The organism is Bacillus sp. D48C (assembly GCF_053345735.1).
In genome coordinates this window covers 1-57,671 of sequence record NZ_JBKFAQ010000007.1, presented here as the reverse complement: position 1 = coordinate 57,671, position 57,671 = coordinate 1, and the positions used below count along the sequence as shown (strand labels likewise).

The following is a 57,671-nucleotide window of genomic DNA, read 5'->3' as shown; positions in this document are numbered from 1 at the left end:
CCTGATAGTTCATACATAGTTGTTTACATTTATATTAACAGATAAATACTAATAATTACTAAAAATTCTAAAAAGAAACAAAAATATACATCTATTCCATCATTCATTTAAAATAATCGTAGAATTGGTAAGTTTTAAACAACTCATTTCCACAAAAAAAGCATTCCAAAACTGTTGACAGTTGGAACGCTTTTTTATGTTATTTCATTTTTCAAGCTTTTAACTAAATCCATTAAACAAATAAGCTACGCTTTTTCTTTTTTATTCAGCAAGAGTTAACTGCCAAGATACACCATACTTATCATTTAACCAGCCAAACTTTTTACTAAACGGATAAGAACCTAAAGGCATGAGAATTGCTCCATCCTGCGCTAGTTTATGAAAGACCGTTTCAATTTCTTCTTCTGTCTCACAAGTTACATAAAGAGACATAGCTGGAGTGAATGTAAAATTATGATTTACATAACTATCAATACACATAAACTCTTGGCCATTTAGCGTAAAAGTTGCATGAATTACAGTTCCCTCTTTACCAGGTCCATTTTCATCGTAGCGAGAAATACTTACAATTTCCGATTGATCAAATAGCGACGTATAAAAATTCATTGCTTCCTCAGCTTTGCCTTCAAACATTAAAAACGTAGTAATTTTTTGATTTGTGTTACTCATATGGAGACAGCCCCTTGTTATATATTTATGTAAAACATAAGTCGGCCAAAAAACCGAACGTATATTCCTATAAGTGTATTGTCTATAAAAACGATGAGTTTGTCAATTATCTACTTTCTTATTTCTTCTTAAATAATGCTGTCCAAAGAAATGATTCTCCAAATATCTCTTTCGGTTGTTTCATTTGTTTCATCCTTCTAATCTCAATTACCTCAAATTCTTTAAATATCTCTCTTAACTTTTCTTCCGAGTATGCAAGACCACCTTGTAGACTCCATTCTCTATATACGTCCCAATCTGTTATTTCTGATCCATTTCGCTCATCTAAATTGCCTGCTGCAAAACATGTTAATCCGAAATAACCACCCGATTTTAATGAGTTTTTAATTAAATCCACATAATTTATTCTTCTATGCGGTGGAATGTGATGCAAACAGCCCGAATCATATACAAAATCAAATTCGTTTTGAACCTCTAAATTAAAAATTGAATTACAAATAAAATGAATTTCTACCCCTTTTGCCAATGCCCTCTCTTTTGCCCAGTTAATGCCTTCTACAGATAAATCCACTGCTGTTACATCAAATCCTTGAGTCGCTAAATAAATGGCATTTCTACCTGGACCACATCCAAGTTCTAATACCTTCCCTTTTGAAACTCTCTCTTTTTGTATATTCGAAACTAGATTCTCATCTGGAACATTTTCAAAAAACGGAACATCCTTTTCTCTATTCTCATAAAACTCATTCCAAAATGGTTCTGCAGGTCTTAATAATGAATCAAGCATTTTTAAGATGTCTTCTTGTGTGTGTAACGTTTCAGTTTTCATTAATACCCCTCCATGAATTAATGGTCAGAAAATTATTATATATCTTTTTGAACTTTCAGACGAATAAAGGCTCCACATTTTAATTTTTTCTTTATTCTTTAAATTATTTTAAATACGGTAAATGAAATTATAAACTTTACTCTTATGGTGCAAATGCACGCCAACCTATTATTAAATACAAAAAGAGCCACAAATTTTTGTGACTCCTTCTGCATTAATAATTATATCAGGATTTTTTATTATATAGCGATTTCTCTATTAACAAACGATATATCTATTCATCCAGATTACCATTTCATACTTTAACGGCCACGTCTTTGCTGACCTTGCTTTGTACTACCTTTTTTATTACTTGACTTATTAAATGATCGGTTATTTTCATTTCTTGAATCACTTCTCGAGCTATTTCTCGAATCACGTCTTGATTCACTTCTTGAACCTTCGCGGCTATCTCTTTGACGATTTTGACCTGATTTCTTTGGAGCCGGCTTTGGTACCGGTTTTCCATTTTCATCTACACGTTTTATCTTCGGTTGTTCGATTATTTCTCTTTGTATTGGTGCACCAAGCGTTTTTTCAATTTCTTCTAAATGTTTTTCATCTTTCGCTGCAACGAACGTAATTGCAAGACCTGATCCACCTGCACGTCCTGTTCGGCCAATGCGGTGAATATAACTTTCTACATCTTCAGGGATATCAAAGTTAAATACGTGCGTTACACCATCTACATCAAGTCCACGAGCTGCTACATCCGTTGCGATTAAGTACTGAATTTTAGCTTCGCGGAAACTCTTCATAACTCTTTCACGTTTCGCTTGAGGTATATCACCATGAAGTTCAGCACAATTATAACCTAGTCCTTTTAAATTATCATAAAGCTTACTTGCTCTAACCTTTGTACGACAGAAAATAACTGCTAAAAATGGCTGGTCACGATCCATAACAAAACGAAGTGCATCTGGCTTTGCACGATCTGTCGTCTCAATGACACGCTGCTCAATTGTATCTACCGTTACTTCTTCACTTTGTACTTGAATCATTTGCGGCTCATCCATATAACGCTTCGCCAATTTTTTAATATCTTTTGGCATCGTTGCTGAGAATAACATCGTTTGTTTACTACCAGGTGTCTCATCTAAAATATCTTCAATATCATATAAGAAACCGAAATAAAGCATTTGATCCGCTTCATCTAGTACAATCGTTGAAAGATTACTTAAATCAATTGTTTCGCGTCGTATATGATCTAATAATCGTCCTGGTGTTGCAACAACAATATGTGTATTACCTTTTAATTTTCTCAATTGTTGTGCTACATCTTGCCCACCATAAATCGCTAGTACATTAATATCTTCTCTTTGAACAAGCATTTTTTTAATTTCAGTTGTAATTTGCAGAGCTAGTTCCCTTGTTGGTGCAACAATTAAAGCCTCAACATCACTAGACTCTGGATTGATTTTTTCTAAAATCGGTAACACAAATGCTAACGTTTTACCCGTTCCAGTTTTCGCCTGCCCAATAATATCTTTACCTGACAGAATAACTGGAATTGCCTTTTCTTGAATTGGTGTTGCTTCTGTAATTCCATTTTCACGTAATGTATGATTAAAAGTTTCACTAATTCCTAATTCTAAAAAGTTTTTCAAATAGACCACTTCTTTTCCTTATTTTTCACATTAGCTTTCATTGTACCATTTGTTTCGCTAAATATGAAAAATAAAAAAATTCTTATCTTCTTTTTTTATATTCATCCTGTACTAGATGGACAAATTCTTTTTGCTTTTTCTCGGATTTTATTAATGGTTCCATATTTGCAGAAGTCAAAATATACTTTTTAATTTTTCTATTACTCCAAATTAAACTTGTATACTTCGGATCTTCATGTAGATTTCGAAACCACTCTAATTCACTTAATTTTGCAATATGGTGTTTCAATTTCATGTCATTTCGAGGATAAAACAAAATAACATTTGCTATTACATCAAATAACGAACCCATCTTCTCCCTCCTATACCCTTGCTCAAATTATATATATTCTTTTGTACATATACATTTCAATTTTACCGAAATATACTGTTACTGATTTGGTTGAAATCGCAAAATATATGAACTAAAAAACCGATCTTTTTGATTTAGGAAAGACCGGTTTTCATTATTTTATAAAGTCAGCTTTCCTCCATGGTAGCAATAATACTGTGCTGCTTTAAGACTTTTAATCCTATTTAAAGACTTTTCCGCCCTTTCTATATCTAAGCAAAAATCCGGATTAGCTATTACTAACTCACGATTCTCTTGAACCGCTGCATCTCCTGTAATTACACAGTCTAAATTCGGCAAATATAATGAAATATGCCCCGAAGTATGTCCTGGCGTCGCTACTATTTGACATTCATTATTCAAAATCATTTGACCATCATGTACTTTTTCATCGACGGAAATATGTTTTATATTTTTTAACTGTTGAATAAACCATTTACCAAATTCTTTTTCTTCATTTGGCATACGTTCTAACATTTTTTCAGCTTGAGCCAACCTCTCTGATCTTATATCACCACTAATATAGTTAGATTCAATTTCACTAGCAATAACATTAATATTTGGATATTTCATTTTAAAATCATATAAAGCCCCTATATGATCGTCATCATAATGGGTAATAATTATATTCTTTAAGTTTTTCATCTCATATCCATGTTTTAATATTGCATTTTCAATTAAAGGTAAAAAACTTGGATATCCTGTATCGACTAACGTTAATTCATTATGTAATATAATTAAACTTGGATAAATACATTGTTTTTGCCCGTTAAATTCGAATTCAATTGGTAGTTCTATTATTTTCATTTTTCTTCCCCCATACCGCTTATAAAATGCATAATAATAACTAAATCATCCACATACATTTTACAATATATATACTATGTAACGGAACACTGTGAATCGTGGCATAATCCACATTATATTATTTTGAACAGGTAATCCCCTATTTTTATGGAAATATATAATAAGAAAAACAATAACATTGATTAATCTCTCACTTCTTTGTCTATCCTTTTAAAAAATCTATGTTTTTGTAAAAGGAGTATTTATATGGAGAAACAGACACTTTGGAAAAAGTTCAAAAAAAGCTCTGTAAACCTCGGTAAATCCAGCGTATATGAAAGTATTATCTTATTCTACACAATGAAAAAGAAAGAATTACCTACTAAAGCGAAATTCATAATATTAGCCGCTTTATCTTATTACGTATTAACAATTGATTTCATTCCAGATATAGCTGCTATTATTGGGATTGGCTTATTAGATGATGTTTTAGCAATCGCTGTAGCGCATAAATATGTTATGCGCCATGCAGATGCTGAAATTCGAGAGAAGAGCAAGGTAAAAATGGAGTCATTATTTACTTCAGCACAAGCATAATTAAACTAACTAGTCATTTACATACCTTTTTACTTTCAAAAAAAGCTAACTGTAATTAATGATAGTTCAACCTCACTGAATATTACTCTTCACTATGAGAGCATTGCAGAATAAATCCCTAAACAAAAGCATTTCTCTTAGCTCTCAAACCGTAAACAAAAAGGGTGTCAGCACGTGTTCCTAAGTTCTGACACCCTTTTATTTGTTCTTATATCTATCTGTTATACAGTTGCATGTGTCCCCTTATACAAAACTGCTATTGCCGCGACTATAAGGATCATACCCATAAAAGCAGGTGCAGCATGACCAAGCGATACATAGATTTGCCCTCCAATAATAGGACCAATCATTCTTGCTAAAGCTTGAATAGATTGACTTCCCCCTTGAATCCTTCCTTGTTCACTAGAACCGCCAGACTTTGAAAGCATCCCGTTGAATGAAGGGCCGAAAATTGAATCCCCAAAACCATACATCAGCATTCCAACGATAAGTAGTGGATAGAGTGAAAACAAAGCTGATACCGCAATAAAACTGTATCCTATAATCTCCGAAACCATCCCAAGAATTGCTATTTGTTTATCACTAAGCTGGATCAAAAGCTTTGGCATTATAAAACTTTGTGAAACAATGTCTTGAAAGCCCAAAATTGAAAACATAAGTCCGATTAGTGCAGGTTTCCAACTGAAAGTATCCATTGTAAATTGCGTGAAAATTGCTTGTAAAGATCCGTTAGGTATCCAAAGTAAAAACGCTGAGACAAGTAACCATTTTAAATTTTTCATGGAAAGTATGTTTGCTAGCTGTGCAAAAGGATTCAACCTTACAAAAGTAATCTCTTTTAACCTATTATTTTTGTCAAGACTCTCAGGCATATATTTGATCCCATATACAACATTTATTAACGTTATGATTGCTCCAAAATACATAGGTACAGTATCACCAAACTTGGCAAGTAATCCCCCAATAGTGGGGCCAATGATAGTTCCCGCACCTACAACTGCACTCACCCATCCAAAGTATTTCGTTCTCTGCTCTTTTGGAATGATGTCTGCAAAATATGCGAAGATAGTACTTATGCTCCCGCCTGTTATTCCTTCTATTATGCGTCCAGCAAATAGTACCCATAAAGCTCCTCCTATACCAAAAACTAAGTACCCAATTGCAGAACCAAATAAGCATATTAAAAGTAATGGACGACGGCCATACTTATCGCTTAAAGCTCCGAGTACTGGGGCAGCTAAAAACATGCAAGCCGCATATACGGAAGTTAGTAGTGTAACAACTAATGCTTGTTCTTCCGGATTACTTGTATATGGCTGTACTAAGAATGGGACTACAGGCATGATAATACTGAAACCTATACCACAAAGAAATACAGAAATAAGTCCGAATAGTAAAGCATGTTTATCTATGCTTTTTTCAGTTTTCCTTTCATTTTGTGATCTAAATATAGACATTTAACTTCTCTCCTTAAAACATTTTGTTGTCGTGTCAACAAAATGATAACTCCGTTTTGTTGATTAGTCAACAAAAATAACATAATAAAAAAGCAGCCTATTCTCATTAGAGTAAGGCTGCCATTTCATTATTAAAATGTATTAGGATTTAATATGTATACCTTGTTTCTTTATTTCTGCATCCAAATGTCTACTATACTTTTCCACGAAACTAATTATACTGTCGAATTCTTCTTCAGTTACTTGCTCAAATACAGCTTTATCCCGCTCTTGAAACTCTTTGTGCAGATCTTCATGGATTTTATAAATTTCTTTCCCTTCTTCGGTAAGCCTAAAATAAATTTCTTTCTTATTTTCCGACTTTTGGTAGCTTTCAATAAGGCCTTTTTGTATGAGCTTCTTAGTCATTCTACTTATAGCACCGCGAGTCACATAAAAAGCCTCTGCAAGTTGTGTCACATTAGAATCCACATTATTTTCAATATATTCAATGCAGTGGACTTCAGAAGACTTAAAACCTTTAAGACCTTCTTCCATCTTATCTTTATTAAGCCAAACCAGCTTATTATATAATTCCCTGAAACCGTTCATGACCTGTTCTTCTTTATTCATGACCTGCCCTCCTCACCGCTCATTAGTACATTAAAACTATTATATTAAATTTCTGCTTACGTTTCGACAATATTGAAATAATTATTGTAACATTCAAGATATGTGTAAAAATTGGCGCTTAAATAAAACAATTCATTAAACAGCAAATTTATTGCTACTTACAATAAACAGTAGACAAAAAGTAAGAGCTAAAATTATTTCTCTTAGCTCTTCTTTCATAAAACTATTTCACTTCATTAGCGACAAAAAAGTGCTCACATACACTTGATATGCGCTGTAAGTCCACGTTCCCACCAGATATAACCGCTACTACTTTTTTTCCTTTTATATAGCTATCAACTTTTCCTGCAAGAAGTGCAGCAGTTGCTAATGCACCTGCACCTTCTACAACAGCTTTCCCACGTTGTAATAAATCTTTCATCGCTACTTCCAGTTCTTTTTCTGATACAGTTACAATATCATCTACTAATTCTTTTACAATTTCAAATGTTAATTCCCCTGGTATTTTAACAGCGCAACCATCTGCAATAGTAGGCGCCTCATAATGTTCTACGATTGCTCCTTTATCGTAAGATGCCTTCATTCCATGAACATTATCTGCTTGGACACCAATTATATTAATCGATGGATTAAAAGACTTTAATGCTACAGAAATACCAGAAATAATTCCGCCTCCACCTATTGGTACAATGACAGTATCTACATCCCACATATCATCAAGAATATCTAATCCAATTGTACCTTGACCAGCCATTACCTCTACATCATCATATGGATGTAAGTATGTCTCACCTGTTTCCCTTATAATTTCTTCACATTTTGCCTTTGCATCATCAAATGTTTCACCATGTAAAATTACTTCAGATCCATATCCTCTAGTTGCTTCGACTTTAGCCTGCGGTGCAGAAATTGGCATAACAATTTTACTCTTAATACCGAGTAAATGAGCAGATAATGCAACTCCTTGTGCATGATTACCTGCTGAACATGCAATTACACCTCTTTCTTTTTCTTGATCCGTGAGCCGCGACATTTTATTAAATGCGCCACGAAATTTAAAAGAACCCGTTAATTGCATATTTTCTAATTTCAAATGAATTTCTCCGCCCGTTTTACTAGTCAAGTAAAAAGATTTTACTAATGGCGTTTTACGAGCATTTCTATCTAGAATCTTGTGAGCTTTTTTAATATTGTCTATATGTAATGGTAGTTTTCTAGTTATCATACTTACACCTCTTCCAATGTTCTATTCCTAAGTTTTCGTAAGTCGTAGCTCCTTTATACGAAAAGAAAAAGTCTTTATATTTGTACCCCACTCTGAAATAAACACATTTGCAAACAATTCAACATCCTCTTCATATCACGTTCTTTATAATGATTTAAACATGCAATTTGGATCCAATTATTCTTTTGTAAATAAGATGACTCATAATGAACGATGTATCCTTGTAATGCTAATGCATCGCCTACTACTTTAGAAGAATGATCTTCGCTCAATACAATAGTAAGTATAATTGGCGCGGCATGTTCTTTAGGTGAAACAAGCTTTAAGCCCATATCAGTAATAACTTCTTCAACATAATCGTATGTCTCTTTAATTTTTACAAATGCCTTTTCATCTTCAAATCTCTTCAACGCTTCTTGCAATGCATAAATTAAATTCCATGATTGTGAGTATGGAATGCTTTCATTTTCTTCATACATGCCAATGTCCATATAGGCCGGCACAGCCTCGTTTATTTTTACAATGTGGTTATGAAAAACGAAAGAAATTCCTGTATATGATTTAATCGCTTTACCGCTAACACCACTTGCAAAATACACATCCTTCAAGTCTATTGGTATTGCTCCAATTGAGCTTATGCAATCTACACATAGTTTCATTTGATTCTCGTTACAAAGAGTATTTAGCTCGTTTAAATCGTTTAACATTCCAGTAGATGTTTCATGATGAACAAACCAAAGCCATTCATAATTTCCAGTTGTCATTATTTCTTCTAATTCTGTATAAATAAACGGCTCTCTCATTTCCTTTTTATACGTATCAAAATGTAACTGTGCTCGTTTTGCATGCCCAACTAATCTATTTCCAAATTCTCCATTTGTTAATACTAGTCCTTTCCCTTTTAAAGAACGTAACTGTAAAGCAATCGCATCATTGGCTAACGTCCCTGTTCCTAACATAAGTTGTACATGTTTTGCTTTTGTCATGTGAAGTAACCGTTTTTTCACATTGTCCATTGTCACTTGAAATGACTTAGAGCGATGCGAAATAGGCTTAGTACAAAATGCCTTTCGAACGTTCTCTTCAATGTCTACTGGACCAGGTAAAAACGTGTATTCTTTCGTCATAATACTTCCAACACTCGATTCTTCAAACATAGCAGGGGTAACATACATTGGCTGGTAGGTTGCTGCTTCTGTACCAACTAACGTATGGAAATCTTTGAATCCCATCTGCTCATATAAAGCTAGTTCACGTGTTGTTGCAGAAATGAGTGCTAATTCATATCCGTTTAGAAGCAAATAACGATGTAGAAAACGGATTAATCCTAACAACGCTCTTCCATTCCTATATTCACGTTCTACTGAAAGTAAACGAATTTCATACACTTTTTCTCCATGCTCTTGCAAATAAACATCTAAATTTGAAATTTTATAATCTAACGAGAATGGTCGTTTTCCCCGCACCGCGACCATACCTACTAATCTATCCTCATCTAAACAAATTAAATATGTATTTTCTTCATGAAACCTATCTATACGAAACTGGTCTTTCGTTTCTTCATGTTGTGGAATCTCTTCCACAAAAGTTTTATAATTTAATTTATGTATACTTTCAAATTCCCAATCTTGATCAGCAACTTTATAAATTAACCCCATGCCTTATCTCCTTTATCTATTTAATAAAAAATGATAAGTGGAGATTATCCCCACTTATTAAACATTCATTTTATTCTCGATTTACATATAGAATAAGTACAATAATCATTCCACTTAAAATAGTCGTAACAATAGAATAAGAATAAAGAATCATACAAATTGGTAAACAAGCAATCGTAATTAGTCCTGGCTTCGTAAATCCTTTAAATATTAAATAAAATACAATAAAAATGCCTATGAGGGTAAGCGCTATCAAATAATCAAATGCGATTAATCCTCCAATAAATGTTGAAATACCTTTACCGCCCTTACCTTTAAATAAAACTGGGTAAATATGTCCAATAATAACGGCCAATAATGTTAACATTACGAATGTAGGATCTTCAAAAAGATATTTTGCAACAGTAACAACGATTGCTCCTTTAATTGCATCACCTAAAAATGTAGCGATGAAATACCCTTTTCCATATAAGCGCCCCATATTTCTTGCACCAGGATTTCCGCTTCCTTCACCCCTAATATCAACGTTATGTCTCAATTTTGTTACTATATAAGCGGTCAAGATGTTTCCAATTAAATAAGAAGCCACCAAATATAAAAACTGCATACTATTAATCATGTAATCATTCACTTTCTACATGGGATTACATATACAATATTCAATTACTACGTATATTGTACGTTTTAATATACATCCCTTTATACATTTTAACATCATATTTTTACAAATCATACAAAAATTCTCATACGCTATTTTTAAAAATATATATCCCTCATTAAATAATATGTTCCTTTCACTGCCATTTCTGCTTGTGATACAAATATAATTTCTTTCATACTTTCTTCACAGCATTTCTTAAATACAGCAAATATTTCAGGAACTAAACGCAATATACTGCCACTTACTGCAATTGGCGTTGAGTGCTTAAAGTTTAACTTGTTATAAACATTTACTGTAATCCTTGCTAATTCCTTTCCAGCTTGCATTATAATTTCATGTGCATCATCATTTCCATTTCTCGCTTCCTGAATAACTAATGGCGCGATTGCTGCAATTTTATCTTTAGAAGAAGTATATACTAAGCTTTTTATATGAGACGGTGTCAAAAGTTGAAACTGCCTTTGAATATTCAAACTCAATGGACAAAGACTGATTCCTTGATCAAATTGAATTGCCATTTTCTTTAAAGATTGTAATGCAATCCAATATCCACTTCCTTCATCACCTAAAATATGTCCCCATCCACCACTATACTCGTACACTTTTCCTTTCTTTCCAAGACAAATCGCACCTGTACCACCAATTGTTAAAATTCCGTCATTCCCTTTTAAAGTAGCTGCATGTGCGATCATTGCGTCATTGAATACTTCAATTGGTGTTCCATACTTCTTTTTTAGACGTAATGTTAATTCATTTGTATTTGCTCCACTTACACCCGCTAATCCTAAACAAATACAAACGCAATCCCCCTTTAATAACCCTTTCTGGCATTGATCAATCACTTCCATAATATGCACAAGAGCTTCTTCAAAATCTATTAATATATTTCCAAATCCACTTGTAGCTCTTGCAAATTCGTTACCGTCTTTATCAAATGCAATTGCTTCTGTCTTCGTTCCCCCGCCATCTACTCCAATCATATACTTCATATATTCGCCTCATTCTCTTCAAATTGGAGGGAATGTTATATTCCCTAAAACTACAGATTGCTTTGCACCTGTTGCGCTCGGCACATTACTCGGATTACGATGATACGTTTCGTTTGCTAAAATCGCAAAGGCGATCGCTTCTTTCGCCGCTGAGGAATAGCCTAAATCTTCTTGAGTAAATATTTTGCATTTTTCTTCCTTTAATCCAAATCGTATTATTTCAACAAGTGTACGATTATAACTTCCGCCCCCGCCTAAAATTACTTCATCGATTTCATAATACGGAAAAATAAATTCCTGATAATGATGAACAATTGAAATTGCTGTAAACATTGTGACAGTTGCCAATATATTTTCTCTACTATGCTTTTCAAATCGATTCAATAATTCAGTCACAAACGCTTCTCCAAACTGTTCTCTACCTGTTGATTTTGGTGGTTTCACGTTCAAAAATGGATGGTTCATACAATAAGTCAAAATTTCATCTACAACTACTCCCTGTTTTGCAATCTTACCATTTTGATCATATGACAACTGAAATAACCTTTGACATACTTCATCAATTATCATATTCCCTGGTCCAGTATCAAAAGCAATAACACTCTCATTACTTCGTTTACTTGGAACCACTGTAACATTACCAATCCCGCCAATATTTTGTAGTAGTCTATTTTTAGTTTGATGCCGATATAAAATAATCTCTGAATATGGTACAAGTGGTGCACCTTGTCCCCCTGCCGCCATGTCCATCGTTCGGAAATTCGAGATAACTGTCGTGTTCGTTTCATATGCTATTACTGCTGGTTCCCCAATTTGCAATGTTGAAGAAATAATATTTCCTTCTTGCTTTGGCTGATGATAAATCGTTTGTCCGTGAGAGCCTATTAAATCTAATTGTCTCAAAGGAAAATTGGCCTCTTTACAAACTTCCTTTACAGCATTGGCGAAGCATAAACCAAGTTTAAAATTTAAACTACATATAAGTTGGACATTCGAAGTTTCAATTGATAACGCTTGTTGGATCTCATTTTTCATATCATTACAAAATGGAACAGTAGTAAAATGGATGAGTTCGATTTTAGAATCTACACCACTTCCTTCTATATGAACGAGCGCTACATCTATTCCATCCAATGAAGTACCAGACATTACCCCTGCAATATACATAACGTGCATGACCTCCTATTTACTAAAAAACAATCATGTAAGTAACGAACGTACAACCAATCGAAAACAATATAAATCTAAAAAACAACTGAGCTTTCGATGCAAACGATCCATCAATGAAAGAAACAACTACCGTAAGCAAAACGCTTGCCGCAATACTTGTAACGAGCCAGATACTATGCATTTGTGATAGATTTAGCATGCCTAATAAAGGGACAAAAAGTAAATTTGCACAAATCACTCCAAATAATAATAAAAATACGCCTTTATAACTAAATTTTATATTCATTCTATTTCCCCCTTTCTAGTTTTAATGTGAAAGAAGTGATAGACAAAAAGTCTATCACTCAAAATAACAGCATGCAGATTAAGGATTAACAGATTCCCCGTCACCATTCTTTTCAATTTCAAGCATATTTTTGTCGTACATTTTAAAGAATGGTAAATAAATAAGGAACGATATTGCTATATTTATAAAAACTAATACAATCGCACGCCAATCTCCACCTGTTGCTAAATAAGCACCAATTGGAGCAGGTAATGTCCATGGCGGCATAATATGCGTTGGTGTTACAAATCCCATCGCTGTTGCAGCATAAGCTATAGTAGCTGTTACTAACGGTGTAATGACGAAAGGAATAATTAAAATTGGATTTAATACAATCGGCAAACCGAATATAACCGGTTCATTTATATTAAAAATCCCCGGAACAATACACGTTCTCGATAATGCTTTCGAATATTTTGATCGACCAAATACGATCATAGCTAACACAAGCCCTAACGTTGCGCCCGAACCACCAATCCAAATAAACCATTGATAAAACGGTTCTGGTGCAATAAACGGAAAATGACTCGCTCCACTTGCTACAGCTTCACCGTTCTTTCCTAAATACACATCCCAAAGCGGCCTTGCCACAGTACCTACAACTGATACTCCGTGTATCCCGAAAGACCAGAAAAACGTAATTAAAAATACAGGTATAATAACGCCAAAGTAACTATCACCAGCTTTTACTAACGGTGCGGCTAGTTTATCTACAACGTAATGTAAATCAACTTTAAAAACGACTGTAATAAGACTCATAATAATAATAACGAATGCTGCAGGTATAAGTGCTTCAAATGAACGTGATACTGACGGTGGTACTTGTTCTGGCATTTTTATCGTTACGTTATTCTTCTTACAAAATCTTAAAATCTCAACTGATAAAATAGAGACAATCATCGTCACAAATAATCCATGACCTCCGAGGTTTGTCATTGGAAGCATAAATCCTTTTTTATCAATTAACTCAGGCGTTAATGTTAAAAGTAGTGAACATACCGCAAGCTGTGCTCCTGATAAAGCATCTAATTTATAACTTTTCGCTAAATTATATCCTATTCCAAATGCTATATATAAGGACATAATAAACATAGTTAAACGATATGGTATTAATATACTTGTTTGATTCTTTAATGCCCAAACCGATATGAAACTATCTTTCGGCAGTGGTGGAAATGCTACTATTAAAAAGAAGCTTCCTACTATAATAAATGGTAACGCCGAAATAACTCCATCACGGATTGCTTGTAGATGCCTCTGCTCAGAAAGCCTTGCCATCGGGCCAGATAAGTTTTTATCAAGAAACGTGACAAACTTATTCATAACGCTTCCCCCTAACTGATTAATTCATTTACAGTTTTTAATAAAGTCGGGCCTCCAAGCGGCGTGTATGCTTGCGGTGGAATGATGCCACACGGAATAGATTCCTCCTCTGCAAATTTTTTTACAGAGTCAAATCGGTGTCTTATTTGAGGTGCCACCATTACGACATCCCAGCCATTCTTTACTTCTTCCTCTACCTCATTCGTTCCAATTGCATACACTTCCATGTTCAAACCATTTTTCTCCGCTTCTTTTTTTAAAGCGTTTACAACAATTGCACTGGACATTCCTCCAGAACAGACAAACAAAACCTTCATTTATTAATCCTCCTATACTTATAATTTATTACCCTTCAAATGAAAGGAAGTTTCACTTTACTAACAAGCATATGAAGTAGTAAATGAATTTAGTTATAATGAAAGTAAATTTCATTAAAAATATTTTTCCTATTAAATTAATGTTTCAATGTGTAATTTTCTCTATTGCAAGGCCAACCTCACCTCAGATATTATTTTAAATAATCATATGATAGGGAGGCGTATAAATGATCGTTAAACGTTTATTAATGATATGTTGTATCGTCATCTTGTTCATCCCTTTCTCTTTCATTTCCCCTCACTCTACTTATGCTGAAGTAAATACTACGTACAAAAAACATGAATTACGTGCTGTATGGATCGCATCAGTTCTGAATATTGATTGGCCCACAAAAACTGGCTTACCTATTGAAAAGCAGAAACAAGAATTTATAAGATTATTAGACGATGTAAAAAGCACTGGTATGAATGCAGTTGTTGTACAAATTAAACCAACAGCTGATGCTTTCTATCCCTCAAATTACGGCCCTTGGTCTGAATACATTACGGGTACACAAGGAAAAGACCCCGGATACGATCCACTTGCATTTATGATTGAAGAAGCACACAAAAGAAATATAGAATTCCACGCATGGATTAATCCATACCGAATAACGATGAATCACACTGATATAAATCGATTATCAAATAATCACCCTGCAAGGCAACACCCCAATTGGGTTGTACCTTATGGCGGAAAGTTATATTACAATCCCGGTATTCCAGAAGTGAAAAAATTTATAACAGAAGGTGCTTTAGAAATCGTACAAAATTACGATATTGATGCGCTGCATATGGATGATTATTTTTACCCATATAAAGTAGCCGGTGAAGAATTTCCAGATCAGAAAACATACGAAACATATAATAACGGTAAATTTACAAATATAGAAGATTGGCGACGTAACAATGTAAATGAACTTGTAAAAGATTTAAATACTGCTATAAAACAAGAAAAATCATACGTAAAGTTTGGCATTAGTCCGTTCGGTGTATGGCGAAATATAGCTGACGATCCGACTGGCTCTAACACAACCGCAGGCCAAAGAAACTATGATGACCTTTATGCTGACACACGTGAGTGGATACAAAAAGGATATATTGACTACATTACACCGCAAATATATTGGAATATAGGTTTCACCCCAGCTGCATATGACATATTAGTAGATTGGTGGGTTAAAGAAACAAATAACAAACCGATTCATCTATACATCGGTCAAGCGGCCTATAAAATTAATAATAACTCCGTCCCTGCTTGGTCTGATCCAGAAGAATATCCAAGACAAATTACATTAAACTGGCTATATCCTGAAATAAAAGGTAGTATGCATTTTAGCTTAAAAGATATTAATAACAATCCACTTGGAGTTAAAGATAGACTCTCAAAAGACATATATATACATCCTGCATTAATCCCGCCTATGCCTTGGATTGATCATGATCCACCAAAACAACCGACATTAAAAGGTGCCATTCCAAGAAATGAAGGTATTGCAATCGGTATCATTGATAATAGAGATAATGATTCTGCTTATTACGCTATTTACCGCGCGAATGGGCAAAATGAAGTGGATATACAAAATTCTAAAAATTTACTTACTACTGTAAGAAAAACAAAACTTGGAGAAATTTATGTAGATAAAACCGTTATTTCTGGAGAAATGTATACGTATGTCGTAACTGCAGTTGATCGATTGCATAATGAAAGTGTGGCTTCTAGTCATACTACCGTTAGAGCAAAATAAAATCTCATAACAAAAAGCGCCTTAAAGCTGTGATACTTAGCTTTTAAGGCGCTTTTTGTTATTTATTCTTAAACTTCTCAGTCGCTGCTCTCATCTTCACATTTAAATCATGATCAATTGAGTCGCGAATATCTCGCTCTACTACTTCCATTTCTTTTTTGAAATTTTCCAAGTAGATTTTCAATTCTTCTTCCTTCTCTGGTCTTTGTGAAGGTGGTAATTGTACTACCAACGATAACATGGCCGTTAAATCTTTCATTAAAAACGTTTCAAGTTTATGTTGTTGTTCAAACATGCGTTGCTCTTGATAGTACGGAAGTGCATTTAATACTGAAATTGTAATATCATCAACCGTTCTTTGTAATGAAGGATTTATTGAGCGTTTATACGCTTGAATTGTATTTAATGCGTCTGGATAACGGTCATAAAAATACAATTTATAAAATGATAAGTCTGTCGGTTTTACAGTTTGCTGCGTTTCTTGTCTTAAGAAATCTTTCACTTTCATCGCAGCCACATCGATATCTTCACTTGTAAGCTTTTTCGTAGTTTTTGCCATTACATGCACTTTTTTCTGCTTTTCTTTCGGTAACATCGAGAAGACTTGTTCTCTCGTACGTTGACCTGATGCACAGAATAGAGTATTTAGTATATTTTGTTCTTTCTTTCCTTCGGTGCGAATCCAGCGATAAAACAGTGGGTGTTGTGTAAATTCTTGTAGAAACGGTATTGATTTGTTTGATAACTTATCTAAAGAATCTTGCGCTTTTTTATATGGCTTCGTCCATGAAAAATACAGTTTCCGTCCGAAATATACGACTAAAACAACGACAGTAAATGCTATTAAAAGCAATGTACCGAGTAGTAATAGTACTGTTTGAATGAAACTCATTTGTTCACCTCCTCTAATAATCCGTTATTTCCTTGGACGCTGAATGAGTTTCTGCTTCATCTCATCATTAAATGTGTCTAGTTCAATAACAAACTTCTTACTTGACTCAATAATACGTTCTGACGATTTTTCAGATGCCTCAATTGCAGCGAACACATTTTGGAATGATTCGCGTAATTTATCCATGCTAATAGCAGGATTCTCAAGCAATTTCGTCGTTTCTTCTGTATTTTGTTTTAACGCTTGAGAATTACTTAACACCATCGATTCAATTGCTTCATTCGTCGCATTTACGGCATCAATTGTTTTACGTTGATTCGTTAATGCTAGCTGAATAGCAGCTGAAACTGTTACAACGTTTTGCGTCATCGTAATCGCATTACGTATTGCCTCTGTTAATTTTTCATTGTTTTTCTTAATGATGTCTACAGAAGCTATAGATTGTAATAATACACTTTTCGCTTGCTGCATATTACGTGTACGTACAAGTATCTTTTCTAATGCATCGTTAATTAACGGAATATCCCTTTGACGCTCTGGGTTTTGTTTTTCAGCTTCAAGCATGCCAGCAAGCTTTTTCCCTAAGTATACTTGTTTATCAAGAGCATGAATTTTATCGTGCGATTGTTCTTTTAACATTTCAAGACCAACTGTATCCTCTTGTAGGTTATCACGACCAATTAGGAGGGATCTAATAATTTCCTCGATTTGTTTATCTATAGATTGGTATTTATGCACGTATGTTTCAAGTGGATTTTTCTTGAATACTTTAAACATTATTTTCTTCATACCACTTGCTTTAAGTGAATTGGGATCAAGCTCTGATACCACTTTTCGTAATTCTAACAATGTATTTGGAATTTCTTCATTTTTCCCATTCATCATCGCTGTTACAGGGCGTTTTAAAGCTGATAACGTTTGTCCTGCTGCTTGTTGCTCTTTATCCCCTAAATCTCCTAGCTGAGACAATACTTTTGATAAATCTGTATTTTGCTCGCTATTTAACTTTTGTACATAAAGATCAGCTTCTTTATTTAGTTCCTCTAATTCTGCATCTTTTATAACTGTATCAACTACTACTTCTACATTATTATCTTTCACAATGGATACAGGTTCTTTTTTCTCGAGTTCAGTCAACAAAATCGCTCCTTTATTTATATGTGCGAATTCATATGCACTATATTTCATCAATTATATCGTATTTCATATACATTCTGCCTGCTTGAAATCGATTTTTTAGAAATGTCTGTTTATGCAATCATTCCCTGTTTCTTACTATAAGTATACCTGTAATCAACATAATTTTCCTCAGACTTAAGACCTAGAGAACTACATGCTGAAGGCGGATTCTTCATATATTTCCTAAATAATTTACGTTCTTTCAATCGTGCTACACTCAATCTTTTGACATTCACCCTTTTTCAATGTGATAATTCTATTACGCTCACTTTTATTTATTTTTGCGAGCTACAAATGCTCCCTTTTGAAACGCTAATAACACCGTTTCAAACGTATCATCTTCTTCAATCATTTTTATAAACTCACCTAATTCATTCGCATGAGAAGTTGCATTATCAACAACAAGAAAACCTTTTGGTTGTAACATACGTTTTATATGCTCAAACCACCACATGTATTGCGTACGCTCTGAATCTAGGAAAATAAAATCAAATGAATGATTTAATTGCGAATCTAAAAATGCCCCGGCTTCTTGATTATGAATATCGATTCTTTGTAACAGGTTTGCCTTTTCAAAATTGACAAGTGCCTCTCCAACTCGTTCTGAAGAAAGCTCTACAGTCGTTACATTTCCATTCGTTTCTTCTACCGCATTAGCTAACCACAATGTAGAATAACCATTAGAAGTTCCAATTTCTAAGATGTTTTTTGCATTACACCCTTTTACTAAAATTGATAAAAATTGCCCCATCTCACGAGAAACATTCCGTAATTTTTCTTCCCTTGTTTTTTTATTTCGATCATGCTCTTCTCCATATTGTTCAAGTTGCAATAATAATGAATCTACTGTATCCATTCTTTTCATCGCCTTTCCAAGCAATATGATGAAAAAGCTCTTGCTGCCCGTCTACTTTTTATTATATGCGAAACAAAAACCTTTTTCCTGTTATATGACAAAGATTTATAATTTTTTATAGCATATTGTTTCGTTTTTTGGTAAAGTTAATTTCTACGTGCAATTATTCCATTCATATTATTTCATATTAAAATTGCAGTTATTAAATTATATAAACCCCATTTAAATGAATCGGTATTTCAAATTCAATTAAGCGCCCTTTTCGGACGCATTTTCTTTGTTTATATATTTCCAGAAGAAAGGATGCTTACAAATGAACGTGATTAGCTTAGATGCTGCTCGAAAACGAAAGCAGCATAAAAAATTAATGATTACTATACCGATTATTACACGTATTTATGAAGAAGACGGGGAAATTAAATTTGAGGTAGCTGGCGAAAAAGATGTACCTCTTGAAATGTTAGAAAAATAATAAAAAACGCATTTCTGAAGAAATGCGCTTTTTTATATTTTTACATTTAAATGCATAAGTTTTTCAGGATTAACCATCATATAAATATTTGAAATTTTCTCATCCTCAAATGCAAACGAAAGAACATACGTTACTTTATTATTTATTGTAACTATAACTCCTGGCATACCATTTACCATTTTGAAATCAACAGTGTACTCTTCTGTCAATCGTTGTGCAATCCCAAAGAACAAGCGCATAATTCGATCCACAGAATAAATCGGATTAATCGCAGTCGTAACTTTACCACCACCATCAGCTTTGAGTATAGCATCTGTTTTTAATACTTCTAACATACCTTCCTCATCCCCACACTGTAATGATGATACAAACTTTTCAACATAAGAAGCCATTTTCTCGGTGCTTAATTTTGATTGCTTCGGTTTCTCCAAAATGCTTTTTCGTGCACGTTGAAAGATCTTCCTGCAGTTCACACTACTCTTATCAACAATTGAAGCTATTTCTTCGTATTCATAACTGAAAACCTCTCTTAATATGAAAACAATCCTTTCTACCTCAGATAGTTGTTGTAAAAGTAATAAATATGCGGTGGAAAGGGATTCTTTCATTATAAATGACTTTGATGGCTCATCACTCTCTTCTACAAGTGGCTCTGGTAACCACATCCCTACATACACGTTACGTTTATGCGCTGCCGATCGTAATTTATCAATTGAACGATTTGTCGCCATCTTACATAAATATGCTTTCATATTTTCTATAGATTGAGGATCTTCTATATTATTTAGCGAGATAAATACATCCTGAACGATATCCTCAGCATCCATAACGCTCCCAAGAATTCTGTATGCTAACGAAAATAATAATGGTTGATACGCTTCATATAACTGCTCCGTTTCCATGATGAACTACCTCACTTTCATATTGCTTTAAAATGTGTAACGCTGCACGTTTCCCGCTTGCTACCGCAGCATCAGCTAATATTTCATCATGCCCTGCCCAATCTCCTGCAACATAAATACCTGGCATTTCAGGTATATTTGGGCCCGGTTTTTCAACACGGTCAATATGAGGAAAATCATGTACTACTGTTATTTTCGGTAAATATTGCTGTGCAACAACTTCTCTTTTCCAATTTGGATGTAACAACTCCATCGTACTTTCCAACTGTTCTTTATCTTCATGAATATGATTCATCGCTAGCACAGGATTATGGTACTTAATTAGACTCACTGCAATTGATCCATCTTCACTTAATTTAGCTGCTCTCGATTGATTTGTGAAAAATATAGGTTGATCTAATCCTAATACAAATTGATGTGTAGGATTGGGTAATTGTCTCAAGCCAATATCTAATGCAGCAACAGTAACCGGTACCGATTGTTCACTCCATCTATGCAAACTTGTTCCTTCTGCACCTTTTATTATTTTACAAGCTTCTTTCGGCGGAGTCGTCACGATGACTGTACCTACTTCAAAAACCTCATCATCAACACAATGTATTCTTTGTTTATCTTCGTAATGCTCTATTTCCAAAACATGCTTTTTAGCCAAAAATTGCACGCCGGCATCGTTCGCTATAGCTCTTAATTTTGTTATTATCGTTTCCCAACCACCATCTACATAAAGCACTCCTTCTTTTATAGAAAGCTGTATTTGCTTTAGTACAGATGATGCTAATTGTATTGTAGGAGCAAACGTATATGTTGTCGTCCGGCATAGCGCATAAAATATATTGCGAACCATTGGATCTTTTATTTCATTTTCTGCCCATGTAGTTAGACTCACTTTTGGAATTTCTCCTACATCTAAATTTCCTAAACGAATCATAAGACGTGAGAATTGTACTTTTGCAGACCACGAAAGTAGTGGTGTTGATAAAATTGAGCGAAAATCTGTTGGGATGGTGAATATATCCCCTTTCCATATTCCATGTGCTTTTGTAGATGGTATTCCACCTGGAAGATTCATACCGAGCTCATTAAAAGTTATAAACGCTGCCCCGCCTCTATATAAAGCATGTGCACCAAGATTCATGCAGATTCCATTTTTATTTATAGTCATCCCTCGGCCACCGAATTGACTCGACTTTTCTAATACAATCACTTTCCTTCCAGCTTTCGCTAAATATATAGATGCTGTTAATCCAGCAAGCCCACCGCCAACAATTGCTATATCAAATGTATTCATAATAAAATCCCTCCTTATCGTTCTACATACAAGACGAACGATTAAGGAGGGATGTGACATAAAAATAAATTTTTATTATCCTACTTTATTTCATTACTTTTTAATTCGGTCATATTGCATACGAAATAACTCAATTGCAAATGGAATATCCTCTTCACTCTTTATATAATAACTGATCCATCCTGATTCAGGTAATACGTGATGTGGTTTTACCAATCCCTGCTTCACTAATTCATCTCGCTTTAACTTCGGAAATGGTAAATCAGCTAATTTATCACCATGAAGATGGCCAAGTTCTTTCTTGCCATAATTTATTTCAATACCACCAAATCGATGCGTTTTTTCAGAAACACCCGCCCAGCTGAGTACTTCATTTCTAATCATTTCACTAAATGACATGAACATTCACTCCTTATAAATGATTGATGTAATTTTAAGTTAACATTTGCATTACTTTTTTCCATCAATCCAAAGTATGAATGGGAATACGAATATAGTTTAATCTTAATACCTTATTCTTTATGGAATAAGTGAATTTATTAAGTTATCGACAACAGCACAAAACAAAGACTAGACACATATCCTAATTTTGTAACCTAACTTACCTATAGAAAGGCGGGTAATACAATTGACTGCCAACATCGACTATACCTCCCCCTCAACTAATTTTACTTATGATGTAAATAAAAGTAATTTTTTTCAGAAAGATGCCCAAAATTATATAAATGTACTTGGCATTAAACAATTAAATACTTTAGAAAATACTTCTTTATTAGATATTTATTTAAGTACAGGAAATGTTGTAGAACCACATATTCATCAAAATGCAGCTGAACTTGTTTATTGTATTTCAGGGTCTGCTGTTGTTTCTTTACTTAATCCATTTACGAATCAAATATTAAACTTACCGATAAAACCGGGGCAAGTTGCCAACATTCCACAAGCGTGGTGGCATTATGAAATTGCTACAGCAGATAATACTCATTTATTAGCTATTTTCAATGCCCCAGCGCCAGAAGTTATTTTCGGTTCTGACATTTTAAGATTAACTCCGGCTCATATGATGGCCCATACTTACTGCCTCAATGAACAACAATGGAAACAAGCGATTTCTCCTATTCAATCAACTACTGTAATTGGTCCTCCGGCAAACTGCAATCAAAACCGTGAAATGAAAAATTATCCAATCCACCCCCTTACTCAACAGCCTAATCCCTATCGCCAAGATTCTTATTACTTTCCTCTGTACTGGGGTTATTAATTTGTAAATTTTCAAAATAATCATCATTTATCTCCTAGGAAAATACCGAGGAGATTTTTTATTGTATCTTCTCTTCCTATTAATAATAGTAACAATTGATAGTATACATACATATAATATTTATATATTAAATTGGAGGTGATAGTACTATGAGTAATTATAACTATCGAAAAAACTACTCTTATAATAAAAATAGTAGCTCTTCAGCATCCTCTCAATCTTCCAATTCCCAATCTTCCAATTCCCAATCGCAAAGAGACTTAACTCAGCAAGGCTATGTAAAGAAAAAAGGATGTAACTGTAATAAAAATAAATAGTTTATTTTATGGATGAATTCTTTTGTAAAAGAATTCATCTTTTTTTGCTGACCGGAATTTTTTTATGTTACATAACTTATTCCTTAAATAGGAAAGGATAAATTATACTTTTTATACGAACTTAACAAAGAGTGATTATTCAATTGATTTATTACCTATTCCCCCAAAAAATATAGTCCTTCCTAAATTTAGGAAGGACTATATACAAACCTCTGTTTAATTTCCTACTAAACGTTGTAACAAATTAAACGATATTAATACCTGCACTTACAAATCCAGCAACTGCAGCTATTGGACTTGCTGCTGTTAATGAAACATATAACAGTATTTTATCCCCAGCCGCTACTGGAATAGCTTCAGCTATGATTCCTGATGCTGTAGAACCAATCGCTATTGCGGCAAATGCTGGTGTTAATAATAGAGGTGCGCCTTGTACTGTAAACGTATTGCTTGCTGCAGGTGCAGTTAATATTTGTATTTGCACTTGAACAGGTGATAGTGGAGCTAATGCAGCTGTTGCACTAAAGAAACCTGCTAATGACGTAATAGTTCCTGCGCGCGGTGCTACAAATGCATAATCACCTATACCTAATGCTAATGTGATACTTGTTCCACCAGTTAAAGCTACACCAGGCTGACTAAATCCAAATCCAAGAAGAGTTCCTGTATTAGCTATTAACGCGTTAACTAACGCAGATGGAGTTGTACCTGAAGCAAATGGAATAATAGCTCCGCCACCAGTTGCACCTGTTGCTCCAGTTAAACCTGTTGCTCCTGTTAAGCCTGTTGCTCCTGTTGGGCCTGTTGCTCCTGTTGGGCCTGTTGCTCCTGTTAAACCTGTTGCTCCTGTTAAGCCTGTTGCTCCTGTTGGGCCTGTTGCTCCTGTTGCTCCTGTTAAGCCTGTTGGACCTGTTGGACCTGTTGCTCCTGTTAAGCCTGTTGCTCCTGTTAAGCCTGTTGCTCCTGTTGCTCCTGCTCCTGTTGGACCTGTTGCTCCTGTTGGACCTGTTGCACCAGTTGCTCCTGTTGCACCAGTTGCTCCTGTTGCTCCGCCTCCTGGACCTGTTGGACCTGTTGGACCTGTTGGGCCGCCTCCTGGAGTTGCACCAATTAATTGAGTTAATAAGTTTAATAAAAGTTGTAAACTTGCCGGATCAATTTTTAAAGAAAAGAAAAATGGTGCAAGAGCACTGTAGAATTGTTGTAATAAAGAAAGTAATTGACTTAGATTTGGGTTAGGAGACTGTAGTAAATTAATAATACTTTGAATTAATTGTTTTAAGAAATTCCCTTCTGGGGAAGGTGCTAATTCATTTAGTAAGTTCAATAGTTGAGTAAACAAATTGAGTAAAGCTAATCTGTTTGCATCACTTGGATTTGCAAAAAACGCTGCAACAGCCGCTATTAAAGAGTTTAGTAAAGTAATTAATCTACCTAATTGCTCACTAGTAATTGGAACTGTCTGTGGATTGTTACAGCAATCTGGAGTGAAAACAATCGGATTATTGCAGTGGTTATGACCGAAACAATTATTGCTTGTCATTTATGTCCTCCTTACTTGTTTTATATTTGAGTTTTTCCTATTATAAGGATCATAAAGTTGTAAAAGAGTATGTGTTATATATTGACTTAAAATAGGAAACATGAAATATAATTAAACTTGCAAACGCTATTTAATTATGTTCATGACTCACATATTAATTATATGTTTTTAATAATTGACTGCTTAGATTAAATACCTAAACTTAAGAGTTTATTTTATTTTTCCACGTTTATCTCTTAGGTTCAAATACACATATTAATTTGAATATACTCAACAATTAACGGTGCCATTTTTTACATATAAATTCACATTATTTCTTTACTAAAATTGTGGTCTCTTTTTAAACATGAAGCCGTTTGTATCATAGAGAACTCTCATATAATATATTGAAAAATTCATTCTATATTTTATTCCAATACACAATGAAAAGGATTGAAAGTAAATTTCCTATCATTCAACCATTTATAACATCTAGAAATTGAATGTACCTTCACTTAATTTTAACTATTTAAATATGAAACAAAAAGGACAGATTCCTTTTCATTAAGGATCTGTCCTTTTAATTAATAATGATAAATTGTAATATAATTGAAGATCCTTGCGATGGTGGTTGCGTATCCAATAAAGTTAATTTACCAGTACTCACTTCATATAATGGTTGTGGCTGCAGTATTCCGTTAACAAACAAATTAATATAAGAAACTTCACTAGGAGACAAAATATTTGTTGTACCATATTGAGGTATCCCGTCAGTATCTGTATATATAAGTTTCTCTCCATCTGCAAAAGTGTAATATAACAAATTGGTTGTTGTTATAGGGACAATACCCCCAGTAGGACCTGTTGCTCCAGTTACTCCCGTTGGTCCTGTTATTCCAGTTGGTCCCGTTATTCCGGTTGGTCCGGTTACTCCTGTTGGTCCTGTTGGTCCTGTTGCTCCGGTCGGTCCCGTTATTCCGATTGGTCCCGTTTCTCCGGTTAGCCCGGTTACTCCGGTCAGTCCCGTTACTCCCGTTGAACCTGTTATTCCGGTCGGTCCCGTTTCTCCGGTTGCTCCCGTTATTCCGATTGGTCCCGTTTCTCCGGTTGCTCCCGTTATTCCGATCGGTCCCGTTATTCCGGTCGATCCCGTTTCTCCGGTTGCTCCCGTTATTCCGGTCGATCCCGTTTCTCCGGTTGCTCCCGTTATTCCGGTCGATCCCGTTATTCCGGTCGGTCCCGTTATTCCGGTCGGTCCCGTTTCTCCGGTTGCTCCCGTTATTCCGGTCGGACCTGTTTCTCCTGTTGGAATATAAATTGGTGGAAGAATCGGAAATGTAGGTCCAATATTTTCTGGCCCTATCATCCCCTTATTCAATGATAAATTGTCATTGCGTTTCAATTTAATACCTCATTCCACATGTTTTTTAATTCATACACATCATTATGATCCTATTATTCAAGAATGACTTTATAACTATTCTCTTTTTCTTCCCAAAGAATTATTACATATATTAAACATTTTACCGTTGCTATAACCGCTTTAATTAATATAATAAATAAATCATTCTATTTAAAAAGTACTAAATCTATAACATTCTTATTTAAAAAGATGAGGTGATTTATATTCAAGATAATAATGAAATTAGAAAAAAAGAAATAATGTCAATGGCCCTTGACATTATTTTCCCTTACAGGCTTACTGGGCCTACCGGAAATACTGGGCCTACCGGAAGTACTGGACCTACCGGAAGTACTGGGCCTACCGGAAGTACTGGTTTAATCGTTACAACAAACTCTATGTTCGCTAATAATACATTAGGTGGTCCCATCTCTGTGATATTAGGTGGCACTAATATTCCTCTTTCTAATAACCAAAGCCTCGGTAATTTTACAGTTAACGCCTCAAACGATATATTTACAATTCCTGTAACTGGAAGATATCATTTAACCTATCAAGTTAATACGACAACCTCTCTACTTGCTGGAACAAGACTACTATTAAACGCTTCTACGCCAATTCCTGGCTCTATTTTTTCTCCCGCGTTATCAACTTCAAATTATAGTAATAATTTAATTACTAATTTAAATGCTGGTAATACAATTTCACTACAATTATTTGGTATATTATCCGTCGTGAATTTAGTTGGAGGCGGATCAACAGGTGCCTCTCTTACAATTATACGAATTGATTAAAAAATGATTCATTCTTTTTATAATAAAAAATCTAAATACTCACTTAGTAAATGTTACTATAGTGATTAAGTAATAAAAACAAATTATACTATATCCATAGTAGAAAACATCTATACTAAATTTTCCGTATATATATTATCAATTTACACTTCCCCCAAGTCGATGTTACATTAAAGATGAAGATTGTTTCTCCTTTACAGACCATCTCAATATGTATTTGAGAAACATCTCCAATCCTATACGCGAGAGCAATACTATATTGACACTCAATTGAGTGTCTTTTTTTATTCAAAAAAATAAAACCATCTCTTATAGATGGTTTTAACAATACACATTTACTTTTACTCTTTATATTATTGCCAGCTTATAAAGCTGGATAATAAATAGTCATACTTAACCGAGTTAATGTTCTTCCTGAATTAGTATAAGTATGCGGTCTATCCGCCTTAAAGCGAATTGAGTCTCCATTATTTAACGTATATTGACAATCATTTATATCAATTTTCAATTCCCCTTCAAATACCGTTATAAATTCCTCAGTACCCTCTTTATGTGCTTCTGAACTTAAATTCCCTTCTGTTTCAATTTCAACCGTATAGATTTCGAAGTTTCTATCATCTTGGAAAGGAAATGAGGGATACACTTTATATCTCCCATTGTCTTCAGACAATGCTTGAACATCATTTCGTAAAATCACTTTCGTATCAGGCTGTGGATTATTAATTAAAGAGGTAAAGGATACTTTCAAACCATTAGCAATTTTCCATATTGTTGTTAGTGTCGGGCTTGAATCTCCTCTTTCAATTTGTCCAATCATCGTTTTACTTACACCTGTTAATTGAGAGACCTTTTCTAAACTTAATTTTTCTTTTTCACGTATTGATTTTAAATTTTTTGCCAGAATAAGTTGAATTTCTTCCATAAAAAACACTCCTACATTGTATACAATATAACGTCCGTTATGTATAATAAAAAGCGCACGTTATATTGTTCTTTTTGATCATTATAACATACAAAATAATTAGGGGGTTTTAAAATGCCAATATTTTCTTTTTTGTTATTTGTTTTTATAAGCAGCTTCACACCTGGCCCTAACAATTTCTTAGCTATGACATACGCAAATCAACACGGATTAAAGAGAAGTATAAACTTTTGCTTTGGAGTAGCATTCGGTTTTTTCATCCTCACTTCTTTATGTAGTTTCTTTAATATTGTATTAATTAATATTGTACCTATAATTGAATTGCCTTTAAAGATTTTAGGTGTCGCGTATATGCTATATTTAGCCTTTAAAATAATCACTAGTAAAGGCAGTGCAGAACCCGATGAAAAAAATAATAAAAACTTATTTACAGTGGGTATTTTTCTTCAATTTGTTAATCCAAAAGGAATATTATTTGGACTCACCGTAGTCTCTACTTTTATACTCCCTTACTACAACTCATATTCAATTTTTCTACTTTTCTCATTATTCCTAGGTATAGTTGGTTTACTGAGTACATTTAGTTGGAGCCTTTTTGGTTCCATGTTCCAAAAAATTTTATTAAAACATAATCAATTATTTAACATCATTATGGCTGTTTTATTGATTTTCAGTGCTATTTCAATTGTTATTCACTAGCTATTAACTCATTCTGGATGCTTTTTATCCTCTTTTCTGTATACATCACATCAATATTATAATAATCTTAAAATGTTTTTATTAATAATCTATTTCGTAGTTTCACAATTTATGGATTGGGACTACGAAGTAAACTAGAATGTTTCTCACTAGATAATATTAATTTTGTTGTGTGCCGCTAGCTTAATAAAGTTCTTCAACATTATTCGCTTTAGTATTATACGATTGTAGGCAAAATGAAAACAATAAGTCTACAACATAGGTATTTTAAAATCTTTTTATAATTATAAAGAAAAAATACCGTATAATATAAATTACTGCTCTTTAGGAGGATCACAATGGCTGATAAGTATAAATTTTTAATTCTCATTGTTACCGCATTTTTTTCATTCTTTTCTTTAATAAAAGATTTCCGCAACACTTCAAAAAGTTTCTTTTGGGGTAGTTTTTTAATTCTTACAAGCTTCATGATACTATTAATACATGCTCTAGATTTAACTCAAATACTTATTTATCCAAAGCAAATTGCGCTTGAATTTATAACAATACCACGTAAATTATTTTTGCCATCTGTCACTGAGGCCGCCAGTTTCCCTACAACACTAAGATAATAATTTGATTAAGAGCTCTTTTTTAACCTAAACATACCATATACAAAATCCAACCTTAATCACTTAATTACTGATAAGAACCTAACTTATAAAACGCATAATAATTATACTCATTTACTAGTATACAAGCCGTATCTCTTAGTAGAAGCACAGCATAGAATACGATACAGGACAAAACCTTCAAAAAACTTGTCTGAGTTAATTCTCAAAAAGGGGTGAATATAAATGCCTATCGTTAAACCTTTTATAGCTGGAAGACGATTTGTAAGTACAGCAGCAACAGGAACTGCTGCTGGAGCAGATTTAACTTTTGCTAACACAGACTTCACTGATGACACTGGCGCTGTAACAACATTCCCTGCTTCTTATGCCTTTTTAACACTTTATATTAATGGTGTTATTCAAACAGGTGATACTATTACTGGTGTGACTACTACAGCTGCTACTATTGTAGGAGGAGCAGTCCTAGATGGAGGCACTCCTATTGCAATTGAATTTACTATAACGTAACTTGATTTATCTTTTTAGAGGTTTCATTAAAAGAAACCTCTAATTTTAAAAATTCACATCAATTTTAGTAGCAACTACATATAGTACAGTGCATATACTAGATAGAATGATAGGAACTTATACTCACTCACAAAAAGAGCACTTATCTATAGTGACCTTTTATATGGCACAATAATTCTTCTCCTATTTGCTCTTAGAGAACCTACTAAGCAGTTAGCTAATTTAGCTAACTGCTTTTTCCATATATTATTTATAGCTTTATCCGTAATAGTAACGCTTGTGCACTATCTACTATAAATTTTCATATATTGTATTATGATTGTCCAAAACGTGAAGTTAATACTCACGCAATCTAAATACAAGAAAGGAGTGAAAATATGCGCTCATCAATTCGTAAATTCGCTAATTTTAATTGTGAAGCACAAGCACCTAGTACACTACCTGCCCTAGGTTTTGCCTTCAATGCTACTTCACCTCAATTTGCAACATTATTTACACCACTACTATTACCTAGTACAGGCCCAAATCCTAACATTACTGTCCCTGTAATCAATGATACAATTAGTACTGGAACTGGTATTAAAATTCAGATAGCTGGTATTTATCAAATTAGCTATACATTAACAATTAGCCTTGATAACGTTCCGGTAGCCCCGGAAGCAGCGCGCTTTTTCTTGACATTAAATTCATCGACTAATGTTATTGCAGGATCCGGAACCGCAGTCCGTTCTAATATTATCGGAACTGGTGAAGTCGATGTATCAAGTGGTGTCATTCTAATTAACTTAAACCCTGGTGATGTAATTCAAATTGTCCCCGTTGAAGTAATAGGTACAGTAGATATTCGTTCTGCAGCGTTAACAGTTGCGCAAATTCGTTAATAAAGTGAAACTTTAATCAGCCCTCACCAATCGAACTTTTACGGGCAGCCCGGCCCTCACCTAACTTCTTTGCTTCCACTGAATTTTGAGGTGGGGGCCTTACTGCCCGGCAAATAGCGGGATAAAAACAAAAGACTTGGCTAACTAACATTTAATGTTCCTTATACACACTAAAATATATTTTTATAGATTTGACACACATTTATATTAAACAAGCATATTTTATTGTATGTTGACTATATAGTCATACAAATCTAAAGCGTTCATAAAAGCACACTTATATGTGTGCTTTATTTTTAATTAAAACCTACAACATTCTCAAACAATATCCATATATTATCTTGATTTCTCTCTAAATATATAGTTTGTCTCAGAGCGCTATACTGCGCTCTTTTTATTTAAATCCCAATTTTTAAAGTTCGATTTTATGATTTACGTTATACACATGCTCCGCTACTTTTGAAACAAGGTATACATCTAGAACACTTCAGTCATAAAGATATGTTCATAACATTAAATCGCTATTCACATGTTTTGCCTGGAATGCAGGAGGATGCTGTTAAAATATGTAGTGAAAGACCATTAGAATAATAATATTTTCAAATATAAAAAAATGCGGTTTCTCCTCTCAAGAGAAACCGCAACATATCAATGCTTTTACTATATTTTAAACTGACTCGTATACAAATCAAAATAGAATCCTTTATCTTCCATGAGAGATTCATGATTCCCTCTTTCTAAAATATTTCCATCTTTTATAACAAGGATTTGATCTGCCTTTTCAATTGTTTTAAGTCGATGAGCGATCACAAAACTTGTGCGACCTCTCATTAAATTATTTAGTCCTGCTTGTATTTGTAATTCTGTTCTTGTGTCAATATTAGATGTCGCTTCGTCGAGAATTAATATATCTGCATCTGCTAAAATTGCTCGTGCAATCGCAAGAAGTTGTTTTTGTCCTTGACTTAAATTCGATCCTTCTGAAGCAATTTCTGTTTCATATTGATTTGGCAAATGCTTAATAAAAGAATGTGCAGATGCTGCCTTAGCTGCAGTGATGACTTCTTCATCACTAGCATCTAAGCGTCCATAACGGATATTATCCATAATCGAGCCTGCAAATAAATACGTATCCTGTAAAACTACTCCTATTTTACTTCGTAAAGAATTAATATCATAATCTTTTATATCTTTTCCATCAATATGAATTTGTCCTTGCTGTATATCGTAAAAACGAGTTAACAAATTAATGATTGTTGTTTTCCCTGATCCAGTCGGACCAACTAAAGCAATTGTCTCTCCTGGCTGCGCTTTAAGACTTACTTCTTTTAAAATCGTTTTATTTTCTGCGTAGCCAAATGAAACATTCTCAAGTACAACATGCCCTTGTAAATTTTGTACAACAAATGCGTCTTTTTTATTTTGAATTTCTGGTACCTCATCCATAATCTCAAAAACACGTTCTCCACCAGCAACTGCTGCTTGAATTGTATTCATTAAAGTCGCAAATTGACTTAACGGTCTTGAGAATTGACGAGAATAATTAATAAAAGCCGCAATAACACCTACTGTTGTCATTCCGTTTAAGACCATAACTGATCCAGTCCCAATGACAAGCCCCATACCTAAGTTATTAATAAAGTTCATACTTGGAAAAATAAAAGCTGAAAATGTATCAGCCTTCGTAGCTGAAACTCTTAGCTGTTCATTAATTTTATTGAAATTTTGTACAGTTTCTTTTTCTTTTCCGTACAACGTTGTAACATCCGCACCTGTAATTGCTTCCTCAATAAATCCATTTAATTCACCTAAATCTTTTTGACGCTTCGCAAAGTTTTTACCACTATATGCAACTAGTTTTTTTGTAACGTAAAACATAATAGGTACTGTAATTAAAGTTACAATTGCTAAAATCCAATTTAAGGCGAACATCGCAATCGTTACACCTATAAAAGTTAACGCTGATGAAATAATTTGTACAACACTTTGTGTCAAAGCTTGGTTCAAATTATCTATATCATTTGTCACACGGCTCATTAAATCACCTTGAGAACGTACATCAAAGAACCGTAAAGAAAGCGTTTGGATTTTCTCAAAAATATCTTGTCGTATTTTTTGAATTGTTTTTAATGCAACGTTAATCATGACAAACGTTTGTAACCATGTTAAAAGTACCGTTACACCATAAATCGCGATAAGTAACATACACATTCTTGCTGTACCACTTAAATCTTTCGGTACAATATATTGATCTATAATGACTCCCATAAAATATGGACCTAATAATCCAAGTAATGTAGTAACAACTACTAGAAATATAACAAACATAAGAGCAGCTTTTTGATAGCCCATATAATTCCATATCCGCATTACAGTTCCTTGAGCATTTTTAGCTTTTCCCATCTTTGGCGTGTTTCTTCTACCTTTATTAGCAAATTGTCCTTGAAAATTACGCATGTTCTTCCCCACCTTCTTTATACAAATTACCACCTTGGGAAAGATAAATTTCCTGATAAACCTCACTTTGTTCTAACAATTGTTCATGTGTACCATTACCAACTAATTCACCATTATCTAATACAAGTATTTTATCCGCATCCATTATGGAAGAAATTTTGGACGCAATTAATAAAGTCGTTGTGCCTTTATATTTTGTTTTTAAAGCTGTTTGAATAGTAGCCTCTGATTTCGCATCAACTGCTGATGTAGAATCATCTAATATTAGAATCGGTGGTTTTCTCACAAGTGCTCTTGCAATTGATACACGTTGTTTTTGTCCACCTGATAGATTTGTTGCACCTTGTGTTAAATTATATTGATAAGATTCTTCCAGCTTATTGATAAACTCAGTCGCACAAGCTGATGCGGTTGCTACTTCCAGCTCATCGTGTGTTGCATCTTCTTTACCATAACGTAAATTCTCTTCTATACTACCTGAGAACAATAACGCCTTCTGAGGTACAAAGCCTATTGAAGCACGGAGTTTTTGCAAATCATATGTTTTAACATCTATTCCATCTATACATATTTCACCTTGATCCACATCATATAGACGTGGTAACAGTTTCGCTAAGGTTGATTTACCACTTCCAGTCGATCCAATAATCCCTACTTTTTCACCTTTTTGTATGCTAAACGAAATATCTTTTAAAACATATTCATTATTTTTCGTATAGCTATAACTAACATTTTTAAATTCTATATTCCCCTCGATTTTCTCAGGTTCAATCGCATTCGCTTCGCTTATAATATCAACTTCAGTATTTAACACTTGCTTTACACGATCCGCAGATGGAAAAGCTCGCGCAATTTGAATAAATACCATGCTAATCGACATAAGTGACATTAAAATGATATTCAAGTAATTAATAAATGCCAAAATCGCTCCTACTTGAAGTGTTCCACTGAATACTTTTTCTCCACCAATCCATAATGTTGCAACAATCCCGCCACTTACAACTAGCATAATGATTGGCATCATTAAAGAAATAAGTTGCACAGCTCGAATATTTATCTTCGTTAAATTTGTATTTACATTTCCAAATTGAGCGATTTCATATTTTTGTCTTACATACGCTTTTATAACACGCACACCAGATAAATTTTCTTGTAACTTTGTATTCACTTTATCTAATGCCTCTTGCACCTTTTTAAATGTACCACTTGCTTTACTTGCAATTAAAATAATTGCAAGTAATAAAATTGGAACAACTACAAGTAATATTGGAAATAACTCTCGCGCTGTTACAAAAACAATAATTATACTTCCGATAAATAACAGTGGGCCACGAACGAGAACACGTAATGTCATCGTCATTGCCGATTGAATAGAAGTGATATCATTCGTCACAATCGTTAATAATTTACCTGTTCCAAATGAATCACGATTATTACTAGAAAATGTTTCTATTTTCGCAAACACATCTTTTCTTATGTCTGTAGCGAAATTAACAGCTGCTTTTGTAGAATACATCATACACCCAAGCCCTCCAACTAAACCGAGTGCTGCTGCCCCTATCATAAGAAGCCCCATTTTTATTACATAATTTAAATCCCGATTTGCAATCCCAACATCAATGATATGTTGCATAATAGTCGGTTGAATTAAGTCCATCGCAACCTCAAGTACCATAAATAGCGGTCCAATAATAGCGAAGAACATGTATGGTTTTAAATACTGTAATAACTTACGAAATGATTTCATACATAATCTCCTTTTCCCATGAAATTACCACTGAATAATTCATATCCCTCCTTATTTAAGCGATATATTTTGTAATTTCTTCATTACTTCTATTATATTATGTAAATTAATATTTAACATTATTAAATGATAAGCATTAATGACTTTCTGGTCAATAAATGTGCTTTATATTATGTAAATACAAAAACCGCATTCTTACTGAAAAGAATACGGTTTTTCATCTATATTTCTTCAATTGTAAAATTTAAAAACTCAGTCTCAAATCCCTTATTTTTAGAAGGACTACACGTGTAAAAACCTATTTTAATAGGCTCATTCCCTATATCCTCCATTAAATGAGTGATTCTTATTTGTTCCCATTGATGGCTCTTTTTCACATATATTGTATAATCACCACGTTTTCGAATAATTCGAAAACGAATTTGTTGCTTAGCTTCTTCAGTTGGATAATCTTGCGTTGACCAGTCAGAATATCCATTATTCGTTACGACAGCACCTAAGTGAGATGGCCCTTCAGGGATATATTCTAAAGATGTTTTTAGCCAACAGTTCTCCGAAATCATAACAAAAAGACCTGCTTGATCGAATTTTGAATTTGGATTCATACGTAACTGAACTTCAGCTTGAAAGTCTGTCATCATCTCATTATAAAATACATGACCATTCATTACTTCAAAACCATAATGTGTTTTAAGCCAAAAATCAGTTTCTGCTTTCGAACGGACAATAAACGCATGATTGTCATTAATCTTATAGTATTCAGGTACATTCATTATAGTGAGTTGCTCAATACGTTCTGGTATATACGATGTATAAAGCATTTATATAGACATTTAAAACTCCGCTAATACTGGGAATTTATAACCTTTAAAATCTAACTCTTTATCACTTCGAACCATTAAATACTTACTAGACTGTAATTCTGTAAACTGTACATCCTCAATCCCTAATTGATCTGGAGAAAAATAAAATTCGATTTCCGTAAACCTTTCATTGATTTCTCCACATATTTCATCTAAAACCGGAAGTACTGGCGCAAATACTCCAAATAATTTCAACTTTTCATTGTCTACTTCATAAACGATTAAAGCATCTAGTTTCTCTGAATAATACAATTTCTCATTCCATTCCGAGTCATACATATTCAAATAAAATGAAGGACGGAAATTTAAAGTTGAAAAATTATTTGAAAGTCTTTGGCCACTATCAATAGTTTCATGTATTAACTGTCTATTCTCTACATTATAGTAATCTAATTTTTTAAGTAGTGAATCGTTATTATTGTTTTTATCGTATGGTATAGTCATCAAATATTCCTGCACAACTTTAAATCCAAACGCTGTATATAGTTCAGGTTTTTCCGTAAACAATAATGTACATTCACATTTCTTATCGATTTCTTCTATCATTTTACCCATTAATTGTTTCATTAGCCCTTGTCTACGGAAATTAGGATGTGTCATTACTGATTGAATACCCGCCGCATTTATTTTTTCTCCATTAATTAATAATGGGAGTGAAAATGCCGCAACATTTGCAATCACTTTATCTTCTTGTAAAAATGATAAAGCTTTATATGTATCATCCCAATACCCTTTATCCGAAAAATCATTCAATGTTTGAGTTGTAATTTCAAACACTTCTTCAAATAAAGGAAATAACTGCTCTCTTTTCGGTTCTTCTATTAGAAGACTTGCCATTTTTTCAACATTCCCCATGTTGTACCTCCAAATGTTAAATTCCATTAAATTAGATATACTTATATGACCTACTCTTAAAAATAGAGGTCTTACCAATCAATATACTATCATAAAACATAAAAAAAAAGTCTAATTAATTTTATGTTTTGACTATTTGAAAATAAGTCGAATAAAACAATATTAAGATTTTTGGATATTAATTAGTTTATTATATAAAAATAGCGCTTTCTAATTAGCTTTTACTAATAGAAATACACTATTTATAATAAAATATTTTTAGTCTTTTATCCCTTCAAGTCTTTCCTTCGTATTAATTTCTTCTCCACTTATACGCTTTTCAAAAGACTTTCTCCAACTACTTGAAAGTGCATTTACTTCTAATATCCTTTTTATCCCTTCAATATTTTGTTTTTCCTTGTGCATGATACGGTTAGCAAACGCTACTGAAACACCTTTTGGATCAGACTGTAGTCTTTTTAATGTATCGACTGATGATACCCATCCTTCTTTTAATACGCGAAAATAGAATCCTGTATATCCTGTTTCTTGAAAATATAGTGGTAACTTTGGAATATTATATTTTTTTGCTAATTTAAAACAAGGTTGCCTTGGTTGTGTTACCTGTACGATTGCCTGTCCTAGCTCAAACGTATCACCAATACAAACATCCTCTTCGCGCATACCACTAACTGTTATATTTTCTCCAAAAGCCCCATATACAAGATCTTGATTCAATTCTTGTTCCCAGTATGGATAGTGATCACCAGTATAAACACAAACTGCTTTATCTACTCCTCCATGATGAACTAAGTCCGCCTGTCCATCTCCATTAAACTTTACAAAGGATAAATATACCGGTTCCTTTACTTGTTTCTTATTTATGCCTGTATGAATTACTTTTCCGCCGTATGTAACCTCTTTTGGTAATCCTATATTTAAAGATAATAATCGATATTCATTAGCCATTCTATTTCCTCCTTTAAAGGTGTTACATGTATTTTCTCTCGATTAATTTTTACAACCCTCTCTGCTATATAAAGATGATTATAAAACCTCTAAAATCATTGTTCAATTCAATTATTTATATAATAATGATAGGTATAACCTATTATTATACTTGAGGTGATTTCAATCGAATTACGACAACTTGAATACTTTTTAGCTGTTTCAAAAGAATTACATTTCACAAAAGCAGCTGAGAAATTAAATATTTCACAGCCTTCACTAAGTCAACAAATACGTGCATTAGAGCATGAAGTAGGAATGCCACTTTTCGATCGAATTGGTAAAAAAATATCTTTAACTGAAGCAGGGAAGATTTTATTATCACATTGTAAAACCATTTTTCATGAAGTCGAACAAGCTCGTTCAGCCCTTCAAGACCTAAACGGATTACAGCAAGGTTCCTTAACAATAGGGGCTTTGTTAACCGTCGTAAATTATTTACTACCACCAGCTATTTTAAATTTCAATAATTTATATCCCAATATAGAGCTTTCTGTATTAGGGCTTCGTACAGGAGATATTCGTGAAAAATTATTACAAAACGAACTAGATATCGGCATTACATTTCTCCCGGTGCAAGATAAAGAAATTATCTCCATCCCTCTATACAAAAGCGACCTTACATTGGTCGTGCCAACTGGTCATCGATTAGCTAAACGTAATCATGTATCTATTACTGAACTACAGAACTACCCTTTAATTCTTTTACCTAAAAATTTCTTTTTAACCGAACTAATTACATCTCATTGTCAAAAATTCAACTTTAGACCAAGACCAATTTTAGAAATTAGTACGATGGAATCTTTAATCCAAATGGTTTCTAAAGGAATGGGAATTACAGTGTTACCACAACCATATATAGACTTTTTACAAAATAAAAACATTCAAGCTATTAAAATAGAAAACCCTACTCCAATAATTGAAATAGGGCTTATTTATAGAAAAGATAAATATATGTGTGCTGCCACTCGAGAATTTATTGAGCAACTACAAATCACAGTACGTTCTTTCCAAAACTAAACAAAAGAGATTGTCCTATGAAATCGTTTCACAACGATCTAGTAGAATAATCTCTTTTCAAAAAAGTAAACATTGCATGTAAACTCTTATAAATTTTAATGTACCTTTTTAGATATTGGAATATATTTTGTAAAATATGCACCAACTAGCAATAATACAATTGAAAATAACCAAGTAAAAACACCGCCAAAATGAAACCAATATGCAAACATATTTAATATTGCGAGTGAAAAGAAACAAATAGAAGTTAGCGCACTTTTCAATCCTTTTATCTCGGATTTTTTTCTCTTTTGATAAGCAATATACATCGCAATAACAAGAAAAAAGATAAGAACAAATGGTAACATAACTTTTAGCATTGGTAATCCCTCCAGTGTATATGCACTCTTTATATTACCATCTTATCCCATTTATCTTTTAGGCATCAATTTATTCTTATCTTCCCTCCAAAAGTCAGTATAAGTTTTATTTTTAAAGTTCACATTCACCTCAGAAAACGGCATACTTCCTCCAACTTTCAATGAGTACAAACCTGGAAATCATTAACGATTCCCCAATTTTTCAAACTATATTAAAGTATCCCCTTTTCCACTAAAGTCTCTGCGATTTGAACTGAATTCCAAGCCGCACCTTTCAATAAATTATCGGAAACAATCCAGAGGTGGAATCCGTTTGGCGTATCAGGATCTTTACGTATTCTTCCGACAAATGTATCTATTTTCCCTTCTGCATATAATGGCATTGGATACAGCTGTTCACTAGGGTTATCCTGCAAAATAACACCTGGTGCATCCATTAATACTTCCTTAATTTCCGCAACGGTTGCTTCTTTTTCCAGTTCTATATAAACCGATTCTGAATGCCCTGATACGACTGGAACACGTACACAAGTAGCTGCCATTTTCAAGTTTTCATCTTCTAATATTTTCTTCGTTTCTTGAATCATCTTTACTTCTTCAAAAGTAAAATCATTGTCTGTAAATATATCTACTTGAGGCAGTACATTAAACGCTATTGGATAATGTTTTTTATCTTTTTTCGCCGGTAATATATCACTTTTCACTTCTTTACCAGCAAGCATAGACTTAGCCTGCTCTTGTAATTCATGAATCGCATGAATGCCAGAACCCGATACAGCTTGATATGTTGAAACGATAATTCTTTCTAAACCGAATGATTTTCGAATCGGCTGAAGTGCAGTTACCATCTGTAATGCTGAACAATTTGGAACTGCAATAATACCTTTATGCCGCTCTAAAGTATGCGCATTCACTTCCGGAACAACGAGCGGTACACCTTGTGCCATTCGGTACTCACTTGTGTTATCAATTACAATCGCACCACTAGAAACTGCATGAGTTACAAATTGTCTAGATACTTCTCCCCCAGCACTAAAAAAGGCAATATCTACACCTTCAAAGCTAGTTGTTTTTGCCTCTTGTATAATTATCTCTCGTCCTTTGAATCTTACTTTCTTACCGGCGGATCGTTTTGATGAAAGCAATGTAACTTCAACTATATTAAACTTCATTTCATTCTCTAACAGTTCAATAATTTTTTGCCCTACCGCACCTGTAGCCCCAACAACAGCTACATGATAGCCCTTTTTGATCATCTTTTCTCCTCCAATATCACTTGAATGAATATTTCCACAATTTTATTTTATACGGAATTTAATCATTTGGAAAATTAAAATACATGATATAATCATTCACAAATCATGATAATAAAAGAGGGATCGCTTATGGAAATGAGACATGTTAAAACATTTTGCGCCATTGTGAAGTATGGTAATTTTTCTAAAGCTGCTCATGCGCTAGGTTATGCGCAATCTACTGTTACAGCACATATGAAAGCTTTAGAGAACGATTTACATATTCCTCTTTTCGATCGGTTAGGGAAAAAAGTGCTACTTACAAAAGCAGGTCATCAATTTCATCCTTATGCATTAGAATTACTTGCAATATATGAAAAAGCGCAAGAAATCCCCCAAAATACAGATTATTTAGAAGGTACATTAAGTATTACATCTAATGAATCATTAGCGGTATACCGATTACCACAATTATTACGTACTTACAAACAGAAAAATCCGAAAGTAAATATCGTACTTGAAACAAACACAAATGAACAAGCATTACAAAAATTACGTGAAGGAGAAACAGACGTTGTCTTCATAATTGGAGAAAGTATAGAACATAATGATTTTATTACGCGTACTTTTAGTAATGAAACATTTGGATGGATTTTACCAGCTTATTCCGCTGCACACGCAAATCCATTCCAGTTATTACAGGACACCCAGTTCATTTTTACAGAACAAAGCTGCGGCTATAGGCCAATGGTAGATCGTTTTTTACGTCAAAGTGGAAATATTCCAGCTAAAACATTTGAAACTTCCAATGTTGAAGTCATTAAACAATCCGTTATGTGTGAATTAGGCATTTCAATTCTTCCTTATATCGTTGTACAAGAAAGTTGCCAAAAAGAACAACTATGTTTTCAGCCTATCGAAACTCCAACCATTATTCAAAGTCATGTAATCTATCATAAATCCAGATGGATTTCCCCGGTATTACAGTCGTTTCTTTCCTTACTTGAACGAGACTAAAATATTAAGACGTACATATAAAAAGAGTAATTGCCTAATAAGCAATTACTCTTTTTCATTAATTAGTATACTATTTATTAGTCTGTCCCCCGCCTGCAATTAATTTACTACCTGAATATGTACCTTTGTTCATAAACACTTGATTAATTAATTCTTTTTGCTCAGCTTCCGACATTACTCCTTTTCCTTCTCCTAAATTCCCGCTTTGTAATTTCCAAATCTTATTGTGATCTGCATCAACTTTTTCATATTTTCCTTGTTTCCATCGTTCTAAAATTTCTACATATGTACTTCCCTGTACAAGATCATTACTCTTTACAATATCAATTAAGCTTTCAATCCGCTCTTGTGTAATAAAAATATAGCCCCACTTTTGATCAGCTTTCGCTTTTTGATGTGCCATTTCATGTAATGCTGTCTGTATGTTCTCATCTGTCCATTTAAAATTTTTATTAAAACCACTATTCGGCAATGAATAATTGCCATTTTCTAAAAGCTTTGCATCTTCTGCTTTTACATTACTATCAGCTAATACTTCTACTGCTGGAGCAGCTGGTGATGCCTTTTTCGCAGCTGGTTTACTATTATTTAAATAATACAGCATACCATATGTTAAACCTACTCCAATTACCGCCATACCAGCTAGAATACCTATTATTTTAAATAGTGTTTTCATCGCGCTTGTTTCCTCCCAAATATCTCTGTTCTTACTACCTAATTACTTCTTATATAAAAACTGTTCCTTCATTCAAAATATCGCATCCCATCCCCTATCATATTATTTATATATACTTCCTCATATTGTATTTCTTTTTCTTTAAAATTGAAAGATTATTCTGTTAAATATTGAAAATATTCTACAAATTTTCCCTTTATATTTATAAAGAAACAAAAAACAACGAGCGCGATAAATAACACTCGTTGTTTTTACTTTATGCACGATTTTCTTTTAACCACTTCGTAATAGCATCTAACCTCGAAACATCAAAACGTCTTTCTTCACAAACATTTAAACTGTTTAAATTCTTTACAATTTCTATTTCATTCGATTTTACACTTTTCGCCTCAATTAATTTACAATACCCATCTGTAACAGAATTTAAATTTTCATAATAACACTGAAACGATTTTGATATATGTAAATGTTTTTCAAAGTTTCTCCTTCTTTTCGTTTCATCAGATACTTTCCGCTTTCTAAGTTCTTCATCGTTCGTATATAAATAAAAATATTGATCCGGAAAACCAATTTCCCTATTTATCATCTTTTCTTTATAAAAATTTTCTATTAAAGATAATGGCTGATTAAATAGATCAAAATGAAAACACCAATTATAACTAAGTGGCTGATATATATCGCCATCGAGTATTACTAATTCATATTGCTCTGACTTCTGAACAGCTATATTCCAGCGCTCAACTTGTTTTTCAAAATACCATGTTCTATGTTCATTTTTTGGCCTTTCAAATAAAGAATTGACTTCAGGTATTATATAAGCACCATAATTCTTTTCTAATTCACGGCACGTGGTACTTTTACCAACAGCGCTTGCTCCCTCAAATGCTATTATCCCCATAGTTTCTCCCTCTTTCATTAACTAAAATTTCGTTGTTTCGCTTTTCTTCCCCATAACTTTCTCCATAAAACAATTGAAGCGACAGTGAGCATGATTGTTGTAATGATACTACCTTCAATTCCGAACGTGCCTCCATGAAGGAATTCGGGGCCATTTGTTGCAGGTTTAAATAGCGGAGTTGAATATATGGTCATCCCGCTAACTGCAAAACCGTAGACGTTATATTGTGCCCAATTCCAAATGGAATGCCATGCGCAAATCCCCCACAGACTACTGTCTTTTAAAACGTAAAAAGCTGCAAATACACCAACTAATATTATATTCGATATTGAAAGAATTGTAATACCTGGATTAAGTAAATGAAGAAAACCAAATAAGAAAGATGTCACAACAATCCCAACCCATATACGACTTCTAACAGAAAGAACCGAGAATAACCAACCTCGTACAATAATTTCTTCCGTTGCCCCTTGTATTAAAAATGCAACTAAAGAACCTACAATACCCAATATAGCGGTTACTGTAATTTTTTGTATTTGTAATGTTACAACTCCTGCTAATAGGAGTAAAATTACTGGTATTGAAATGAAAACAAATCCTATTAATGTACCTCTCAAATATTTTCTTATCCATTGATTTCTCCAAAAACCAATGGATGAAAATGATCTTTTCTCTACAAATCTAATCCATAAAAACACAAAAAATATTGCGCCGCCAAACGTTAATATCATCTCAATGTCGCTATAAATCGCCTTCATAAAAGTTGTTTCTGCTTTCGGTAAAATCAGCATAAACAACATAAATAATTCACCTAAAGTTAAAAATATAATCGCGAGTATGACAGCAAAAACAGGATGAACTTTTCTTCTTCCTTCTTTTGCTGCTTCAATTATTTTAAATTGTTTATTTTGCAATATTCTATCCTCCTAATTATGGTACTCATCAGCAATATTAAAATAATATTTAGCCTTTTATTTAAACTTATTTTTTCATATAAATGATTTTTGTTTGGAATAAATCCAAATTAGGAATAATATATAAATAAAAGAGGTGCCTTTGTGCCTTTACTATTATCACCCAGATTACTCAGTGGTATTACCAGCACTTGCTATTTCCCACCATTTGTTGTAAGATAGTAATTAAGGTCAATTTAACACTATATTTTCTTTGCATATTATCAAGTATCAATCAGGGACAGTTTGTACTCCTTATGGGTTTTTGATAATATGTGAAATTTTATTTTCATTCAAATAAGGCCGATCATATTGTAATTTTTCTACTTTTAGGAGGCATTACCATGACATTAACAGGTAAAGTAAAATGGTTTAACAGCGAAAAAGGTTTCGGTTTCATCGAAGTTGCAGACGGTAACGACGTATTCGTTCACTTCTCAGCTATCACTGGCGACGGCTTCAAGTCTCTTGACGAAGGTCAAGAAGTTAGCTTCGAAGTTGAAGAAGGTAACCGCGGACCTCAAGCTAAAAACGTTGTAAAGCTATAATTCAAACAATAAAAAGGTTGTTACCAGCAAGGTTAACAACCTTTTTAATATATAACTAAAATTTTTTACATAAAAGGAGTGGTTACATGTATCGCAATCGAAAGAACGATGTAGCAGAAGTACCACCAGAACAAACCCCTGTTTGGGAATGTGAATCAGAGGATTGTTTAGGATGGATGAGAAAGAACTTTTCATTTGAAGAAGAGCCTAAATGCCCTTTATGTAAAAGTAGCATGAAAAGCGGAGAACGTTTATTACCTAAATTAGGTTAATTTATAATAAAAAAAACCTCTTTTAATTAAGAGGTTTTTTTATTATAAATTTATGTCCTCAACATCAGTTCGCACTATAGAATACAATAATGCATCGTGTTGCTTATTTCCTTGATGAATATATCCGCGCAATAGCCCTTCCTTTTGGAAGCCAATTTTAGATAACATTCTACAAGAAGTAACATTTTCAGGATATGTAATAGCTCCAATTCTAAACAAACCTAAATCTTTAAATCCATAATCAATAATTTCTCCAGCTGCTTCTGAAGCATAACCATTTCCCCAATAGCGAGGATGCAGATCATATCCAATCTCAGATCGTTTACTCCATAATTGTAAATTGTTTAGTCCAATTGTTCCTATTAAAACGTTCGTTTCTTTTAACACAATTCCCCATCGTATTGCCTTTTTCTCAAAGTAATTTTTTGAAAAAGATTCGATCATACGTGAAGCTTGTCCAAACTCCGTAAAAGAATTCATACCGTAGTAACACGTCACTTCATCCAATGAAAAGATTTCATATATTTTTTGACAATAAGATTGTTCTATTTCAACTAAACGTAAGCGTTCTGTTTCTAATATAGGAAATGCCATAGGATCACTCCTTTCTCTCTACTCATTCATTATATCAGAAAAAATATGTATAATTAGTAAAGTCCTTATTGTTCCATAAATCAAACATTTCTAATGGCACATTCTCTCTTAATTCTATATACACGAATTAGATACCTTCTGATTGCACCTCAAACATGACGCTATAATTTCCATAAATCGAATTTTAAATTATCAAGAACTGTAAAGAAATTGTTTCTTCATTTTCTCCTTCTAAACAACCAACCTACCCCATACATTTATGGTAAAATATAGTTAATATATTATTTTATTGTGGAGGTGTAAATTTCCTATGTATATATTCATCGGCTTATCCCTCTTACTCATATTACTTATTTTTTTATTCGCAAAAAAATTCACACCAAACTCATTCATGATGACTAGCTTTAAAGGCAATAGCTTTAAGACATTTTCAATCGGTATTTTAATCGCTGCCATACTCTCACTTTCATATGGAACTTATCATGTAGTAACATTTCAACCTAGTTATTTAGATATTAAATTTAAAAATCAAAACTACACTATTTTCGGTAATGTAGGCGAATTCGGTTATTTCTCCGAAGAATTATTAAAAAAAGATACAGAAGTTCAACTATATTTCGTCTCTTGGAAAACAAGGCAGTTAAAAAATCCGGTAATACTTATAGAATATCCTTCAGGAAAACAAGAAACATGGGAGCCAAATATCGTATCAATACCGATAAATAAGTTACAAGAAAAACATGATATAAAAGATATTTATCAACTATCACCGTATTCATTTAAAGAGTCTGGAGAAATAACATTAACAATAAAAGAAAACAATGTAAAAAACAATACAATTTCCATTCAAATAAAATAAATAAAAACTGTTCCTCCATTTTGCTGAAGGAACAGTTTTTATTTATTCTACAGTATTATTCATTTAATGTAGCCATTATTTCATTGGCTATATTCTTTCCATTTCCAATACACGCACCAATTCCGACACCATAATATGAGGCACCAGCTAAATATATATTTGGATAAAGATTCGTCATTTTTTCTTGCAATGCTTGAACCGCTTGATTATGTTCTAAATGATATTTCGGCATTAAATCTTTCCAATTTGTAACTTCGACTACTTCTGGTTCACCTTTAATTCCGAGACTCTTTTCAATATCATATAAAGCTACTCGTACTAATTCTTCTTCACTATAATTTTTGATTGTTTCATATACCGGATTGGTGCTCTTATAAAACATTCTTACCAATAATTTTTGTTTACCGGATGTATGTTTCCACTTTCGACTTGTCCATGTACAAGCATCACAATGTAAATCACTGTTTTCCGTTACAATAAATCCTGTGCCGTCAGCTGGTAGTTGTTCATCTAGTATGTCAAATCCTAAGTAAATACTTATAAGAGATGAGTTTTTAAATGTATTAAACTGCTCATTTAACTCATTAGACTGTAATAAAGTTTGTGCTATATCATGCGGAGCTGCTAAAACAACATAATCAGCTTGTATTGTTTCATGATTTACAAAAGAAATCTCATATCGATCTTCTTGTTTACTTACAGCCGTCGTTATAGCACCTTTTTTTACGACAGTTTCAGTAAGCACTTCTTCTAAGCGATTAATTATCGTAGATAGTCCACCTTTAAATGATACGAATTTTTTATTTCCTGCTGATTGAAATTGTTTTTTATTCTCTTCAAAACCTTTAATAATACTTCCATACTTATTTTTATAATCCAGTAAATACGGTAATGTAGATGCCATTGTAAGCTCATTCAATTTACCAGAATATACGCCTGAAAGTACAGGAGCAATTTGTCTTTCCACTAACTCTTTCCCTAAGAAACTTTCTAAAAATAGAGCAAGTGATGTATCTTTCGTAAACTCTTTATTTTTCGTTATGAAATCTTTTAAAGCTACGATTTTCCCTTTCGTTGAGACTAGCGTACTGCTAAACAAAGACTGGGCGCTCATCGGTATCCCAAATATAGTATCAGAAGGAATCGGATGTAACATGTTTTCAGAATATATGTAAGAAATACCCGTTTCATTATATACCATTTCATCTTCTAAATTTAAATCTTTTACAAGTGGCATAACATATTCATTACGAGCAACGATTGAATCCGCTCCTGACTCCATAATGAAATCCTTTTCTTCCACACTATGGATTTTACCACCTAAATACTCTTCTTTCTCAATAAGAATTAAATTTAAATCGATATTATAATCCTTTTTTAATTTTTCTAAATAAAACATAGTAGAAAGTCCCGTTATACCTCCACCGATAACAACAACTGTTTTCATATGTGCTGCGCTCCTAACCGATACAATTAATAATTCCTTTTTATTATAACCAAAAGTCCTTATATTCGACTAGCAAGTTGCGCATTCTGTAAGAAATTAGACAATATATTTGAATATATTTTCAAATTACCTAATAAAAAAGAACTATAACATATACAAACCACGTCATAGTTCTCTTTATTTTAAAAACATAAAGTAATTGATTAATTTGTCTAGTTCTTGACTCAATGCCAATACTTTTTCATGTTGAATTCCATAATCCGATACTAAATATAAAAGTTCTTCTTTTTTTATTTCAATTACTTTTTCTAATTTCGCTAGTTCCATGTCGTTTTACATCTCTCCAAAAATAAAATGTATGTATTTCAGTATAGCCTACTTACATAATTAGTAAAAGTAAAATACGCATGTAAAATCTTACAAATTTGAAAAAATAATATACTACTAACAAAAAAGAAACTAGATTAAGCTCCCTCTTACAGATTATTGACGTTCATTAAGAATTAATAACATACCGGAATTTTTCTAATGTTATATCTTTATAATCTGGAGCTCTCTTTATATGATTAAAATAACTATATGAGAATTTAAATACATGACCAAAATCCCAATCGAATTCACTATAGTCTTTTATCCAAAATATATTTTCAGTTGGTAAAATATTTGCACGTTTAGATTGAATTAAAGGTAATCGATCTATAGGTGAGTGTAAAGTTATTCCCGTATTCAGCTTGAGCTTTTGGCTAGCTCGTAGTACGTATACTAGTTTTAAAAGCGGGCGTATCCCTCGTTGAAATATATCTATATGCCCTAAATCGTACATTATATTAATTGCGTGGGAGTAAGTAAGCAAATGCCCAATTAAATCATGATGCGATTCCGCTCGATAAATACTATTAAATTTCGATAACTCATTTAAAATGAACTGAGATACTTGTGTTGGATTACTCAATTCACTTTTTATCTCATCTTCAAAACTTAATTGTTTTACTTCTTTCGTCGTATAACCAATCCACGATCTACCTGGAATTGTTTTTCGAAATGATAAAATAAGAGTAGTAATCCCTTCAATTGCTTGATTATCGCCCCATTTTTGTAGCTCTTTCATAGCCAATAAACTTAATGACGCATAAATGACGTTATGCCCCACCCAATGAAGTTCATCAATCGTTTGTTCTAAAGATTTTATAATCATATTCTCCGCAATTTGAAAATCTATTTCTTTTTTATCATCAATCATCTCACCAATTTTTTTCTTGTTCAGCATCATCCTTGTTTGCGAATACATATTACGAGCTGTTTCTTCATTAATATTATTATCTTTCATAAAAAAATAACTAGCAATTGCAGCTGCTCCAAAATGCGCATGCCAAATATCATTTGTTTCTTTTTTGCATTGAGAAATAATTGAAAGGCCGCCTTTTAAAATACTTTTGTTTTCCATTTTCTATCTCCCCTAATAAAGTGAAACTTTAATCAGCCCTTACCAATCGGGCATTTATGGGCAGTTAATCCCCCACCTAACTTCTTTACTTTCGCTGAATTTTGAGGGAGGTCTTACTGCCCGTTAATGCAGGATAAAAATCACTATATTTTCACCCTAAAGATGGTGTCAGTACAAATAAAATGTGATTCGATTCATCACTTTTATTCAAAAATCGATGCTTCACATTCGGTGGAATACGTACAACATCGCCTTCTTCTAAAAAATATTCTTTTCCCTCCAATTCCACATACACTTCCCCTTTCATAACAACAGCAATCTCTTCCTTATCTTCATGGGAATAATGGCTTTCTGTTGTGTTTGCTTGTTTATTTAAATCCATCATTAGCATTTCAATACGTGCTTTCATAAAATCAGGTGTTAATACATCATATACAATGTGATTATTGTTTTCCCGATATACTTTTTTTCGATCTTTTTTCTTAGAAATGAGCGAATCTGTATCAATTTCGTTAATAAAAAGTGTAAACAGCGGTACATTTAATGCTTTTGCAATTAATTCCAAAACATTTAAAGAAGGATTAGCATGCCCTCTTTCAATTTGGCTAATTAACGATGTACTAATCCCTGCATAATCAGCGAATTCACGAATTGTCATGTTATTTTTCTTACGGTAACTTAATACCGTTTGTCCAAGCCTATCATGTATCATAGTAAAAATTCCTTTCGTCCATCATAATGCATGTTTCTTTGTCTTTGTGCTGACATACTAAACAAAGGCAAATAATCCTTCCCTATCATCTCTGGGACTTATATACTTACTTTTGTACATTATATCGTATTAAGTTTATTATAATAAACATTCTATCGGAGGGACAAACTTTGAAATCACCTATTCTTTCATATTGCATCTTATTTTTTGGTGTATTCGCCTTATCAACTTCTGCAATTTTTGTAAAATTGGCAGATGCTCCTGCTACAATCATTGCTTTTTACCGATTATTCTTTGCCACACTGATTCTGTTACCGTTATTACTATTTAATAAAAATAGTCGAAATGAGCTAAAAACTTTAACGAAAAAACAATGGGGATTCGGATCCATATCTGGGCTATTTTTAGCTGCACATTATGTACTTTGGTTTGAATCATTACAATATACTTCTGTAGCAAGCTCTACAGTTATCGTAACGCTGCAACCTTTGTTCTCAATGATTGGTGTTTATTTTTTATTTAAGGAGAGATTTACGAAAGGAGCGGTTATTGGTTGCCTCATCGCTATTTCAGGTAGTATCGTTATTGGCTGGCAAGATTTCCAAATTAGTGGAGCAGCTTTATATGGAGATATTTTAGCATTTATCGCTGCCGGTATCATTACTGCTTATTTTTTCATTAGCCAACACGTTCGTAAAGATTTGGCACTTATACCATATTCGGTAATTAGTTATGGAAGTAGTGCTGGCTTTCTTGGCATATTTGCTTTCACGCAACAAGAATCTTTCATCCATTATTCTACACAAACTTGGTTGTGCTTTATTGGATTAGCTTTCATTGCTACAATTTTAGGACAAACCATTTTTAATTGGTTATTAAAATGGATGAGTGCTACTTTAATTTCCATGAGCATTTTAGGAGAAACAATTGGAACTTGTATACTAGCGTACTTTATATTACATGAGACCATTTCTTTACAACAAGGACTAGGAATTACCGTTATTTTTATTGGTTTAGTATTATTTTTATTACAGCCAAATTCTAATAAAAAAGCATGACAGTATACTGTCATGCTTTTAACTATTAATTATGTACAATTAAACCATCCGGTCTAAAACGACTCATCATAATTTCATTAATAAACTTTCCTTGAGCTTTCAAATTCCCTATCTTTACTCCCTCTTCTACAAATCCAAATTTTTCATATAAAGCTTTTGCTTTTGGATTCGTTTCTAACACACCTAGTTCTACTCTCTCTAACATTAACCAATTATCAGCCAGATCAAGCATCTTCGTAAGAAGTACTTTCCCAATTCCTTTATTATGATATTCACTATCGACCCCAATGAATAAATCGCCTGAATGAGATCTTCGTCCCGGACTTTGTGTTAAACCTACAAACCCAACAATTTCTCCATCATATTCTGCAACAAATTCAAATTGATTTGGTGCTAAATTTCGAATTCTATTTTCCATAGCGTCTACACGCATGCTAGGTAAGAAAACCATATACGGTAAAACTTCATCTTGTATACATATACGATGAATTGCTCTAGCATCTTTTATTTCTACTGCTCTAACGTTGATCCCCATCTTTCTCTCCTCCATATAAATAACAATATATTTGTTTGTGTGTATTCTAGAAACGTGTATGAATGACCTTCTCACTCGTATTTCTTTATGTCATTTTCACATAATTATTTCGATATAATACTTATTTTCCTAAAAGATTAACAACTATATGGATATGGTTAACTTTTCACCTTGTTATATAAATTAAGCAAATTTTCAATCAGAATACCATTTAGTTTCATGCCGAATATATCACAATTTTCTATTTCAATATTTTTCAGATTACTATTACTTATGGTGCTACCTTCCAAATCACATTTATCGAATACAATAGGTTCCTTCTCATCTCCGAGACTTGTATTTTTAAATTGTACTCCACCTAAAGTCACCAAATTAAATTTACTGCCAGAAAGATTTAAATCTGCATATGATGACCTTCTAAAATTTATATTTCTAAACTTTGATTGACTTACATTACAATTACTCATATTCGTATTCATTATATTGCTACCAACAAATGAACTGTTTTTTAAATTCACTTGATAATACTCTGTATTTGCTAAATTACAGTTTTCGTATTGACTATTTTTCATATCTTTATTTGTAACTACACTCTCTTTGTTTGAGCTTGTTTTTATTCTTTTCACGTAACAATACTCATCTTCCGATTCAAAAATCATTTGGTAACCTATCTTTTTATAAAAGTGATGATTGTTAATTTGTCTACTAGATGTTTCGAGATCCCAAATCTTTATGTTCGGATATTCCTTTTCTATTAATTTCATAACATGTGATCCAATTCCTTTTCCTTGATAAACAGGATCTACAAAAATACGATCAATTCGACCGTACGACTTACCAGAAATCGTAACTATTATCCCTCCGATTATTTCTTTATCCATGACAACTTTGAAAGAATCCAATTCTTCAATGGAATATTCCATCATTTCAACTGAAGAATATCCTGGCGGTTGAATGTTATAATCAATGACATTATCTTGGCCGTATAGCCATTGTTTTGCTTCTGCATCAAATGTTCTTTTCATTATTTCTGTTAATTTCTCAGCATCTAAAATTGTAGCTTTTTCTATAGATAGCATTGTTGTTTTCCCTTTCATTATTACAAACCAACAACTATTGTGAATTCCATAATTATCAATTCACTTTTATTTTTAATGCTTTTCCCATTATTATATATGGAACATCATTTTTACTTGGATGAAATGGCTCTAATACATTTACCCAATCTAATCTTTCATATAACGAACGTGCTTTTTCATTGTTTATTTGTGTTGTTAAAACACTTGTTCTATTTGAAAGCCCTTCTAGTAATTTATTATGTAATTTCGTTCCAAGACCTTCATTTTGGTATTGTGGGTGAACTGCTAACTCTACAAATTCAAAACAATCTTGTAACCATTCGTCTACTTGCTCTAGATGTAACGCTTCTCTCATTAATTGATTATAGTACTGTCCCTCCATTGAGCGATAACCATAAGTAAAGCCAACTACTTCATTTTCATCATTTATTGCTACTATACCTTTAAAACCTGTATATTCTATATGCCTATTCATTCGCTCGATCATTTCATTGAAATTTGTTTTCTCAAATACTTTACAATACAATTTTGCCATATTCCCAATTAAGATTTCATCTTTTTCAATGCTTAAGAATTTCACTTTATTCCCCCCTATTAAAACATTTATATCCTTAAATTTTTAAAAACAAAGAAAATTAATACTAATCACTCTCTTTACTATTAAACTACAAATCACCCTATATTTTCCACAATTACTTAGTATTAATGAATAAAAGAAGAGACCATGTAATATCAACATGTTCTCTTCTTTTATTCATTTTCAATTTTATCCCGCTATTTGCCGGACAGTAAGACCCCCACCTCAAAATTCAGCAAAAGCAAAGAAGTTAGGTGGGGCCCTGCTGCCCGTGAACGCCCGATTGGTGAGGGCTGACCCCCCCCCACTGATTAAAGTTTCACTTTATATAATTAAAAATTAGATATTACTTAAGCCACTCGTTGCAAGTATTACTTAACTGCTGTAAATCTTCTATAAATTGACTCGCATCATATCCATCACAAACCGAATGATGTACTTGCAATGAAACTGGTAGCATAACCTTATTTCCTTCGTTAAAATATTTCCCACAAGTTATAATTGGCAATAGAAATTTTTCATCATTATTAATATTAAGATTAAATCCAGTAAAACTAGTCCAAGGTATGCTAGAAATCGGAAATACATTAGGCGGAATATTTTCTTTCGTGAAAAGACCATGAACATTAGCATAGCATCTCATATCGTCTTCATAATTTTTATAGAAAGTGCGGAAATCACTTGAATAATCCGTCCATATACTTGAAAAAGACTTATCATCTTTATGAAAGATTGTATAATTCGGTATCATTTCCTCCCAATAGCCTAAAACTCCTTCATCGTTAAAACATGTTCGAAATTTTTTATGATTATTTACTACTCTAGAAATTAAATATATAAAAACGGGATAAAATTTTATTCCCTTTTGATATACTTCCTCTAATAACATCGTGATATCAACATTCACAGTCATACTAAATGTACATTTCAACTTTAAATAATGCTCAAAATACTGCTCTCTATTCCAATCTTCTCTATCAATTACATGGAACTTCATTCTAATAGCCTCCTAAAATTTTCTTTTTATTTTAGAAGGCTAATTCCCTTGCTTTCACCATAATTGTTCACTCCTAACAGTGTACATTTCACCCTAATTATTTATTTAATTATATAACATATGTAAGAATCAATTCACATATTTCTGGAAATCCATCCACATACTATAGATAAATCAAATGAAATTTGGAGGATACATACATGAATAACAAAAATATGAATAAAAAAGAAAATGTTACTGAAAACACTACATCTATTCAAAATAATAATACTGCAAACCTTACTACCGAAGAACAAGCAATGAACGGCTTATACGGAATGCCCGAAACAACAATTGAAGATGCTGATCACGCTTCAGCTGATGATTTGACTTCAAAAAATTAATTAACTACATTGAAAAAGCCAAGGAAAATATCCTTGGCTTTTTCAACTATGCATCCACCTTTTGTATTTCTTCACTCTTTCTTGAAAGTTTACCTGGCCAAAAAGCAAATCGGCCTAACACAACTGTAATTGCGGGTACAAGTAACGGTCTTACGATAAACGTATCTAGTAATACGCCAATTGCAGTTACAATACCAAATTGAACTAATACTTGAATTGGAAGTGTACCTAACACTGCAAAAGTTCCTGCTAAAATTAAACCTGCCGATGTAATAACACTACCTGTTTGTATTACACCATTTTTTACTGCATCCAAGTGATTTTGTGTCTTTCTGTTTTTCCATATTTCTGAAACCATAAAGATATTATAATCTTCACCTAAAGCAACTAAAAATACGAATGCGTACAACGGTATCGCACCTTGAATGGCCGGCGCTCCCATACCGTAATGAAGCAATATCCATCCTGCTCCTAACGCTGAGAAGAATGATAAAACGACAGTTACAATTAAATAAATCATCGCAACAACCGATCGTAAGTAGACAAGTAATAGTAAAGCGATAATGCTAATCATTACTGGAATAATTACTGATTCATCACGTTCAGTAATTTGCTTTGTATCATATAATGAAGCTGTTTCTCCACCAATCCACAATTGATCTTCAGTATTACGAATCCCAGCATCTTTTAATACTTTTTCTACATTACTTTTCAATTTAGGAATTTGATTTAACGCTTCAATTGAGTATGGATTTTCCGCTAAAGAAACTTCATACATTTGTATTTGCTTATTTTCTTTTCCCTCTTTTGGCTCTTTCACTGTATTTACGAAAGAAAATTTCTCTAGTTCTTGTTTAATAGGAAGCTCTTTTCCTTTCGTATCAACAACCACTTTTACTGGTGCTAGTTCACCAGCTGAGAAATGATCACTAATTAACGTAAACCCTTCACGAGAAGGCATATCCTTTGGAAACGATTCTAATAAGTCATATGTGTATTGAATACGTGGTACGAACGAAGCCAATCCACCTAATACAAACACAGTTAGCATAATTATTGTCCACGGTCTTCGTACTACTACATCTCCAAGTTTTTTACTAAAGGAGCCTTTTGATTTTTCAACTTTTACAGCCCTCTTTTTCTTTCTTGCAAACTCCTCATTCATTGAAGTTGTTCTCGGTATAAACGGGAAAAATGCAATCCTACCGAAAATTAATAATAGTGCTGGTAAAATGGTTAAAGCCGCGATTCCCATTATAAATACAGCAACACTAAATGGTACTGCAAATCGATGAAAGGCACCATAATGAGCAAGTAGTAATGTTCCTAATCCAAGTACAACAGTTAACGCACTCATTATTATTGCACCGCCAGAAGCTTTAATCGCAAGTTGTAATGCTTTATATTTACTTTCTTCTTCTAACAAGTACTCTCTATATCTTGAAATTAAAAATAGACAATAGTCCGTTCCAGCACCAAACAATAATACTGTCATAATTGATATTGCTTGGGCATCTACTTTAATCCATCCGTGATCAGCTAAAAAACCGAGTGTAGGACTAATGATACCGTATGCAAAGCCAACAACAAGTATAGGTAAAATTGCTAAAATTGGCGAACGGTAAAGCAAAATTAATAGGACCAAGACTAATAATACAGTAGCCACTAACAATTTCACATCTGCTTGACTAAATAAACTAACTGCATCCGTTTGAATACCTACAGGCCCAGATAATCGAACATGTAAACCAGATTCACTTATTTTTTGTTTAAATGGATCTTCATCCACCTTACTATTCACTATTTTTTCAAGTTTTTCCAGATTTCCTTTTAATATATCCGTACCAGCAGATTTATTAAAGAATACCGGTGTAACAAATGATGTACCATCTTTTGATGCACTTTTTGATAATACTTGCTCTGGAATTGTATCAAATGGCGGTAACGTTGATTGTTCTTTTAAAGGACTAGCTTTTAACTCTTTATAAACGTCTTGTATGAGTTTATAATCCTGTGACTGTAATCCACCATCTCTATACCATACTACTAACAATGGATTCCCTGTATTATTCGGAAACTCTTTTTTCATAAGCGCTTCCGCTTGCTGTGACATAGCTGTTTCAGGTAAATTTTTTGGATTCGGTTCTTTCGTACTGTTTACTTGTGGTAACGTAAATGAAAGTAATAATGTAATAAGAACCCACACCGATAAAGTGATCCATTGCGTATTTTTCCCTGCTACAAGCCTCCCTAACATATGTAACGGGTGCTTTTTCATAAAAACCCACCTTCCTTTTTTCCTCCATTATTAATTATATATACTGGTCGGTTAATTAATCAAGAATGATTGAAAATTATGTTATAATTATCTCAATCATAAATGTCAGGAGCGAATGTATTTGGAACAAAAACAACGTCCTCTCGGAAGGCCGCGTCAAAATAAAAATACAAAATCTACAAAAGAAACCATTTTAGAAGTGGCAACCCGCTTATTTCTTACACAAAATTATCAAGTCGTTTCTATGGATGAGGTCGCAAAAGTTTGTGGTGTTACGAAAGCAACTGTCTACTATTACTATTCAACAAAAGCCGATTTATTTACCGCTACTATGACCGAAATGATGGTACGTATACGCGAAAATATGTCTCAAATACTCTCTACAAACAAAACGTTAGAAGAAAGATTATTAGACTTCGCTAAAGTTTACTTACACGCAACGATGGATATTGATATGAAAAATTTTATGAAAGATGCAAAACTGTCGTTATCTGAAAAACAATTGAAAGAATTAAAAAATGCTGAAGATAATATGTATGAAGTACTAGAAAAAGCACTCGATACTGCGATGCACATCGGAGAAATTCCGAAAGGAAACGCTACATTTGCGGCTCATGCTTTCGTATCTTTATTATCAATTGGGAATTTTAAAGATGAGAATCACAATCCTATTCTTGCAAATATAGATGAATTAGCACAAGAAATCGTTTCTTTTTATTGGAATGGGTTAGGTCATTCATATTAAACTGATTTACTTTAATAAAAGAGCATGTTTATGAAGTGACCCCTAAAAGTTAGACACGGTTATTTCATTAGGCAGCTTGATAAAAGTGAGTCCGGTATTGTACCGGGCTCATTTTTAATTTTGCCT

The 57,671-nt window shown here is 33.2% G+C and carries 61 protein-coding genes and 1 pseudogene; 17 read left to right on the top strand and 45 right to left on the bottom strand.

Translation table 11 applies throughout. The features are described 5' to 3' along the window. Positions 1 to 261: 261 nt before the first annotated feature. The 5 genes from ACLBXA_RS17900 to ACLBXA_RS17880 form a co-directional block, all read right to left on the bottom strand. A complete protein-coding gene (locus tag ACLBXA_RS17900) occupies positions 262 to 669 on the bottom strand; it encodes a VOC family protein (protein ID WP_000072495.1) in 408 nt (135 codons plus the stop codon). Between the two features lie 118 nt (positions 670 to 787). After that, positions 788 to 1,498, bottom strand: a complete 711-nt coding sequence (locus ACLBXA_RS17895; protein WP_000846297.1) for a class I SAM-dependent methyltransferase — start codon at positions 1,496 to 1,498, stop codon at positions 788 to 790. Positions 1,499 to 1,800: 302 nt separating this feature from the next. Continuing rightward, positions 1,801 to 3,153 (bottom strand): DEAD/DEAH box helicase, encoded by a 1,353-nt coding sequence (locus ACLBXA_RS17890; protein ID WP_144514113.1) that lies wholly within the window; start codon positions 3,151 to 3,153, stop codon positions 1,801 to 1,803. A gap of 73 nt (positions 3,154 to 3,226) precedes the next feature. Next, entirely contained in the window at positions 3,227 to 3,496 is a 270-nt protein-coding gene (locus tag ACLBXA_RS17885; protein WP_000535041.1) for a hypothetical protein, read from the bottom strand. A 159-nt stretch (positions 3,497 to 3,655) separates the two neighbouring features. After that, positions 3,656 to 4,342, bottom strand: a complete 687-nt coding sequence (locus ACLBXA_RS17880) for an MBL fold metallo-hydrolase (protein ID WP_144514112.1) — start codon at positions 4,340 to 4,342, stop codon at positions 3,656 to 3,658. A gap of 246 nt (positions 4,343 to 4,588) precedes the next feature. Here ACLBXA_RS17880 and ACLBXA_RS17875 point away from each other — a divergent pair, with 246 nt between their 5' ends. Continuing rightward, complete coding sequence (locus ACLBXA_RS17875) at positions 4,589 to 4,918, top strand: YkvA family protein (protein WP_000415089.1); 330 nt, start codon at positions 4,589 to 4,591, stop codon at positions 4,916 to 4,918. Between the two features lie 221 nt (positions 4,919 to 5,139). Here the strand turns inward: ACLBXA_RS17875 and ACLBXA_RS17870 are convergent, their stop codons facing one another. The 10 genes from ACLBXA_RS17870 to ACLBXA_RS17825 all read right to left on the bottom strand — a co-directional run bounded on the left by ACLBXA_RS17870 (position 5,140) and on the right by ACLBXA_RS17825 (position 14,655). After that, positions 5,140 to 6,375 (bottom strand): MFS transporter, encoded by a 1,236-nt coding sequence (locus ACLBXA_RS17870; protein WP_097890321.1) that lies wholly within the window; start codon positions 6,373 to 6,375, stop codon positions 5,140 to 5,142. 141 nt (positions 6,376 to 6,516) lie between these two features. Beyond that, positions 6,517 to 6,987: a MarR family transcriptional regulator gene (locus ACLBXA_RS17865; RefSeq protein ID WP_001030909.1), complete on the bottom strand. Its 471-nt coding sequence runs from the start codon at positions 6,985 to 6,987 to the stop codon at positions 6,517 to 6,519. A 223-nt stretch (positions 6,988 to 7,210) separates the two neighbouring features. After that, complete coding sequence (gene tdcB / locus ACLBXA_RS17860) at positions 7,211 to 8,212, bottom strand: bifunctional threonine ammonia-lyase/L-serine ammonia-lyase TdcB (protein WP_000632966.1); 1,002 nt, start codon at positions 8,210 to 8,212, stop codon at positions 7,211 to 7,213. Positions 8,213 to 8,286: 74 nt separating this feature from the next. After that, a complete protein-coding gene (locus ACLBXA_RS17855) occupies positions 8,287 to 9,870 on the bottom strand; it encodes an aminotransferase class V-fold PLP-dependent enzyme (RefSeq protein WP_000523040.1) in 1,584 nt (527 codons plus the stop codon). 70 nt (positions 9,871 to 9,940) lie between these two features. Further along, positions 9,941 to 10,489, bottom strand: a complete 549-nt coding sequence (gene plsY, locus ACLBXA_RS17850) for a glycerol-3-phosphate 1-O-acyltransferase PlsY (RefSeq protein ID WP_000610878.1) — start codon at positions 10,487 to 10,489, stop codon at positions 9,941 to 9,943. Between the two features lie 137 nt (positions 10,490 to 10,626). Next, positions 10,627 to 11,520 (bottom strand): BadF/BadG/BcrA/BcrD ATPase family protein, encoded by an 894-nt coding sequence (locus ACLBXA_RS17845; RefSeq protein WP_000876581.1) that lies wholly within the window; start codon positions 11,518 to 11,520, stop codon positions 10,627 to 10,629. 18 nt (positions 11,521 to 11,538) lie between these two features. Continuing rightward, positions 11,539 to 12,687: an anhydro-N-acetylmuramic acid kinase AnmK gene (gene anmK / locus ACLBXA_RS17840; protein WP_086391123.1), complete on the bottom strand. Its 1,149-nt coding sequence runs from the start codon at positions 12,685 to 12,687 to the stop codon at positions 11,539 to 11,541. A gap of 22 nt (positions 12,688 to 12,709) precedes the next feature. After that, positions 12,710 to 12,976, bottom strand: a complete 267-nt coding sequence (locus tag ACLBXA_RS17835) for a hypothetical protein (RefSeq protein ID WP_001021963.1) — start codon at positions 12,974 to 12,976, stop codon at positions 12,710 to 12,712. Positions 12,977 to 13,054: 78 nt separating this feature from the next. Further along, positions 13,055 to 14,338: a PTS sugar transporter subunit IIC gene (locus tag ACLBXA_RS17830; RefSeq protein ID WP_001032289.1), complete on the bottom strand. Its 1,284-nt coding sequence runs from the start codon at positions 14,336 to 14,338 to the stop codon at positions 13,055 to 13,057. 11 nt (positions 14,339 to 14,349) lie between these two features. Next, positions 14,350 to 14,655 (bottom strand): PTS sugar transporter subunit IIB, encoded by a 306-nt coding sequence (locus ACLBXA_RS17825; protein WP_000865904.1) that lies wholly within the window; start codon positions 14,653 to 14,655, stop codon positions 14,350 to 14,352. Between the two features lie 227 nt (positions 14,656 to 14,882). Between ACLBXA_RS17825 and ACLBXA_RS17820 the strand changes: the two genes are divergently transcribed. Beyond that, positions 14,883 to 16,442 carry a glycoside hydrolase family 10 protein gene (locus tag ACLBXA_RS17820; protein ID WP_447617355.1) on the top strand — a complete coding sequence of 520 codons (1,560 nt, stop codon included), beginning with the start codon at positions 14,883 to 14,885 and terminating at the stop codon, positions 16,440 to 16,442. A 58-nt stretch (positions 16,443 to 16,500) separates the two neighbouring features. On the opposite strand, the gene ACLBXA_RS17815 is transcribed toward ACLBXA_RS17820, so the two are convergent. From ACLBXA_RS17815 to ACLBXA_RS17805, 3 genes are all read right to left on the bottom strand, one after another. After that, entirely contained in the window at positions 16,501 to 17,334 is an 834-nt protein-coding gene (locus ACLBXA_RS17815; RefSeq protein ID WP_000008362.1) for a DUF3974 domain-containing protein, read from the bottom strand. Positions 17,335 to 17,358: 24 nt separating this feature from the next. Then, positions 17,359 to 18,471, bottom strand: a complete 1,113-nt coding sequence (locus ACLBXA_RS17810) for a toxic anion resistance protein (RefSeq protein WP_000137396.1) — start codon at positions 18,469 to 18,471, stop codon at positions 17,359 to 17,361. A gap of 313 nt (positions 18,472 to 18,784) precedes the next feature. Continuing rightward, positions 18,785 to 19,378 carry an O-methyltransferase gene (locus ACLBXA_RS17805; RefSeq protein ID WP_086391156.1) on the bottom strand — a complete coding sequence of 198 codons (594 nt, stop codon included), beginning with the start codon at positions 19,376 to 19,378 and terminating at the stop codon, positions 18,785 to 18,787. Positions 19,379 to 19,682: 304 nt separating this feature from the next. Between ACLBXA_RS17805 and ACLBXA_RS17800 the strand changes: the two genes are divergently transcribed. Then, positions 19,683 to 19,841, top strand: coding sequence for a hypothetical protein (locus tag ACLBXA_RS17800; RefSeq protein ID WP_001100984.1), 159 nt, complete (start codon positions 19,683 to 19,685; stop codon positions 19,839 to 19,841). Positions 19,842 to 19,873: 32 nt separating this feature from the next. Here the strand turns inward: ACLBXA_RS17800 and ACLBXA_RS17795 are convergent, their stop codons facing one another. From ACLBXA_RS17795 to ACLBXA_RS17785, 3 genes are all read right to left on the bottom strand, one after another. Beyond that, positions 19,874 to 20,743, bottom strand: a complete 870-nt coding sequence (locus ACLBXA_RS17795) for a sigma-70 family RNA polymerase sigma factor (protein ID WP_144514109.1) — start codon at positions 20,741 to 20,743, stop codon at positions 19,874 to 19,876. After that, positions 20,721 to 22,031 (bottom strand): phytoene desaturase family protein, encoded by a 1,311-nt coding sequence (locus ACLBXA_RS17790; protein ID WP_001091192.1) that lies wholly within the window; start codon positions 22,029 to 22,031, stop codon positions 20,721 to 20,723. The genes ACLBXA_RS17795 and ACLBXA_RS17790 overlap by 23 nt, the downstream gene beginning before the upstream one ends. A 93-nt stretch (positions 22,032 to 22,124) precedes the next feature. Beyond that, a complete protein-coding gene (locus ACLBXA_RS17785; RefSeq protein ID WP_000010327.1) occupies positions 22,125 to 22,430 on the bottom strand; it encodes a luciferase domain-containing protein in 306 nt (101 codons plus the stop codon). A 229-nt stretch (positions 22,431 to 22,659) separates the two neighbouring features. Between ACLBXA_RS17785 and ACLBXA_RS17780 the strand changes: the two genes are divergently transcribed. After that, the gene (locus ACLBXA_RS17780; protein WP_000126310.1) at positions 22,660 to 23,292 is read left to right on the top strand and encodes a cupin domain-containing protein; all 633 of its coding nucleotides are present in this window, start codon (positions 22,660 to 22,662) and stop codon (positions 23,290 to 23,292) included. Positions 23,293 to 23,853: 561 nt separating this feature from the next. Here ACLBXA_RS17780 and ACLBXA_RS17775 read toward each other — a convergent pair. Together ACLBXA_RS17775 and ACLBXA_RS17770 are read right to left on the bottom strand one after the other, a co-directional pair. Beyond that, positions 23,854 to 25,152, bottom strand: coding sequence for an exosporium glycoprotein BclB-related protein (locus ACLBXA_RS17775; protein WP_447617349.1), 1,299 nt, complete (start codon positions 25,150 to 25,152; stop codon positions 23,854 to 23,856). Positions 25,153 to 25,711: 559 nt separating this feature from the next. Continuing rightward, positions 25,712 to 26,533 (bottom strand): DUF4183 domain-containing protein, encoded by an 822-nt coding sequence (locus ACLBXA_RS17770; protein WP_447617348.1) that lies wholly within the window; start codon positions 26,531 to 26,533, stop codon positions 25,712 to 25,714. A 215-nt stretch (positions 26,534 to 26,748) separates the two neighbouring features. Between ACLBXA_RS17770 and ACLBXA_RS17765 the strand changes: the two genes are divergently transcribed. After that, positions 26,749 to 27,327 carry a BclA C-terminal domain-containing protein gene (locus ACLBXA_RS17765; protein ID WP_002162809.1) on the top strand — a complete coding sequence of 193 codons (579 nt, stop codon included), beginning with the start codon at positions 26,749 to 26,751 and terminating at the stop codon, positions 27,325 to 27,327. 364 nt (positions 27,328 to 27,691) lie between these two features. On the opposite strand, the gene ACLBXA_RS17760 is transcribed toward ACLBXA_RS17765, so the two are convergent. Continuing rightward, the gene (locus ACLBXA_RS17760) at positions 27,692 to 28,249 is read right to left on the bottom strand and encodes a helix-turn-helix domain-containing protein (protein WP_000391292.1); all 558 of its coding nucleotides are present in this window, start codon (positions 28,247 to 28,249) and stop codon (positions 27,692 to 27,694) included. Positions 28,250 to 28,363: 114 nt separating this feature from the next. On the opposite strand from ACLBXA_RS17760, the gene ACLBXA_RS17755 reads away from it, so the two are divergent. From ACLBXA_RS17755 to exsF, 4 genes are all read left to right on the top strand, one after another. After that, positions 28,364 to 28,948 carry a LysE family translocator gene (locus tag ACLBXA_RS17755; protein ID WP_001121279.1) on the top strand — a complete coding sequence of 195 codons (585 nt, stop codon included), beginning with the start codon at positions 28,364 to 28,366 and terminating at the stop codon, positions 28,946 to 28,948. Between the two features lie 338 nt (positions 28,949 to 29,286). Continuing rightward, a complete protein-coding gene (locus tag ACLBXA_RS17750) occupies positions 29,287 to 29,559 on the top strand; it encodes a hypothetical protein (protein ID WP_000774122.1) in 273 nt (90 codons plus the stop codon). A 225-nt stretch (positions 29,560 to 29,784) separates the two neighbouring features. Then, positions 29,785 to 30,069 carry a DUF4183 domain-containing protein gene (locus ACLBXA_RS17745; RefSeq protein WP_001123247.1) on the top strand — a complete coding sequence of 95 codons (285 nt, stop codon included), beginning with the start codon at positions 29,785 to 29,787 and terminating at the stop codon, positions 30,067 to 30,069. A 377-nt stretch (positions 30,070 to 30,446) separates the two neighbouring features. Further along, entirely contained in the window at positions 30,447 to 30,950 is a 504-nt protein-coding gene (gene exsF / locus ACLBXA_RS17740; protein WP_001257874.1) for an exosporium protein ExsF, read from the top strand. A 660-nt stretch (positions 30,951 to 31,610) separates the two neighbouring features. Here exsF and ACLBXA_RS17735 read toward each other — a convergent pair. The 5 genes from ACLBXA_RS17735 to ACLBXA_RS17715 all read right to left on the bottom strand — a co-directional run bounded on the left by ACLBXA_RS17735 (position 31,611) and on the right by ACLBXA_RS17715 (position 37,820). Next, a complete protein-coding gene (locus ACLBXA_RS17735) occupies positions 31,611 to 33,407 on the bottom strand; it encodes an ABC transporter ATP-binding protein (RefSeq protein ID WP_086391118.1) in 1,797 nt (598 codons plus the stop codon). After that, positions 33,400 to 35,154 (bottom strand): ABC transporter ATP-binding protein, encoded by a 1,755-nt coding sequence (locus tag ACLBXA_RS17730; protein ID WP_000834778.1) that lies wholly within the window; start codon positions 35,152 to 35,154, stop codon positions 33,400 to 33,402. Before ACLBXA_RS17730 ends, ACLBXA_RS17735 begins: the two co-directional genes overlap by 8 nt. A 221-nt stretch (positions 35,155 to 35,375) precedes the next feature. Continuing rightward, a complete protein-coding gene (locus ACLBXA_RS17725) occupies positions 35,376 to 35,975 on the bottom strand; it encodes a DUF1349 domain-containing protein (RefSeq protein WP_044783932.1) in 600 nt (199 codons plus the stop codon). A gap of 12 nt (positions 35,976 to 35,987) precedes the next feature. Continuing rightward, complete coding sequence (locus ACLBXA_RS17720; RefSeq protein ID WP_000528682.1) at positions 35,988 to 36,872, bottom strand: GNAT family N-acetyltransferase; 885 nt, start codon at positions 36,870 to 36,872, stop codon at positions 35,988 to 35,990. A gap of 258 nt (positions 36,873 to 37,130) precedes the next feature. After that, positions 37,131 to 37,820 (bottom strand): MOSC domain-containing protein, encoded by a 690-nt coding sequence (locus tag ACLBXA_RS17715; protein WP_001263005.1) that lies wholly within the window; start codon positions 37,818 to 37,820, stop codon positions 37,131 to 37,133. A gap of 156 nt (positions 37,821 to 37,976) precedes the next feature. On the opposite strand from ACLBXA_RS17715, the gene ACLBXA_RS17710 reads away from it, so the two are divergent. Continuing rightward, positions 37,977 to 38,879 carry a LysR family transcriptional regulator gene (locus ACLBXA_RS17710; protein ID WP_000623400.1) on the top strand — a complete coding sequence of 301 codons (903 nt, stop codon included), beginning with the start codon at positions 37,977 to 37,979 and terminating at the stop codon, positions 38,877 to 38,879. A gap of 95 nt (positions 38,880 to 38,974) precedes the next feature. Here the strand turns inward: ACLBXA_RS17710 and ACLBXA_RS17705 are convergent, their stop codons facing one another. The 3 genes and pseudogenes from ACLBXA_RS17705 to ACLBXA_RS17695 all read right to left on the bottom strand — a co-directional run bounded on the left by ACLBXA_RS17705 (position 38,975) and on the right by ACLBXA_RS17695 (position 40,494). Continuing rightward, on the bottom strand, positions 38,975 to 39,238 hold the full coding sequence (locus ACLBXA_RS17705) for a hypothetical protein (protein WP_000921855.1): 264 nt from the start codon (positions 39,236 to 39,238) through the stop codon (positions 38,975 to 38,977). Between the two features lie 51 nt (positions 39,239 to 39,289). Continuing rightward, positions 39,290 to 39,406: pseudogene (locus ACLBXA_RS17700) on the bottom strand (C45 family autoproteolytic acyltransferase/hydolase); the annotation flags it as partial. Between the two features lie 44 nt (positions 39,407 to 39,450). Beyond that, entirely contained in the window at positions 39,451 to 40,494 is a 1,044-nt protein-coding gene (locus ACLBXA_RS17695; protein ID WP_000591706.1) for an aspartate-semialdehyde dehydrogenase, read from the bottom strand. 129 nt (positions 40,495 to 40,623) lie between these two features. On the opposite strand from ACLBXA_RS17695, the gene ACLBXA_RS17690 reads away from it, so the two are divergent. Then, positions 40,624 to 41,490: a LysR family transcriptional regulator gene (locus tag ACLBXA_RS17690; protein WP_000425889.1), complete on the top strand. Its 867-nt coding sequence runs from the start codon at positions 40,624 to 40,626 to the stop codon at positions 41,488 to 41,490. Positions 41,491 to 41,560: 70 nt separating this feature from the next. Here ACLBXA_RS17690 and ACLBXA_RS17685 read toward each other — a convergent pair whose 3' ends face one another. The 3 genes from ACLBXA_RS17685 to ACLBXA_RS17675 form a co-directional block, all read right to left on the bottom strand. After that, entirely contained in the window at positions 41,561 to 42,166 is a 606-nt protein-coding gene (locus ACLBXA_RS17685; RefSeq protein WP_000853597.1) for a PRK06770 family protein, read from the bottom strand. Between the two features lie 256 nt (positions 42,167 to 42,422). Further along, the gene (locus ACLBXA_RS17680) at positions 42,423 to 43,082 is read right to left on the bottom strand and encodes an AAA family ATPase (protein ID WP_003309476.1); all 660 of its coding nucleotides are present in this window, start codon (positions 43,080 to 43,082) and stop codon (positions 42,423 to 42,425) included. After that, positions 43,082 to 43,978, bottom strand: a complete 897-nt coding sequence (locus tag ACLBXA_RS17675) for a CPBP family intramembrane glutamic endopeptidase (RefSeq protein WP_001180192.1) — start codon at positions 43,976 to 43,978, stop codon at positions 43,082 to 43,084. The genes ACLBXA_RS17680 and ACLBXA_RS17675 overlap by 1 nt, the downstream gene beginning before the upstream one ends. Before the next feature lie 383 nt (positions 43,979 to 44,361). Between ACLBXA_RS17675 and cspD the strand changes: the two genes are divergently transcribed. Continuing rightward, entirely contained in the window at positions 44,362 to 44,565 is a 204-nt protein-coding gene (cspD, locus tag ACLBXA_RS17670) for a cold-shock protein CspD (RefSeq protein WP_000176366.1), read from the top strand. Positions 44,566 to 44,651: 86 nt separating this feature from the next. Beyond that, positions 44,652 to 44,837 carry a cold-shock protein gene (locus ACLBXA_RS17665; RefSeq protein WP_000286203.1) on the top strand — a complete coding sequence of 62 codons (186 nt, stop codon included), beginning with the start codon at positions 44,652 to 44,654 and terminating at the stop codon, positions 44,835 to 44,837. Between the two features lie 42 nt (positions 44,838 to 44,879). On the opposite strand, the gene ACLBXA_RS17660 is transcribed toward ACLBXA_RS17665, so the two are convergent. Further along, positions 44,880 to 45,431, bottom strand: coding sequence for a GNAT family N-acetyltransferase (locus ACLBXA_RS17660; protein ID WP_000885387.1), 552 nt, complete (start codon positions 45,429 to 45,431; stop codon positions 44,880 to 44,882). A 310-nt stretch (positions 45,432 to 45,741) separates the two neighbouring features. Here ACLBXA_RS17660 and ACLBXA_RS17655 point away from each other — a divergent pair, with 310 nt between their 5' ends. Then, the gene (locus ACLBXA_RS17655; RefSeq protein WP_000275242.1) at positions 45,742 to 46,290 is read left to right on the top strand and encodes a hypothetical protein; all 549 of its coding nucleotides are present in this window, start codon (positions 45,742 to 45,744) and stop codon (positions 46,288 to 46,290) included. 55 nt (positions 46,291 to 46,345) lie between these two features. On the opposite strand, the gene ACLBXA_RS17650 is transcribed toward ACLBXA_RS17655, so the two are convergent. The 4 genes from ACLBXA_RS17650 to ACLBXA_RS17635 all read right to left on the bottom strand — a co-directional run bounded on the left by ACLBXA_RS17650 (position 46,346) and on the right by ACLBXA_RS17635 (position 49,893). Beyond that, positions 46,346 to 47,737 carry a protoporphyrinogen oxidase gene (locus ACLBXA_RS17650; RefSeq protein WP_000860361.1) on the bottom strand — a complete coding sequence of 464 codons (1,392 nt, stop codon included), beginning with the start codon at positions 47,735 to 47,737 and terminating at the stop codon, positions 46,346 to 46,348. 177 nt (positions 47,738 to 47,914) lie between these two features. Next, positions 47,915 to 48,064, bottom strand: coding sequence for an aspartyl-phosphate phosphatase Spo0E family protein (locus tag ACLBXA_RS17645; protein ID WP_000417698.1), 150 nt, complete (start codon positions 48,062 to 48,064; stop codon positions 47,915 to 47,917). A 169-nt stretch (positions 48,065 to 48,233) separates the two neighbouring features. After that, entirely contained in the window at positions 48,234 to 49,181 is a 948-nt protein-coding gene (locus ACLBXA_RS17640; RefSeq protein WP_000428903.1) for a hypothetical protein, read from the bottom strand. 151 nt (positions 49,182 to 49,332) lie between these two features. Next, positions 49,333 to 49,893: a helix-turn-helix domain-containing protein gene (locus ACLBXA_RS17635; RefSeq protein ID WP_000581034.1), complete on the bottom strand. Its 561-nt coding sequence runs from the start codon at positions 49,891 to 49,893 to the stop codon at positions 49,333 to 49,335. Between the two features lie 170 nt (positions 49,894 to 50,063). Between ACLBXA_RS17635 and ACLBXA_RS17630 the strand changes: the two genes are divergently transcribed. Continuing rightward, positions 50,064 to 50,951 carry a DMT family transporter gene (locus ACLBXA_RS17630; RefSeq protein ID WP_000841798.1) on the top strand — a complete coding sequence of 296 codons (888 nt, stop codon included), beginning with the start codon at positions 50,064 to 50,066 and terminating at the stop codon, positions 50,949 to 50,951. A gap of 25 nt (positions 50,952 to 50,976) precedes the next feature. Here the strand turns inward: ACLBXA_RS17630 and ACLBXA_RS17625 are convergent, their stop codons facing one another. The 4 genes from ACLBXA_RS17625 to catA all read right to left on the bottom strand — a co-directional run bounded on the left by ACLBXA_RS17625 (position 50,977) and on the right by catA (position 54,139). Next, entirely contained in the window at positions 50,977 to 51,486 is a 510-nt protein-coding gene (locus tag ACLBXA_RS17625; RefSeq protein ID WP_000512614.1) for a GNAT family N-acetyltransferase, read from the bottom strand. Positions 51,487 to 51,644: 158 nt separating this feature from the next. Further along, complete coding sequence (locus ACLBXA_RS17620; RefSeq protein ID WP_098832557.1) at positions 51,645 to 52,583, bottom strand: GNAT family N-acetyltransferase; 939 nt, start codon at positions 52,581 to 52,583, stop codon at positions 51,645 to 51,647. A 37-nt stretch (positions 52,584 to 52,620) separates the two neighbouring features. Then, positions 52,621 to 53,145: a GNAT family N-acetyltransferase gene (locus tag ACLBXA_RS17615; protein ID WP_000670761.1), complete on the bottom strand. Its 525-nt coding sequence runs from the start codon at positions 53,143 to 53,145 to the stop codon at positions 52,621 to 52,623. Positions 53,146 to 53,488: 343 nt separating this feature from the next. Beyond that, positions 53,489 to 54,139: a type A chloramphenicol O-acetyltransferase gene (gene catA / locus ACLBXA_RS17610; protein WP_000668530.1), complete on the bottom strand. Its 651-nt coding sequence runs from the start codon at positions 54,137 to 54,139 to the stop codon at positions 53,489 to 53,491. A 200-nt stretch (positions 54,140 to 54,339) separates the two neighbouring features. On the opposite strand from catA, the gene ACLBXA_RS17605 reads away from it, so the two are divergent. Next, the gene (locus tag ACLBXA_RS17605) at positions 54,340 to 54,522 is read left to right on the top strand and encodes a DUF4021 domain-containing protein (protein ID WP_447617347.1); all 183 of its coding nucleotides are present in this window, start codon (positions 54,340 to 54,342) and stop codon (positions 54,520 to 54,522) included. 46 nt (positions 54,523 to 54,568) lie between these two features. Here the strand turns inward: ACLBXA_RS17605 and ACLBXA_RS17600 are convergent, their stop codons facing one another. Then, a complete protein-coding gene (locus ACLBXA_RS17600; protein WP_000716584.1) occupies positions 54,569 to 56,800 on the bottom strand; it encodes an MMPL family transporter in 2,232 nt (743 codons plus the stop codon). A 121-nt stretch (positions 56,801 to 56,921) separates the two neighbouring features. Between ACLBXA_RS17600 and ACLBXA_RS17595 the strand changes: the two genes are divergently transcribed. After that, positions 56,922 to 57,545: a TetR/AcrR family transcriptional regulator gene (locus ACLBXA_RS17595; RefSeq protein WP_000436036.1), complete on the top strand. Its 624-nt coding sequence runs from the start codon at positions 56,922 to 56,924 to the stop codon at positions 57,543 to 57,545. The last annotated feature ends 126 nt before the right edge of the window (positions 57,546 to 57,671 follow it).

Excerpts from the sequence above, each read along its gene's own strand:
- ACLBXA_RS17745 (WP_001123247.1), top strand. The coding sequence starts at position 29,785 with ATGCCTATCGTTAAACCTTTTATAGCTGGAAGACGATTTGTAAGTACA.
- ACLBXA_RS17865 (WP_001030909.1), bottom strand. The coding sequence starts at position 6,987 with ATGAATAAAGAAGAACAGGTCATGAACGGTTTCAGGGAATTATATAAT.
- tdcB (WP_000632966.1), bottom strand. The coding sequence starts at position 8,212 with ATGATAACTAGAAAACTACCATTACATATAGACAATATTAAAAAAGCT.
- ACLBXA_RS17730 (WP_000834778.1), bottom strand. The coding sequence starts at position 35,154 with ATGAAATCATTTCGTAAGTTATTACAGTATTTAAAACCATACATGTTC.
- ACLBXA_RS17640 (WP_000428903.1), bottom strand. The coding sequence starts at position 49,181 with ATGGAAAACAAAAGTATTTTAAAAGGCGGCCTTTCAATTATTTCTCAA.
- catA (WP_000668530.1), bottom strand. The coding sequence starts at position 54,139 with ATGAAGTTCCATGTAATTGATAGAGAAGATTGGAATAGAGAGCAGTAT.
- ACLBXA_RS17750 (WP_000774122.1), top strand. The coding sequence starts at position 29,287 with ATGGCTGATAAGTATAAATTTTTAATTCTCATTGTTACCGCATTTTTT.
- ACLBXA_RS17820 (WP_447617355.1), top strand. The coding sequence starts at position 14,883 with ATGATCGTTAAACGTTTATTAATGATATGTTGTATCGTCATCTTGTTC.
- ACLBXA_RS17875 (WP_000415089.1), top strand. The coding sequence starts at position 4,589 with ATGGAGAAACAGACACTTTGGAAAAAGTTCAAAAAAAGCTCTGTAAAC.
- ACLBXA_RS17805 (WP_086391156.1), bottom strand. The coding sequence starts at position 19,378 with ATGAAAAGAATGGATACAGTAGATTCATTATTATTGCAACTTGAACAA.
- ACLBXA_RS17660 (WP_000885387.1), bottom strand. The coding sequence starts at position 45,431 with ATGGCATTTCCTATATTAGAAACAGAACGCTTACGTTTAGTTGAAATA.
- ACLBXA_RS17895 (WP_000846297.1), bottom strand. The coding sequence starts at position 1,498 with ATGAAAACTGAAACGTTACACACACAAGAAGACATCTTAAAAATGCTT.
- ACLBXA_RS17715 (WP_001263005.1), bottom strand. The coding sequence starts at position 37,820 with ATGGCTAATGAATATCGATTATTATCTTTAAATATAGGATTACCAAAA.
- ACLBXA_RS17685 (WP_000853597.1), bottom strand. The coding sequence starts at position 42,166 with ATGAAAACACTATTTAAAATAATAGGTATTCTAGCTGGTATGGCGGTA.
- ACLBXA_RS17825 (WP_000865904.1), bottom strand. The coding sequence starts at position 14,655 with ATGAAGGTTTTGTTTGTCTGTTCTGGAGGAATGTCCAGTGCAATTGTT.
- ACLBXA_RS17635 (WP_000581034.1), bottom strand. The coding sequence starts at position 49,893 with ATGATACATGATAGGCTTGGACAAACGGTATTAAGTTACCGTAAGAAA.
- anmK (WP_086391123.1), bottom strand. The coding sequence starts at position 12,687 with ATGTATATTGCAGGGGTAATGTCTGGTACTTCATTGGATGGAATAGAT.
- ACLBXA_RS17760 (WP_000391292.1), bottom strand. The coding sequence starts at position 28,249 with ATGGAAGAAATTCAACTTATTCTGGCAAAAAATTTAAAATCAATACGT.
- plsY (WP_000610878.1), bottom strand. The coding sequence starts at position 10,489 with ATGATTAATAGTATGCAGTTTTTATATTTGGTGGCTTCTTATTTAATT.
- ACLBXA_RS17900 (WP_000072495.1), bottom strand. The coding sequence starts at position 669 with ATGAGTAACACAAATCAAAAAATTACTACGTTTTTAATGTTTGAAGGC.
- ACLBXA_RS17830 (WP_001032289.1), bottom strand. The coding sequence starts at position 14,338 with ATGAATAAGTTTGTCACGTTTCTTGATAAAAACTTATCTGGCCCGATG.
- ACLBXA_RS17680 (WP_003309476.1), bottom strand. The coding sequence starts at position 43,082 with ATGAAAGAGGGAGAAACTATGGGGATAATAGCATTTGAGGGAGCAAGC.
- ACLBXA_RS17690 (WP_000425889.1), top strand. The coding sequence starts at position 40,624 with ATGGAAATGAGACATGTTAAAACATTTTGCGCCATTGTGAAGTATGGT.
- ACLBXA_RS17720 (WP_000528682.1), bottom strand. The coding sequence starts at position 36,872 with ATGGGGAATGTTGAAAAAATGGCAAGTCTTCTAATAGAAGAACCGAAA.
- ACLBXA_RS17795 (WP_144514109.1), bottom strand. The coding sequence starts at position 20,743 with ATGGAAACGGAGCAGTTATATGAAGCGTATCAACCATTATTATTTTCG.
- ACLBXA_RS17815 (WP_000008362.1), bottom strand. The coding sequence starts at position 17,334 with ATGAGTTTCATTCAAACAGTACTATTACTACTCGGTACATTGCTTTTA.
- ACLBXA_RS17800 (WP_001100984.1), top strand. The coding sequence starts at position 19,683 with ATGAACGTGATTAGCTTAGATGCTGCTCGAAAACGAAAGCAGCATAAA.
- ACLBXA_RS17625 (WP_000512614.1), bottom strand. The coding sequence starts at position 51,486 with ATGGGGATCAACGTTAGAGCAGTAGAAATAAAAGATGCTAGAGCAATT.
- exsF (WP_001257874.1), top strand. The coding sequence starts at position 30,447 with ATGCGCTCATCAATTCGTAAATTCGCTAATTTTAATTGTGAAGCACAA.
- ACLBXA_RS17655 (WP_000275242.1), top strand. The coding sequence starts at position 45,742 with ATGTATATATTCATCGGCTTATCCCTCTTACTCATATTACTTATTTTT.
- ACLBXA_RS17665 (WP_000286203.1), top strand. The coding sequence starts at position 44,652 with ATGTATCGCAATCGAAAGAACGATGTAGCAGAAGTACCACCAGAACAA.
- ACLBXA_RS17775 (WP_447617349.1), bottom strand. The coding sequence starts at position 25,152 with ATGACAAGCAATAATTGTTTCGGTCATAACCACTGCAATAATCCGATT.
- ACLBXA_RS17845 (WP_000876581.1), bottom strand. The coding sequence starts at position 11,520 with ATGAAGTATATGATTGGAGTAGATGGCGGGGGAACGAAGACAGAAGCA.
- ACLBXA_RS17695 (WP_000591706.1), bottom strand. The coding sequence starts at position 40,494 with ATGATCAAAAAGGGCTATCATGTAGCTGTTGTTGGGGCTACAGGTGCG.
- ACLBXA_RS17855 (WP_000523040.1), bottom strand. The coding sequence starts at position 9,870 with ATGGGGTTAATTTATAAAGTTGCTGATCAAGATTGGGAATTTGAAAGT.
- ACLBXA_RS17755 (WP_001121279.1), top strand. The coding sequence starts at position 28,364 with ATGCCAATATTTTCTTTTTTGTTATTTGTTTTTATAAGCAGCTTCACA.
- ACLBXA_RS17600 (WP_000716584.1), bottom strand. The coding sequence starts at position 56,800 with ATGAAAAAGCACCCGTTACATATGTTAGGGAGGCTTGTAGCAGGGAAA.
- ACLBXA_RS17880 (WP_144514112.1), bottom strand. The coding sequence starts at position 4,342 with ATGAAAATAATAGAACTACCAATTGAATTCGAATTTAACGGGCAAAAA.
- ACLBXA_RS17735 (WP_086391118.1), bottom strand. The coding sequence starts at position 33,407 with ATGCGTAATTTTCAAGGACAATTTGCTAATAAAGGTAGAAGAAACACG.
- ACLBXA_RS17785 (WP_000010327.1), bottom strand. The coding sequence starts at position 22,430 with ATGTCATTTAGTGAAATGATTAGAAATGAAGTACTCAGCTGGGCGGGT.
- cspD (WP_000176366.1), top strand. The coding sequence starts at position 44,362 with ATGACATTAACAGGTAAAGTAAAATGGTTTAACAGCGAAAAAGGTTTC.
- ACLBXA_RS17870 (WP_097890321.1), bottom strand. The coding sequence starts at position 6,375 with ATGTCTATATTTAGATCACAAAATGAAAGGAAAACTGAAAAAAGCATA.
- ACLBXA_RS17885 (WP_000535041.1), bottom strand. The coding sequence starts at position 3,496 with ATGGGTTCGTTATTTGATGTAATAGCAAATGTTATTTTGTTTTATCCT.
- ACLBXA_RS17705 (WP_000921855.1), bottom strand. The coding sequence starts at position 39,238 with ATGCTAAAAGTTATGTTACCATTTGTTCTTATCTTTTTTCTTGTTATT.
- ACLBXA_RS17790 (WP_001091192.1), bottom strand. The coding sequence starts at position 22,031 with ATGAATACATTTGATATAGCAATTGTTGGCGGTGGGCTTGCTGGATTA.
- ACLBXA_RS17645 (WP_000417698.1), bottom strand. The coding sequence starts at position 48,064 with ATGGAACTAGCGAAATTAGAAAAAGTAATTGAAATAAAAAAAGAAGAA.
- ACLBXA_RS17650 (WP_000860361.1), bottom strand. The coding sequence starts at position 47,737 with ATGAAAACAGTTGTTGTTATCGGTGGAGGTATAACGGGACTTTCTACT.
- ACLBXA_RS17835 (WP_001021963.1), bottom strand. The coding sequence starts at position 12,976 with ATGAATATAAAATTTAGTTATAAAGGCGTATTTTTATTATTATTTGGA.
- ACLBXA_RS17605 (WP_447617347.1), top strand. The coding sequence starts at position 54,340 with ATGAATAACAAAAATATGAATAAAAAAGAAAATGTTACTGAAAACACT.
- ACLBXA_RS17725 (WP_044783932.1), bottom strand. The coding sequence starts at position 35,975 with ATGCTTTATACATCGTATATACCAGAACGTATTGAGCAACTCACTATA.
- ACLBXA_RS17620 (WP_098832557.1), bottom strand. The coding sequence starts at position 52,583 with ATGAAAGGGAAAACAACAATGCTATCTATAGAAAAAGCTACAATTTTA.